Raw genomic sequence first — 57,671 nt, forward strand, 5'->3', positions numbered from 1 at the left:
GCTACCGGATAGCCCCGCTCGGTGATCTGACGCACCGCGTCGCGCTTGAACTCTTCCGTGAAATTGCCTTTGCCCATGTAGGCCTCCTGCCTCAAATTTAGGGGAGAAGGCGTCTACAAATCTAGGGACTATTTATAAATTGTATCAAGCTTGTGAGAGAAGTTGGCTTACTTTCCAGGTTCCCCAGCCAATTCTCCCTAAAAGCCCTTAATTCCTTGATTTTCCAGTCGTGCCGCATATCGTTTTGGCGTCATTGGCGACCTGATGCCCAAAGGTGATGCCCACGACGCTTGAGCGCGGTGGGCAAGCCCTGGGCAGAAGACAGGGCATTCGTCATGGCCGTGCGCCACGAGGTCGAGAATCTGATCCGCCGCGGAAACATCTTCTATTGGCGGGCACGCGTCCCGGCCTCACTCATCCACTGTCGGCCAGGCAGCCGCCTTTCACTCAGCCTTCATTGTTCCCACTATAGAAAGGCGCAGATCATCGGCAGGAAGCTCAATATGCGGCTGGCCGCGAACGAGCGACGTCGAAGATTTTCGAAGGCCGCGCAGTTGCGCTTCTCCACATCGACGAGCGCCACGAGCTTGTCGACAAGAGTGAGAGCGAATTCACAGGCGCCGGACGAGCCTTTGCACCTGCTGCCGTGGTCAGCGCAGCAGACATCAATGCGGCAGATCCCGCTCCTACGCTTGCGATCGATGAGCGACCATCGGCATCACCTCTGATCGCCACATTGCCGGTGACGCGGTGGGCGAACTTGCCAATGCCGGCGTCGACCTGGGTGCGCTCTAGCATTTCTCTCACGCTCGGCGCCAATGTCGAAAATCTGCTTTTGACCGGGACCGGCAACCTCAACGGCACCGGCAACAGCATCGCCAACAGCCTGACCGTCAATGCCGGCGCCAACGTGCTGACCGACGGCGGCGGCAACGATACGCTGAGCGGCGCCTGTGACGCGCGACAATGCCAGCGTGGCGGGTTGCCGCCATGATCCTGTGGTGCGGCAGGCGCACGGCCATGACAAGTCACGGTTCAATATTAGGAAGTATGCACCTTCGCAAGCTGGCTAGATCTGCAACCATGTCGGCGCTTTTTCTTACGCAGCAGGTGTGGTTGTTGCCCTGGCGAAGAATATGGTATGGCTGAAGCCGTTCCATGCAAGGAATTCGCGCGGGAGGCGCCGGCCATGACTACGCAGATTTTCGATGATATTCTTATCGGTACCGGCGCGGTCAATATCACCGATGATGCCCAAGTCACGGCGAATGCGGTTATCGGCCTTGCGGACGGCGTCTTTGATCTCGGCATGACGGCGTACGGGTCCGGCCATGTGATCGAGGTGCTGGGCGCGATCTATGGCACCGCCGGCTCGCTGATCATGGGCACAGACGCCAGTTTCTTCAGCGATAACCAGCTGATCGTCGGCAGCACCGGCACGCTCTTCACGACCGGCGACGGTGTCCTGATCCTGGGCGGGCAATCATCGGTGCACAATGATGGCGCCATCAATGGCGAGAGCGGCATTATCCTGCACGCGGATTCAGGTGTGACCACCTCGACCATTACCAATACCGGATCGATCATTTCCCATTCCACCACCAATATCGGCAATGCCGGCATCGCGCATTTCGGCAGCGAGACACTGGTTGTCGTCAACAGCGGCCTGATCAGGGGGCTGCAATCGTTCCGGGCGACCTCGACCACAAGTACAGACGAGATCACCAATAGCGGCCTGATGGTCGGCGATATCCTGCTGGGCGCCGGAAACGATCTTTATGACGGTCGTCTGGGCCGGGTGTCCGGCGAGGTGCAGGGCGGCGCCGGCGACGACATCCTGCGCGGCGGCGATGGCGGCGAGACGCTCTACGGCGGCGATGGCGCCGACACGCTGGAGGGCAATGGCGGCGCCGACACCCTTGTCGGTGGCGACGGCGCCGACACGCTCGATGGCGGGGCGGGCGCCGACACACTGGATGGCGGATCCGGCAACGACACCTTTGTCGTCGACAATGCCGGCGACGTGGTGATCGAGGCGGACGGCCAGGGCGACGACACGGTCAACGCGGCAATCTCCTATGCGCTGACGGACCATGTCGAACGGCTGACGCTCACCGGAGCGGCCAATATCAACGCCACCGGCAATGGGCTCGACAACACGCTGACCGGCAATGCCGGCGACAATACGCTCGATGGTGGCATCGGCGCCGACACCCTAGATGGCGGATCCGGCAACGACACCTATTTCGTCGACAATGCCGGCGACGTGGTGATCGAGGCGGACGGTCAGGGCGACGACATGGTCAACGCGGCAATCTCCTATGCGCTGACGGACCATGTCGAACGGCTGACGCTCACCGGAGCGGCCAATATCAACGCCACCGGCAATGGGCTCGACAACACGCTGACCGGCAATGCCGGCGACAATACGCTCGATGGCGGCATCGGCGCCGACACTTTGGATGGCGGATCCGGCAACGACACCTATGTCGTCGACAATGCCGGCGACGTGGTGATCGAGGCGGCGAATACCGGAACCGACACAGTGCAGTCGAGCATTTCACTGGCGCTCGGCGCCAATCTCGAAAATCTCGTTCTCCTCGGTTCGGCGACGATCAATGGCCTCGGTAACAGTCTGAACAATACGCTCTCCGGAAACGCCGGCAACAATACGCTCAATGGTGGCACCGGCGCCGACCGGATGGAAGGGGGCGCCGGCAACGACACCTATGTCGTCGACAACGCCGGCGACGTGGTCGTCGAGGCGGTGAATGCCGGAACCGATACGGTCCGTGCCAACCGAAGCTATACGCTCGGCGCAAATTTAGAGAACCTGGTGCTCACCGGCACCGCCAACCTGAACGGCAGTGGCAACGACCTGGCCAACCTGCTGACAGGCAACAGCGGCAACAATGTGCTGAACGGCCATGGCGGCGCCGATACCATGGCAGGGCTGGCCGGCAACGACAGGTACATCGTAGATTCGCTCTCCGACGTCGTCGTCGAGACGGTTGGCAACGGGACAGACACCGTGCAGACCGCGGTCAACTGGACGCTCGGGGACAATTTCGAGAACCTGACATTGCTCGGCGCCGGCAATCTCAACGGCACCGGCAATGGTCTGGCCAACATCATGACCGGCAATACGGGCAACAACATCCTCAACGGCCGCGGCGGCGCCGATACCATGGCGGGGCTGGCGGGCAATGACACCTATGTCGTCGATTCCGTCGCCGATGTGGTCACCGAAGCCGTGGTTCAGGGTACCGATACGGTGCAGGCCGCAGTCAACTGGACGCTCGGGGACAATATCGAAAACCTGACATTGCTCGGCGCCGGCAACATCCATGGCGTCGGCAATGCGCTCAACAACCTGATGACCGGCAATAGCGGCAACAACATTCTCAATGGTGGAGGCGGCAACGACACCATCAACGGCGGTGCGGAGGCCGACCGGCTTTACGGCAATGTAGGCAACGACACGCTCACCGGCGGGACCGGCACCGACGCCTTTGTCTTCCACTCTACGCCGAACGCCGCGACCAATGTCGACACGATCACCGACTTTTCCGTGGCTGACGATGCGATCTGGCTGGAAAACGGCGTATTCACCGCGCTCGGCGCGGTCGGCGCGCTGGCGGCGTCCGCCTTCGTGCGCAACACCTCCGGCCTCGCCCAGGATGCAAGCGACCGCATCATCTACGAGAGCGACACCGGCAATCTCTTCTATGACAGCAATGGCAACGCGGCCGGCGGCAGCGTGCTCATCGCCGTACTCGATCCGGCCCTGCTTTTGACGAACCTGGACTTCACGGTGATCTGAGGTCGGCGGCGATCCGTCGACCTATTCCAGCCGATAGAGCCTCGTCCGCCGGTCGGCGAGACAGGCCAACTGCAGTCCTTCACGAGGTTGAGAATCTCGTTCGCCGTGACAACGTCTCCTGGCGGCGTCTCCGAATCCTCCCATTTGGCCGAACCACCGCAATCCGTCCCAGCCTTGGATAGACCGAGTGCCCCCCTGCATTGCCATGTGGTCAGTTCGTCATGCGGCCGAAGGCGGGAACCTTCGGGAGGACGGCCTGCGTGACCTATCCATGTTGCCGTGCTCCCACCCGCGAGCGTGAATGATATAAAACCATCAAATCAGTTGACTCTTGTTGAAAATATAACATAGGCTGCCTGCAAGGGCTCAGAACACTGATGCCGAACAAAGCCAGGAGAACATAAGAAATGGGGAACTTTAGAAAAATCAGCCTGATCACCGCCGGGCTCGTCGCCGCGATCGCGGGGCTTGGCGCCTTGCCGGCATTTTCTGCCGATGCCATCCGGATCGTTTCGCCGTACCAGACGACGACGCTCGATCCGATGCGCTCCGCAGCGGCCGGCAACATCGAGACCTATGGCCAGCTCTATTCGCGCCTCTTGCTGCGCAATCCGTCGACCGGCGCGCTCGAGCCCGGACTGGCGCAAAGCTGGGACATTTCCGCCGATGGGCTGACATACACTTTCCATCTGCGCGACGCCCTCTTTTCGGATGGCTCGCCGATTACCGCTTCCGACGTGGTGTTCAGCCTCGAGCGCATCCGCGGCGACAAGCAGTCCGCATATCCGGCTCCCTTGGGCGCCGTCGAATCGATGTCGGCAGCCGATCCCAAGACGGTCGTGGTGAAGCTGAAGTCCCCCTTCGCGCCGTTCCTCGGCAATCTCGAGATCTGGAACATGGGCATCGTGTCCAAGGCCGATGTCGAAAAGCGGGGGCCTGAGAAGGCATTTTCCACCGAACCCGTGACGTCTGGTCCCTACGCCGTCAAGGAGTGGAAGCCCAACGAGATGCTGGTGCTGCAGCCGAATGCCCATTATTGGCGCCAGGGCTATCCGAAGTCCGACGCAACGGTAGAGCTTCGCGAAGTCGCTTCCCCCGAGACACGGGTCGCCATGCTGAAGTCCGGAGAAGCCGACGTCATGCGCGCGGTCCAGTGGGCGCAGATCGATGATCTGAAAACAGCCGAAAAGATCGACATGCGGCTCGAGCCATCGACCACGATCTATATCACCTTGCTCAACAGCAAGCGCGAACCCTTCTCCAATATGATGGCTCGGCAAGCGGCCGCCTATGCGATCGACAACAAGGCGATGGCGGCGGCGATTACCCGTGGCTATGCCCAGCCCGCCAATACGACCCTGCCGGGCAGCATCGATTTCCACGACAAGGACTATCCGGGCATTCCCCACGACGTCGCGAAGGCAAAGCAGTTGCTGGCCGAATCCGGCATGGTGGGCCGCGAGGTGAAGATCCTCGCGACCTCCGGAGCCACCGAGCAGCAGATGGCGCTCCTCCTCCAGGCGCAGTGGCAGGCGATCGGCCTGAAGCCGGTGATCGTGAACGTCGATTCCGGCGCCTGGTGGGACGCCACCGGCAAGGGCGACTACGATGCGGCCGCCAACTGGTGGTACAACGAAACCCCGGACCCGGATCTCGCGGTTCGCTGGGCCGTGTGCGGATCGTGCGGTTCGAACTCCTACAACACCTTCTACTCCAATCCCAAGGTCGATGAATTGGTGGAACAGGGGACGAAGGAAGGCGATCCCGCGAAGCGCGCGGAAATCTACAAGGAGATCCAGAGGATCACGACCGAGGAAGTTGCGCAGATTCCCCTCTACTACGCCCCGAATGCAGTCGCCTATTCCAAGCGCCTCGAGGGGATCAAGCTGACACCTTCGTTGCAGTGGACGCTCGAAGAGACGACCATCGCCAAGTAGGCAAAAGCGAAACGGCGGTGTGCCCATCCGGCAGGCACACCGCCGTTCCTCGTTCCGTGGAGAATGTGATTGAACCTTTTGCTTCTCATCTTGAGGCGGTTGTTCCAGCTTTTCGGCGTGTTGATCGGGATCAGCGTCGTGACGTTCCTGCTGCTGCATCTTGCGCCCGGCGATCCTGCCCGCCTGCTTGCGGGCGCCCGCGCGACCCCTGAAACGATCGCGGCCATTCGCTCGGAATATGGACTGGACCAGCCGCTCTGGCGGCAATACGCGACCTACTTCTTGAACCTGCTCGGGGGCAATATCGGCCAATCCCTGCGGTTCCAGCGGTCGGTCAGCGAATTGATTTCGCAGTTCATGTGGCCGACCCTGTTCCTGACCGGCTATGTGATGGTGCTCGCGGTCCCGACAACGGTCGCTCTGGCGATCGCCAGCGCTCGCAAACCGGGGAGCGCCGCAGACCAGGCTATCCGCATCATCGGCATTGTCGGGCTTACCATTCCCGTCTTCTGGCTCGGCATCATGATGTCGCGCTTCTTCGGGGTCGCCCTCGGCTGGTTTCCCGTCTCGGGCTACGGAGTCGGCTTCACCGGCCATCTGCACCACCTGTTGCTGCCCGCAGTTTCAACCGCCATCTGGCTTGTGCCGGTGCTGACGCAGAGCCTGCGCGCCGCCCTGATCGAGAAGACTACCGCCGATTTTGTCACAGCTGCACGGGCTCAAGGGGCGAGCGAGCGAGAAATATTCTGGGGCACGATCCTGCCGAACGCGGTTCTGCCGACGCTGAACCTGCTCGGCGTCCTGGTGGCCTTCATGATCGGCGGCGCCATCATCGTCGAAACCGTCTATGCGGTCCCCGGCCTCGGCTCCCTCATGGTGAGCTCGCTTCTCGGGCGGGACTATTACGTCGTGCAGGGACTGACCCTCGTCTTCGCCTGCTCGACGGTTCTCGTGACGTTGGCAGTCGATCTGATGTCGGCATTCATCGATCCGCGTATCCGGTTGTGAGGAGAACCATCATGTCGAATGTTCCAGCCTCAACCGAGGCAGCGCCGCGTGCGATCAACCTCAGCCCGCTGATGATGATCGCGATCTTCATACTGGGCGGATGGTTGCTCGTCGCGCTGACGGCCCCGCTGATCGCGCCCTACGATCCTGACGCAATCGATATCAGCAACATGCTGACCGGACCGAGCAGCGCGCACTGGTTCGGCACCGACCAGGTCGGCCGCGACGTCTTTTCGCGGGTCATCCACGCTGCGCGCGTCGATCTGTTTCTCTGCGTGGTCGGCGTATTGCCACCACTCCTGATCGGCACTGTCGTCGGCCTGCTGAGCGGCTATTTCGGCGGCGTGATCGATAGCCTGTTCATGCGGCTGTACGATCTGACGGTGGCCTTTCCGTTCTTCGTCCTAGTCCTGGCGATCGTTGGCGTTCTGGGACCGGGCCTCGTCAACTTCGTCATCGCCCTCACGCTCGTCGGATGGGTCAGCTATGCGCGGCTGGTCAGGGCAGAAGTGCTGACGGTCCGCGAAAGCGAATACATCCGGGCAGCGGAATGCCTCGGCTATCCACGAAGAGCCATTCTCTTCCGTCATGTCCTGCCGAACGCCTTCGGACCGGTCATCGCCTATGCCGTCAGCGACGCGGTGCTCGTGATGCTGGCAGGCGCAAGTTTCGGTTTCCTCGGCATGGGCGCCCAGCCGCCACTTGCAGAATGGGGCGTGATCATCGCCGATGGGCAGGCCTTCGTGCAACAGGCCTGGTGGATCTGCCTGTTTCCTGGCCTTGCCGCCATTTCGCTCGGGCTCGGCTTTGCTTTCCTCGGAGACGGCATAGGACAAATGCAACGCAGCAAGGTGGCCTTTTGAACATGACGAGCAACACGCCTCCCCTCATGCAAGTGGAAAACCTCACGGTCGCCTTCGGATCTCTCACCGCCGTAAAAGGGGTTTCGTTCCAGGTCATGGAAGGGGAAATTCTCGGCATCGTCGGGGAAAGCGGTTCGGGGAAATCGATAACGTGCCGTGCCCTGATGGGCCTCCTGCCCGCGCTCGCCACAGCGGCAGGAAGCGTGCAATTCCGGGGCCGCGACTTGCTCGGCCTGACGGAGGACGAGTGGTGCTCCTTACGTGGCAGCGAAATCGGGATGATCTTCCAGAATCCCGCCTCCCATCTCGACCCGCTGCGCCGGATCGGCCAGCAGATCGCCGCGCCCATGATCCGGCATCTGGGGCTTTCCAGACGGGAAGGCATGCGCCGGGCGGTGAGCCTTCTCGAGGATGTCGGTATACGCGATCCCGAAAAGCGGGCCCGATCCTATCCGCACGAGTTCTCCGGCGGGATGAAACAACGCGCAATGATCGCCGCGGCAATCGGTTGCGGTCCGAAACTGCTGATCGCCGACGAACCGACGACGGCACTCGACGTCACTGTCCAGGCACGTATCCTCAAGCTCCTGCAGGAGTTGAACCGGAAGCGCGGACTTGCGGTGATCCTGATTTCTCACGATCTCGCTGCGATTGCCGAGATCTGCACGCGTATCGTCGTGATGCGCAATGGCGAAATCGTCGAGCAAGGACCGGCGGACGAGATCATCAGTCGACCGAAACATGCCTATACAAAGCTTCTGATCGCCTCCCAGCCCGGACGCGCGAGTTGTACGGTCGGCAGCCCTCCGCAGGCCGTTGCGCCCTTGCTCAGCATCGAAAGGCTCTCCGTGTCTTTTCCTGCCAGACACGGCCTGATTGGAGGACGGGGCATGAGAGATGCGCGATCTTTCCTGGCCCTGGACGGGATCGACATGCAGATTTCAGCCGGAGAAACGATCGGTATCGTGGGCGAAAGCGGGTCCGGCAAGAGCACGCTCGCCCGGGCTATCGTCCGCCAGAACAAACCGAGCGCCGGGGTCGTTCGCCTCGATGGCCAGGACGTTCATGCCCTACAGGGCAGGGACCTGACCCGCTTCAGGCAACGCGTCCAGATGGTTTTTCAGAACCCCTACGATTCGCTCAATCCGCGGATGAGCGTGCGCGAAGCGGTCGCCGAGCCGCTCTGGAGGCATGGAATAACCGATCGTCGCAGCGCATATCTTCGTGTCGATGAACTGCTTGAAATGGTCGATCTGCCAAGTGCATTGCACGATCGCAGGCCGCGCCAGCTCTCGGGCGGCCAGTGCCAGCGTGTCGGTCTGGCCAGAGCGCTTGCCCTGAAACCGCAATTGCTGATCGCCGACGAGATCACGTCCGCCCTGGACGTGACGACACAGGCGCAGATCCTCGAACTCCTGGCTCGCCTGCAACGCGAACAAGAGCTCACGCTTGTCTATATCTCCCATGACCTTGCGGTGGTGAACAGCATCTGCGAGCGGGTATATGTCTTCAAAGGGGGACGGATCGTGGAGAGCGGACCGACACAACAGGTACTAAACGACCCGCAACATCCCTACACGCAGGAACTCGTCGGCTCGGTGACGCATCATTGGCCGCCGCTTCCGCCATCTGAAGGAGCAGGCCATGCGGCGTGATGATCACGGCCGTCATGACGGGACAGGCTCAAGCCAACTTGAAACGTCGAACGAAAGCATGCGCAAAAAGGTAGTATCCATCGCGCATGCAGTGAATTTTCAGGAGCTTTCAACGTGACAGGGACAAGTGACGAGCGGCCGGCCGACGGGCAGGAACAGGGCGGGGAAAAGCTGGACATCGAGGCGATACTGCGCGCTCGAATGGATCAGTTTTCCCCGTCCGAGCAAAGCCTTGGTGCCTACATGCTCGACAATATCCAGCTCCTGCCCTTCGAGACAGGCGCCAGCATCGCACGCGCTGTCGGCGTCAGCGAAATGACCGTCACCCGCTTTGTGCGGAGCCTCGGATTCGAAAGCCTGCGGGACATGAAGAACCGCATGCGCGAATCGGTGACCGAAAAGGATGGGGAAGTCGACGACTACATGGGCCGCTTCCAGGTCCGCAACAACCGACAGCGGGAACTGCAGGAAAGCCTCCGGCTGGAACTGGACGCCATCGTGAAGGCGTATGCGCTCGCGTCAACCGACCTCTGGGACGAGGCAACCACCTTGCTTGCCAAGACCCGGACAATCTACGTCGTGGGCTTCGAGGCATCCAAGGGACTGGCGACGGATTTCGCCACGCGCCTGCTGTGGGCACGCCCGAACGTCATCTTCGCGGATAACGCCACCGGCACCTTCGGCGAGATCATCTTCGCCGATCCGAAGCAGACTCTTGTCGTTCTGGTCGACACCGCCGCCTATGCAACGCGCGGGGTGAAGCTGGCGGAAAAGCTGAAGGCTATGGAGATGCCGCTCATCATCGTCACCGACAAATACAGCCACTGGGGCTTCACCTTCACCCGGCTCGTCTTCGAGGCGCATACGCATGTGAAGACATTCTGGGATTCGACTGCGAGCCTCGGGGTCATCCTCAACCTCATGATCGACTCCGTTGCGGTCAAGCTCGGACCAAAAGCCAAGCGCAACTTCGCGGAAATGAGCGAACTCGGGACATTGTTTGGCGAGTTCGTGGGTGGAAGCTATCTGCGGCGCAAGGATTGAACCGCCAAGAATACAAACTGCAGCGAGAGCAAGCGAACATGAGAGCCGACAGTGATATTGCGTTCCGCGATCCGACCCAGCCCGGGTCCTCCCTCATTCCCAGGGAAGATTGGGACCGCGCACCCTGGAACCGCTGGTCGTTCCAGAACCTGCGGGAAATCGTCCCGACCGCGCGGGTTTGGCGCGGCGAAGGACCGGCAAGCCCGCTGCCGGCGTCGCCTCGGGATATCGATTCTCTCGCCTTCGAAATCGACGGGCAACGCGATACCATCGGTCGCCATATTGAGACGAACTTTGCGGATGGCTTTCTCGTCCTGCACCGCGGCGAGGTCGTCGCGGAGCGATACCTGAACGGCATGTCCGAGCGCACTCTGCATCTGTCGCAATCAGTCTCCAAGTCGATCGTGGGCACGGTCGCCGGCATACTTGCCGATCGCGGCGAACTCGATGTCGAGGCGCTCGTCACCCGATACCTTCCGGAACTGGAAGACACGGCTTATCGCGGCGCTACGGTCCAGCACGTGATGGACATGACGAGCGGCGTAGCGTTCGACGAAACCTATACCGCGCTCGATTCCCACATGGCCAAACTGGATGTCGCCTGCGGATGGAAAGGGGGCAGTGACCCGTCGTGGCCGAAGACCGTCTGGGAACTGATCCTGACACTGAAAGAAGCCGAATGCGCTCACGGGACTTCCTTTCGCTACCGCTCGATTGAAACGGACGTGCTCGCCTTCATTCTGCAGCGCATCAGCGGCATGGCGCTTGCGGATCTGGTCGCGGATGAATTGTGGGCACCGATGGGGGCGCAGGAGGACGCCTGCTTCACCGTGGATCCCTCAGGCTACGCGCTCGCCAGCGGCGGCTTCAATGCAACCTTGCGGGACTATGCCCGCTTCGCCTTGCTGCATCTCGGAGGTGGAGAAATCAACAGAAGGCGCGTTGTTCCGGCCACCTGGATCGAGAACACGCGCCGTGGTGGAGGCGGCCCATTCGGCGGGGTCTACCGTGAAGTGCTGCCGTACGGCGCCTACCACAACCAGTTCTGGATCGAGGATCCTCGCCGGCAAACCTATATGGCGCGCGGCGTCTTCGGCCAGATGATCTACCTGGACCCCGGCGCCGAATTCGCAGCCGTCATACTCTCCAGCTGGCCGGAATTTCTGGATGTCAGACGCTCTCGCACCACCTTGGCGGCGCTGCATGTCATTCGCGACGCCTTGGCCTGAGACAGAAATTCGGATCTTGAGCTTGCCTTTAGCGCGCCCATGAACACCGTGTCGGCCTGTTCAGGCTCTTTCCGCTCGAGAAACTGGAAGCTGGACCGCCGCCCGGACCCCGCTGTCGCGCCCGGGGATGGGAGAGGTGATCGAGAAATGCCCACCGGCGCGCTCGGTGATTGCCTTGACGATGGCAAGACCCAGCCCGCTGCCTTCGGCGGTCGTCGTGCCACGCTCGAAGCGCTGGACCAGCTTGCCTTTGATCTCGGGCGATAGCGCCGGCCCTTCGTTGCAGACGCAAAGCTCGCCTGCCGCATCGAGCGAGACGATGACGGGCTGGTCCTCCGGGCCGTGGCGCAGGGCGTTCTCGATGAGGTTGCGGCAGAGAATGCCGAAAGCGTCGGGATCGAGGTCCGACAGCACGGGCCCGGACGGCAGCGACACCTCGATCCGGTGGCCGGCGCCGCAGCGGGCGAAATCCTCCGCGACCAAACGCAGAATGGGCCGCAGATCGGATGGAGCCTCCAGCCTCAGGCGGCCTCCCTCGGCCCTTGCCAGTTGCATCAGTTTCTCCGACATGCGCATCAGCCGCTTGAGGGTCGCCTCGATCTCGATCGCTCGCTGCGCGGCAATAGCGTCCGTCGTTTCCGCCTGGATGCGCTGCGCCTGGGCGATGGCGCCGGCAACCGGTGTGCGCAGTTCATGGGCGGCATTGGCGGCAAAATTGCGCTCCGCCTCGAAGGCTTGCCTCAGCCGCGCGAGCAACTGGTTTACGGCGCCGGTGATCGGCTCCAGTTCACTCGGAAGCCCGGTATCGGGAAGCGGCGACAGATCCTGCACGCCGCGCGTTTCAAGAGCGCCCTTGAGCTTGCGTATCGGACGCAGGCCGCCGCGCGTCGCAAAGGCGATGGCTCCGAGGCTGAACGGGATCACCACGAGCAGCGGCAGCGCGAGGCCGAGCAACATGCTGCGCCACACCTCCGCCCGGTGATCGAGCGGCTCGGCCACGGAAATCGTGATGCGCCCGTCGCGGGCTGCATCGGAATAGATGCGATGGGTCTTCGTCTCGCTGAACCCGACGCTCTCGAAGGGCGGGAACTGGAAACCGTCCGACCCGCGGGATTGCAGCAGAATCTTGCCGTTCAGGTCCCGAACGACGTAGGTCACCGGCTCCTCGCGTTCGTCCAGCCGCTCGATATGTCGAGCGTCGTCGTCCTCCTCGTCGTCGTCGCCGGGATCATCGTCATTGCGCTTTCGAAGATCGTGCAAAGCAAGCGGCAGGATCCGTTGCGCCGTTGCTTCGAGGTCCTTATCGAAGACCTCCTCCATTTCGTGGCCGAGCCGGTTCGCGGTCACGGACGCGGCGGCGAGCCACAGGACCGTGACCGAGAGGCCCACCGCCAGCGCCAGCCGTGCCTGAAGCGAACGCGGCGCTCTCATGGCCGCCCCAGGCGATAGCCGAGACCGCGTTCGGTTTCGATCACGTGCGCGCCAAGCTTCTTGCGCAAGCGACTGACATGTACCTCGATCGCGTTGCTGTCGATCTCGGTGTCGAAGGAATAGAGCCTTTCCTCGAGCTGGTTCTTGGACAGCAACTGTCCGGGACGCTGCAGGAAAGCCTCGAACAACACCCATTCGCGCGCCGTCAGGACCACCGGCCGGCCATCCTTGAGGATGCTGCGCGCCGCGACATCGATCTCCAGCGGGCCGAGCGTGATCAACGGATTGGGATTGCCGACATAGCGCCGGGCTACGGAGCCGATGCGCGCCGAGAGTTCGGCAAGGTCGAAGGGTTTGACCATGTAGTCGTCAGCCCCGGCATTCAGGCCCTCGATCCGGTCGGAGACCTGGTCGAGCGCAGTGAGGATGATGACGGGGGTGACATCCCCTCGCCCGCGCAGAACCTTGAGGAATGGAATGCCGCGCCCGTCGGGCAGCATCAGATCAAGGAGAACGAGGTCGTAGACGGCGCTTGCCAGCGCATCGCCTGCCCGGTCGAGCCGCATCACCCAATCGACCGAATGGCCGTCGGCGGCGATCTGGTCGCGAACGGCAGCGCCCAGCACGGTATCGTCTTCGACCAGCAGCACCCTCATCGCTCTTCCTCGTCATTCCGTCACCAGCTTTAGTCCATCGCCCAGCTTACGGGAAGCTGAAGCCGGGTCGTACCATCTGTCAGCGACCGGTCAGGTTCAAGTCGCCAATCTCCTCCCGTCCGAAGCGGAGACATGACCATGACATCTCGAACCATCCTGACAGCGACACTGATCGCACTTGCAGCCGGCCCGGCGCTCGCCGAGGACGACTGCAACATACCGATGGCGAACTGGCAGCCGCGTGAAGCCGTCCGCGCCATGGCCGAGGAGCGCGGCTGGCAGGTTACGCGCATCAAGATCGATGACGGCTGCTACGAGATCCATGCGGTCGATGCCGAGGGCCGGGCGTTCGAGGCAAAGATCGATCCGCAGACGCTCACGGTCATTGAATTCGAGAACGACGACCGCCACCACCATCGCTAGCCGCGCCTGCCGACCGCCCCCTGACGGGAAGCTGAAGCAGATCGGCTGACGCCGTCAGGAAGCGATCAGGCAGAGCGGACATTCCAGGATTATCCCTCATCAAAGGAGCCTACCCATGAACAAGAACCGCAGATTTCTCCTCGCAGCCCTCCTGTCCGGCACCGTGCTTGCGGCCGCCGGCGCCATCGCAGGTCCCCTCGCCGTCTTCGATCCGCCCGTCTCCGGCGACGCCGCAGCCGGCCCGCCCGTCCACTCCGTCGACTGGGACGAGGAGGATGACGACGGCTGGCGGATGGACCAACGGCGCCACGGCGACGACGACGACGACGACGATGATGATGACGACGAGGATGACGATGACGATGACGATGACGATAACGGCCGGAACGGTCGCTCGCAGCCCTCGCCGGCCCCCGTCGGTACAGTCGCGCCGCCGAGCAACGGGCTGATCCTCCAGGGCTCGACCCCGAAGGTCCAGGTCAACTGATCTCCTCCCATTGATCAAAGGAAACAGACGATGAAATCCATTCTTGCAGCCCTTGCAGTCACCACCGCGCTCGTCCTGCCCGGCATGGCTCTCGCCCGCGAGGTCACGATCACCACAAACCTCAAGAACTACGGCGGCGACGGCGCCTATCTCGCCTACTACGTCACCGCAGCAGACGGAACCTATGTCGGCAGCCTGTGGATGGCGGGCGGCAAGGCAAAATACTACGAGCACCTGAGCGGGTGGTACCGGGCGTCTGGCGGCAATACCGCCGAGATCAACGGCATCACCGGTGCGAGCGTCGGCGCCGGCCGCTCGCTCGCCATCACGCTCGACCTCGCCGACACGCTGTTCGACGCCGGCTATGAACTGCACATCGACGCCGCCGTCGAGGACATGCGCGACAGCCCGTCGGAGATCGTCGTTCCGCTGACCACCGAAGCCGCCGGCAAGCCCGTCTCCGGCAGCCGCTACATCGCCGACTTCACCTACGGACTTTAAGCAGAAAGGGTGCCGCCATGATCCGGACGCTTCACCGTTGGCCAGGCCTCATCGCCGCGATTCTCCTCGCCATCATTGCGTTGAGCGGCGCGGCCCTGTCGGTCTATCCCGCCATGGAGGCCATGAACGCACCGGGCGCCTCCGGCATGAGCGTGGCCGAACTGGCCAGCCGTGTTCAGGCCGCTGAGCCGACGGTGGAGCAGATCCGGCGGGCGCCCTCCGGCAAGATTACCGCCTATTTCTATAAGGGCGACCAGCCCGCCGCCGCCATCATTGATCCCCAGACCGGCGCAAGTCTCGGAGCCGCCGATGTCCCGGCCCTACAGCGCTGGCTGACCAACCTCCACCGTTCGCTGTTCCTCGGCGACGGCGGGCGCATGGTCGTCGCCGCGGGGGCCGCCGCCATGCTCACACTCAGCCTCTCCGGGCTCCTTCTCATCACCCGGCGTGCCGGTGGCTGGCGGCAACTGTTCTCTCCCCTGCGCGGCCAGGGTCAGGGACGCCGTCATTCTGCGATCGCCCGACTGTCGGTTTGGGGCCTGATGCTTTCCTCGACAACGGCGCTCTGGATGTCGGCGGCAACCTTCGGCTTCGTGCCCGAAGGCGCCGGCGCTCCCGCTTTTCCGGCCGAGGTGAGCGGCGAAATCGGGCTTGTACCGGCAGACATAGCGGCCCTTCAGCAGGTCTCCGTTGATGGTTTCCGCTCGCTCACCTTTCCCGTCGCCGGCGACAAGACCGACGTCTTCACGCTCAAGACCGCGTCCGGCGAAGGCTACATCGACCAGGGAACCGGCGCGCTTTTGGTCTGGAACGAAGCGGATGTCTGGCAGCGCACCAGCGACATGATCATGTTGCTGCATACCGGCCATGGCGCGGCGGTGCTCGGGCTCGTCCTCGGGTTCTCGGCTCTTAGCGTGCCGCTGATGGGCTGGTCCGGCCTGAGGCTCTGGCTTGCTGGCCGCGCCGGCCGCAAGCGGGCCGACACCCCTGCCGGCGAAGCCGAAACCATCATTCTCGTCGGCAGCGAAGGCGGCAGTACCTGGGGCTTTGCCCACACGCTCGAAACGGCGCTGACCGCAACCGGCGCGCGGGTCCATACCGCGGCCATGTCGGCCTTTGCCCCGGATGAGTGGAAAAAGGCTCGCCGCATCATCCTCCTCGCCGCCACTTATGGCCAGGGGGAAGCGCCGGCCTCGGCCAGCGACTTCCTCGACCGTCTCGCCGCACTGCCCATGCCTCCGGCCGCACCAGTCGCGATCCTCGGCTTCGGCGACCGCAGCTTCCCCTCCTTCTGCGGCTTCGCGGAAAAGATTGGTCGTGCGGCCGAAGCGAAGGGCTGGAAGCTCTTGCTGCCCATGGACACGGTAGATCGCCAGTCACCACAGGATTTTGCCCGCTGGGGCCGCGCCCTTTCGGCTGCAATCGGGACCTCGTTCGATCTCAACCACCAGCCGACCAAGCCCAAGACGCGTGACCTGGTTCTGGTGTCGCGGCGCGATTACGGCGCCGAGGTCCAGGCTCCGACGTCCATCCTGCGCTTCGCCTTGCCGAAGGTGCCGTTCTGGCAGCGGCTGACGGGCCGTGCCTTCCCGGACTTCGAGGCGGGAGACCTGATCGGCATCGTCCCCGAAGGTTCGGTCGTGCCCCGCTTCTACTCGCTCGCTTCAGGAAGCCGCGACGGCTTCGTCGAGATCTGCGTGCGCAAGCAGCCGGGTGGGCTGTGCTCGACCCAACTGACGCTGATGGAGCCCGGCGACCGCGTGCAGGTCTTCCTGCGCCACAACCCTACCTTCCGGCCGCAGCGCGGCAGGACGCCGGTCCTCTTGATCGGCGCCGGCACCGGCATAGGCCCGCTCGCCGGCTTTGCCCGCAACAACGCGAAAGCCAGGCCGATGCACCTGTTCTTCGGAGCCCGGCACCCGTCGAGCGATGCGCTCTATGCCGAAGAGCTCGCGGCATGGCAGGCGGACGGCAGGCTTTGCTCTGTTACCACCGCCTATTCCCGCGGATCCGCGCCGATCTACGTTCAGGACGCCCTGCGCCGCGATGGCGAACGCGTGGCACGGCTGCTGCGGGAGGGGGCACAGGTCATGGTCTGCGGCGGGCGTGACATGGCTGCCGGTGTCGCCCAGGCCCTGGGCGAGATCCTTGCGGGCAAGGGCATGAGCCTTGCGTCGCTGAAAGCGGAGGGACGCTATGCGGAAGACGTTTACTGACCTTGCTCGCCATGCCCTGAACGGGCCGACGATGGGAACCCGCTGGTCCGCGCTGTTCCATGCGCCCGCGGGATTCGAACCCGAGCCTGTCCGGGTCGCCATGACCGCGGCCGTGACCGAGGTGGATGCGCAGATGTCGACCTGGAAGCCGGACAGCGACCTCAATCGCCTGAGCGCTGCCGGACCGGGCGAATGGGTATCGCTACCGCCGGCGCTGATGGACGTCCTCGCCGCTGGCCTGGAGGTCGGGCGCGCCTCGGGTGGCGCCTTCGACATCGGGATGGCCGATGCGGTAAGTGCCTGGGGTTTTGGCCCCAGCCCGGCCGACGAGGCCGGCATCCGCGCTGCCCGCACGAAGCCACGCCGCCCGGCCCATGAGATTCTCGAGCTCGATCCGGCGAACGCGCGCGCCCGCAAGTCGCAAGCCATGGCTTTCGATTTGAACGGCATCGCCAAGGGCTATGGCGTCGACCGGCTCGCCGAGATCGCGCGGGCTTTCGGCATCGCCGATGCGCTTCTCTCCATCGATGGCGAATTGCGCGCCACTGGTACGCAGCCGGACGGCTCTGCGTGGACGGTCGCCGTGGAGGAACCTGACACCAAACGACGCGCCGCGCATTCGATTCTCGAACTCACCGACATTGCCGTGGCCACTTCCGGCAATTATCGCCATTGGGTGGAGGTCGGGGGGCGCCGTCTCAGCCACACCATGGATCCGGGACGCGGCATGCCGCTCTTGAACGCCCCGGCATCCGTCACCGTCCTTGCCGAGACCTGCATGATGGCGGACGCCTGGGCAACAGCGATGATGGTGCTCGGCCGCGAGCGAGGGTTGCCGCTCGCCCGCTCCCTCGGTCTATCGGTGCTGTTCATCGACCGCAGCAGTTCGGTCGAAGCGGCTGAGTGTCTCAAGGATGGGCTTCCGAACAAATAGCGTCGGGACGTGGTTCCCCGACATGCATGTTCTGACGACGTGGCAAACGTGGACGAGAGCCTGTGGCTTCATAGCCAAGCGATAGGAAACAATCGCACTGCGTCTGCTGCTCCAACCTCCGCAGTCCCAGGAATTCGGCAGAAAATCGCCGAGCGGTTCGCAGACAAGCCGCAGGGGCAGATCACCCGTCCTGTCGATGCCCTGATAGCGGGTGGCCTCCCCCCCTCAGTTCCCCGATCCTTGCCGATAATAGCCGGCAAGCGCCGGGATCGCTTCGGCGAGGTTGTCGGCGAGTTGGCGGCATTCGGGGACATTGCCGGCGTAGCGGGCGGCGAGGAAACGGCGATGCAGGGCAAGGGCGTCCTGGTCGGTCCCCGGAAGCACGGTCGCGACCGCCGTGCCGATGCTGCGTCCTTTGACCGTGATGCGGTCGAGTTCGAGCACGGGGAAGCGGTCGGCGACCAGGGCGGCGGTCACTTCCCCAAGCAGAAGGGGAACGCCGAACTGCTTCGAGGCGCCCTCCAGCCGCGAGGCGAGGTTGACCGCATCGCCGAGCGCCGAATAGTCGAACCGCCGCGTCGAGCCCATGTTGCCGACGACGCACTCTCCGGTATTGATGCCGATGCCGATGCGCAGCGGCATGAAGACCTTGTCTTCCGCCCTTGCCTCGGCCTCGAGTTGGAGATTGAGGCGATCGATGGCGGCCAGCATGTCCAGCCCGGCCGCAACGGCTTCGTGGGCATGGGCCTCGTTTTCCAGCGGTGCGTTCCAGAATGCCATGATGCAGTCGCCGATATATTTGTCGATCGTCCCGCCATGGGCGAGAACCACATCCGACAGCGGCGTCAGCAGCCGGTTGATCAGATGTGTCAATTGCTCGGGGTCGTCCTTCAGCCCCTCGGCGATGGTGGTGAAGCCCCGCACGTCGCAGAACAGCACCGACAGTGTCCGCTTTTCCCCTCCCAGCTTCAACTGGCCCGGATCCTCGGCCAGTCGTGCCACCAGGTCCGGGGAAAGATATTGCCCGAAGGCCTGGGTGATCTGCCGGCGGCTGCGCCGTTCGGCGGCATAGTCAAGCGTCGCCTGGCCCGCCGCAATCGCCACGAAAGCGAGCGACGGGGCGATCGGTGAAGCAAAGACCCGGCCGAAGCGAAGCGTCAGATAGCTTGCCACTGCGAAACCGAGAACGGCCGCCACAACGCCGATCACCGCCATCCATCCGGTGCCGCGAAAGACCAGCGCGACGGCGCCAAGCGCCGCGAGCAACAGCAGGACAAGGGCTTGGCGCGGACTGGCTGTGACTATGCCGCTTGCCGTTTTCAGGTTGTCGAAGATGGTGGCGTGGATCTCGGCGCCGGCCACGAGCCTCCCTGTGTGGACGGTATAGGGGGTGGCGAAGGCATCGGCGCCGCCACCGGTGACGGTCGGCGCGTTCTGCAGGCTGAGCCCGACGATGACCACGCGATCGCGAAACGTGTCCGGCGGCAGGAGGTTTTCCGGGTCGAGCGCCTGATAATAGGACACGGTAGGATAGGTTCGCGGACCGCCGAAGGCCTGCATTAGCGTGCCGCTCTCCGGCAGTCTTGTCGGCACGCCGGCAGTCTCGGCGATCCGGGCGGCGAAACTGTCGTCGAGGCTCGGCAGTTCACGGACCACGCCGTCGCCGCCAAGGGCGATCGAGGCGATGCCGGCCTTGGCCCCCGTATCGGTGAACAGGCCAAGCGGCAATGTGCGGACGAATTGATCCGCCTGGGAAGACGAGATCAGGGTCTCGTCTCCGGCTAGCACCACATCGGGCCCAAGCGCATCAGCCAGCGCGGCGTCCTCGGCGGCTGTCGTCGGCTCGGAGAAGATGATGTCGAGCGCGATCACCCTGGCGCCCGCGGCCCGCAGGGCCGTGACCAGGCGGGCATGAATGCTACGCGGCCAAGGCCATTGCGCGTTGAGGTCGGCAAAGGACGGCTCGTCGATGGCAACGATCACCGGCCCTTCGTCCGGCAGCGGCTCGTGCCACAGTGTCGACAGATAGTCGAAGGCGCGTGCATCCAGCAGCGGCCATCCGGCCAGACGGGTGAGTGCCACTACCGACAGGAAGACCGCGGCCGCGAGCAGGGCCAGTTGCACGCGCCGCCGCCCCAGGCTCGGGCGCGAAGCCAGGCTCGATGGCAATCCGGCAGCCATCAGAAGCGAACTTTCAGCGAACCCGTGTAGGTGGGACCCCAGCCGGGCACGCCGCTTTTCACCTCAAAGTCCTCGTCCAGCAGGTTGAAGGCCGCGAGTTCGAGCGCGAAACGCTTGTCGAACGGCTCCCAGGTGAGGTTGGCATCGAGGGTCCAGTAGTCGTCGAGCTCTCCGCCCGTGTCGCTGTCGCGTTCGCCGACATAGTTGGCGGCGAGCGTCGCCGAGACATTGGCCTCGTTGACCCAGGTCAGCGCCACCTGCCCCGCCCAGTCCGGGACGAAGGGCAAAGGCCCGCCGTAGGTTGGCGAGGTCGGGTCCTCGTTCTCGGACGTCGAATAGGCGAGCGTCGAGGACAGGCCGAAACCATGGCCGATGAGCAGGTTTGCCGTCAGGCTGCCGCGATCGATCCGGCCTTCGGAGGCCGAGAATGGTGCAGCCGAAAGCGGAATGGCGATGCGCGGCTCCTCGATCTCCTGATGCTGGAACTCGGCCGAGGTGAAGAAGTCTTGCGTCCATTCCGCATCCCAGCGCAGGGCGACCGTGTCGACGTAACCGTCGAGCCCGGTGGAAATCTCGTTCGGCTGCAGGCCGAGCACGCCGACCGGGGAGAGCGTCGGGGTATTAACATAGAGGCTCTGTCGCGAATAGGCGGCGCGCAGCCAGTGCTGGTCGGACGGCGCCCAGGCCACACCCACGCGCGGCTCGAGCCGCGCCACGTCGTCATCGTCGCCATCGAGGAAGGTGCCGAACAGGGCATATTCGGCTTTCAGGTCGGGCGTGATCTCGTGCAGCAGATCGACATAGACGCGGCCGTAGGTGGCACTCTCGTCGGGATCGGCAATTGTCGGCAAGCCGAGGATCAAGGCCTGGCTATAGGTTTCGACGAAGCCGCCCTCAACGCCGTAGCGCCAGGTGAGATCGTCCATGCCGATCGAATGGCTGACTGCGGCGACATAGGTCTTTTGCGCGGATTCCGACGTCATTGGCACGCCAGGGATGGTAAGCGTGTCGTAGCTGTCGGCCGTCAGCTCGCTATAGAATACCGCGGCATTGACGACGTTCTCGAAGCCGATCGTGTGGCTGAGACCGAGGCCGAGATTCGTCTGCTCCGACTGATTTTTCAGGCTGGCTGAGCCACCGCCCAAGGCGGTGGCGTAAAGGTCCGCATCGGAATTGGCATAATTGCCATAGGCGACGATGCGGTCGGCGGGGCTGGGGCTGGCGGTGACGTAGCCATTGCCGCGCAGCAGTTGCTCCTCGGTGTCGAGATCGACGGTTCCGCCACCGGCCGCGCGCTGGTCGAAATCGGTCTCCCACTCGAAATTGCCATAGAAGCTGGCCGGGATCGGGAGATTGCTGAAGCCCTGCACCTCGCCTTCCGCCACATAGCCGGTGTCGCCATTGCCTTGCGTGAAACCACCGCCGAGCGATCCTTCCAGGAACGGCCGGCGGATCAGGTTCGCCGACCGGGAGCGCCCCGAAATCATGTGCGGGTCGAGCAGAAGCCCCTGGATGAAGGAGGAATAGCTGAGGCTGTTCTGTCCGTTGGTGACGATATTGCCGCCATGGGCATAGCTGTTGGCGAAGGGATTGGCGCTGCCGCGAACCGTCTGGTCAATGTAGCCGCTGCCGGCGAACGGGCTGAACACGGCGTCGCCGTAATATTCGCCCCAGGCGTTCAGCCCTTGCAGGCGGAAGGCGTTGTTCAGCGTCGAGCCGGCGTCCTGGTTGGCGCTCAGCGAGCCGAAATTGCCGCCTCTCGCCTTGGCGCGCCGCAGGAATTCCTGGGCGTTGCGGATCGCGCCTTCGGAATCATAGTCGTCGATCGCAACCGCCGTGCGGAAGGACGAGATCACCGGATCGTTGTCGTCCAGGCGTTCGGCATTGTCGAGCGCCTGCTCGGCGGGCACACGGTCGCCCTTTTCGTAATGCGCGGCGGCGAGCAGGATCTGTCCCTGGGCATAGGCGGGGTTGGACACGGTGCCGGCCAGAAGATCGTCGACCGCCTTGTCCAGTTCGCCGGTCTGCATGTGGTAGCGGCCACGGGCCACGAGCGCGATGTCGAAGGTCGGATCGGCGGCGAGCGCCAGCTCGAGTTCGCGCCTAGCCTCTTCCACCCGCGACTGGTCGAGATAGAGGATGGCCAGATTGCCATGCGACACCGGATCCTGCGGATCGAGGGCGATGGCCTTCTTCAGCGCGGCTTCAGCGGCCCGCATGTCGCCGCGCGCCGACTGGATTTCGCCGATCGCGTTCCACATCGAGGTCGAGCCCGGTGCGATCTTCACCGCCGCCTGGAGATCGGCAAGCGCCCCGTCGAGGTCGCTTTCGAAGCCGCCGCGATAGTTCGCCCTCGCCTCCAGCGCCGTCGGCTCAGACGGGTCGAGCGACAGAGAACGGTCGATCGCCTCGCGGACCTGGTCGCGGTCGTTGAGCAGCAGCGCCAGCTGGGCACGATAGGCCGGAAGCGCCGGATCATCCGGATAGCGCCGCTCGGCCTCCTTGATCACGTCGATCGCCGCGCGGATGTCCTTGAGAAAGCCGGCGGCATAGGCCTGGAGCAGCGCGCCATAGGGGCTCGACGCGGGGCGCGGCTGCGGCTCGGCGCGGTTCGGATTGGCCAGCGAACGGGCATAGTAGCGACCATAGCTGGCGACATCCCTACGGCGCGCATCGAGCCTCCGGCCAGCGCGTTCGAAGAGTTTTTCCGCTTCGTCATAGCGCATCTCGGCCGCGGCGATGATCGCCTCGATCAGATCGGCCCGCGCCCGCTCGGCCTCGGACAATGACCGGGCGCGAATGAGCGCCAGGGTTTCCTTCGCCGCCTCGCGGCCTTCCAGCGAAAGCTGCGTCTCGGCGAGAACCAGCAGGTCGTCTGTGCTGCGCTGGTCAGTGGGAATGGCCGCGATGCGATCCGCCTGGCGCCGCATGTCGGCGACCGGCAGGGGCGAGGCGGGCATGAAATTGAAAGCATTGCGCGGCGCCAGATAAAACAGCATCTGCTCGCGGTCGTCGGAATCGACAATGACGATCTTGCGCGGCGCCTGGCCGATCGTCGCCGCCGCCGCCTCGCCCTGGGCCACCTGGACACTGCCCTGCGGGTTGCTGAGTTCGACCAGGCCCTCGAGTACGGTGAGCGAGGTCTCGGCCCCCTTCACCGTCATGGTCCAGTCGGTGCCGCGGATCGCCGCGGTCGCTGCCGGCGTCACCACCTCGACGCCCGGTCCGCCGCGCTCGGCGCGCGCCCAGAGGCTTCCGGTCTCCAGCTCAAGTACCGCGTCGCTGCCGGGCGTCATCTGCCGAACGCGAAGAGATGAATTGCGCCCGAGGCGGATCTGCGTGCGGTCGGCAAACAGGATCGCCAACTGGCCCGTTGCATTGGTGCGCAGAACGTCGCCGGTCAGCAGGTCCTGCTGGAGATCGACGAAGCGCCAGCTCGACACGTCGATGAAACGGACTTCCTCGCCGACCTTGCGCGCAATAACGGATGCCACCGAATCAGCCGCGCGCACGACAGGCTCCGCCCGGGCCGGCAAACACGGCCAACTCGCCCCCACAAGCAGCACCATGGCTGCGGAACCGGATCTAGTAAAAAGCCCCCACATGCGCCCAGAAGTGGCCATTTCCGGAAGACGAGTCAAGCATCTTCACGAGACATGACTTGCTTTCCAACAGCAGTGTATTAACAGGAAGACAGGAAAGAACTGGAGCCGGCGGACCTTGAGCGACTTCGACACCACACCGACAGAATTGATCGAGACCCCCATCACCATCGGCGATGTCAATCAGGAATATTTCAACCACGTCAAGAAGATAAACGACGTCTTTTACGATCAGGTGAAGATATCCGACCAGAAGGCCGCCTATATCTTCACCTTCATGCTGGCCTTTCTGGTTACCTCCAGCGAGGTCCGCAACGTCTTCACCATTGCCCGCTACCTGGAGCGCGACATCGTCGTCAACGGCCTTTCGGCCATGCTCGCGCTCGCCTCGACCTTCTCGATCCTGTCCGCCTTGCTGGTGGTGCTGCCCCGGCACATCAAGACATCATCCTCGCTGTTCTGGGGCACATGGGCTCATCACCGGCCGCTGCTCGAACAGGCTGCGGAAAAGGCCGACATCAACTATCTTTTCAACGAATACATGCGCAATGCCGACGTGCTGTCGTTGATCTGCCGACAGAAGTACAGGTTCGTGTCCTTCGCCTTTCGCGGCCTGATCGCCACGGTGGTAATCTATGTCGCGCTGTTGATTGCCGGGTGATGAAATGGATTTCCTAACGAAGCAGCACCTATCCTCGCAAGTAAGCTGACGGTCCGCGCGCGCCGGTCTTGCGCTTGCCGCCACCGATCCGAAGCATTAAGTGGTCGTCGTAGGAAACCGCATGCAGCGGGCTCCCTTCAGGTTTTCGGTGCCGGTCGCCGCAAATGGGATGTGGAACGCAGTTCATGAAATCATCCGCGACAGGCAAGATCGGCGTCACGTCGAGCGGCATTCTGTCAATTCCCTTTATCGACGTGTTTCTTGGCGCCCAGGTCTGTCGCGTCTCGTCTCGCTCGGCGGCGGCGGATCTCGTTGCCGTTGCCGGCTGGGGGACCAAGCCAAGTGGTCTGAGCGCGGCGCAGATCGCCGCCCGCCTGGATGTCCCTGCCCTTTTCCTCGAGGACGGCTTCCTGCGCTCCTACTTCGCCGGACAGAACTCACCACCTCTTTCCATCGTGCGGGATGAGGAGGGCATCTATTATGACAGCCGCCGACCATCTTCGCTGGAGAAGCTCCTGAATTCCGAGGTCGACCTGATTGCCGGTCTGGAAGCGGATGTCGAAAGAGCCAGGAGCCTGATCCTCGAACACCGATTGAGCAAGTATAATCACGCGCCCGATCTCGATGAAGAAGTCCTCCGGAAGGACGACATCCGGCGTGTCCTCGTCATCGACCAGACGGCAGGCGACAACAGCGTCGCGATGGGCGGGGCCGGACCGGAGACCTTCGAGGCGATGCTCGCCGCAGCGCGGGCTGAAAACCCCGACGCGACCATCTACGTCAAAACCCATCCTGAAGTCAGTTCCGGCCGGAAGCGCGGCTATCTCAGCCACATCCTTGACGACGAGCGCACCGTCCTGCTGCGCCACCCGATCAATCCGATCAGCCTGATCGAGACGATGGACGGCGTCTACACGGTGACCTCCACCATGGGTTTCGAGGCCCTGCTCGCAGGCAAGCCGGTCACCGTCTTCGGATTGCCCTGGTATGCCGGCTGGGGTGTGACCGATGACCGACAGCGCTGCGAGCGCCGCACCCGGCATCGGACGATCGACGAACTGTTTGCCGCGGCCTATTTCCACTACACGACCTATCTCGATCCCGTTACCCGGACGCGCGGCTCCATCTTCGACGTGATCGACTGGCTCATCCTGCAGAAACGGATGGCAGCGCGCCATTCCGGGCGCATGATCTGCCTCGGCTTCCGCCGCTGGAAGGCCGCTGCGCTGCGCCCGCTGCTGTCACTCCATCAGGACCGCGTGCATTTCGTCGCCAACCTGGCGGCCGCACGCGCGCTCGGGCCGCAAGAAACCGACTGCCTGGTCATATGGGGCCGGGACCTTCCCGCCGGTCTCGAGGCCCTTGCGGCGCAAACGGGGGCACGGATCTTGCACATGGAGGACGGCTTCATCCGCTCGGTCGGTCTCGGTTCCGATTTCATCAGGCCGTTTTCGATCGTGCTGGATTCGCGCGGCATCTATTTCGACCCGGGCCGCCCTTCCGATCTGGAAGACATCCTGAACGCGGGTGAATTCACCCAGAGCGACCTTGCACGTGCGGCCAGGCTTCGCCGGACCATCGTTGACAACAGCATCACGAAATACAATGTCGGCGCGCCGGACACGCCAGACTGGAGACGAAGCGAACGTCTGGTGGTTCTGGTGCCCGGCCAGGTCGAGGATGATGCTTCGATCCGCTACGGCTGTCCCGGCATCCGGACCAATGCGGAGCTTCTGGCCGCCGCGCGGGCCGCCCATCCGGAAGCCTTTATCGTCTACAAGCCGCATCCCGACGTTGCATCTGGCAATCGCAATGGCCATGTCGCACCGAGCCTGACGGCGGCGCTTGCTGACCATGTTGAAACCCGACACTCGGTGATCGGCTGTATCGAGGCCAGCGACGTGATCCACACCATGACCTCGCTGACCGGCTACGACGCGCTTCTGCGCGGCAAACGCGTCATCGTCCACGGCGTGCCGTTCTACGCCGGCTGGGGCCTCACCGAGGACATGACCGGCGCGGAGGCATTTAAACGCCGCTCGCGCAAGCTCTCCCTTGACGAACTGGTCGCCGGCACGCTGCTGAAATACCCAGCCTACTGGGACTGGGAGCTCAAAACCTACGCCACCTGCGAAGCGACGCTGCACAGGATCATGGAGTTCCGCCCAAATTTGGACAACAGACGCAGCGATATGCTCAGCCATTGGGTGAGACAGCTACGCAAGATTCGCCTCATCACCGGATCATGGACATGGCGGTAGGCACAGGAATAGCTTGACCCCAGAGGATCGCAAATTAGAAATATACAAGAAGCTGAAGTTTCATTTCCGTTTGTCATCAAAGTGTTTCTTTTGGAAACGACGTTGGCGATGATGAAGCGTCACCCGAGGCCGCGCAACTCGGCTGTCCGGTTCCTCGCTTAAAAATGTGAATGAGAACCAATGTCGGCGGTTGTAATTGTTCGGTTGATTTGAGAAGGGGTATTCCCCCCGCTGGTCGCGACGGAGCAAAATGAACATTTGCCAGAGGATGCCAATGCACGATGATTTGTCTCTGAAGCCGGTCCTGCACCCGGCAGAGCCGCTTCTGGTCAGACCGGAAGCGAGCATCCTGGATGCCATCCGCGTCATCGATGCCGGCGCGCAACAGATTGCCATCGCCGTCGATGACGATGGACGCCTTCTAGGCGTGGTAACCGATGGCGACATCCGCAGGGCGATCCTGAGGGGGGTCGATCTTTCGGGCAAGGTATCGCAGATCCTCAACCACAAGCCGACCGTCTGCAGACGCACGGCAAGCCGGGAAGAACTCGCCAGGACCCTGTTGAGTCACGAGCGCATCACGCGTCTTCCGGTGGTTGACGAGGGCGGCTTCGTCGTCGGCCTCTACCGCACCGAGGATCTCGTCGCCAACCCGTTCAGCCACGAACTGCCGGTCGTGCTGATGGCCGGCGGGCTTGGCACACGCCTGCGGCCGTTTACCGACAACATTCCCAAGCCGATGATCGATGTCGGCGGGCGACCGATCCTCGAACACATCATCCGGCGGTTCGTCAGCCAGGGCTTCAACCGGTTCTACATTTCCGTCAATTACCTTTCCCATGTGATCAAGGAGCATTTCGGCGACGGGCGAGCCTTCGGCGCGCAAATCGTCTACCTTGAAGAGACGGAACGTCTGGGGACTGCCGGCAGCCTTCGCCTGCTTCCAAGGGATCTCGAGGGCCCGTTCTTCGTCATGAACGGCGATCTCCTGACCGCCGCCAATTTTGCGGCCATAGCCAACTATCATCTGGAGACGGGCGTCGACGCGACCATGTGCCTGCGCGAATATACCGTCCAGGTGCCTTACGGCGTGGTTGCGCAAGCCGGCGGGCGCTTTGTCGGCATCGAGGAAAAGCCGATGCATCGCCACTACGTGAACAGTGGCATCTACGTGCTGGACACGGCTATTCTGGATCTGCTTCCCGACAGCGGCTATTTCGACATGCCTTCGCTTTTCGACAGCCTCATGCAGAAAGATCCGAGCGCTGCGGCCGTATTCCCGTTGCGGGAATACTGGTGCGACATCGGCCAGGTTGCCGACCTGGAGCGGGCGCGTCGGGAGATTTCGAAAATTTCCAGTTATTGAGGCTGAACGGCCGCGACCGCGCCGAGATGCAAGCCCGGCAGGAGATCCGGGCCCTGAGTTTCGGCTGTTTGCGACTACCGATGTAACCCGGTGCGGAACTGCGCGGGCATTTTTTCGAGAAGGAGGCCGGTGTTGAAATCAATTGTCGACTACCTGGGCGTGATCGAACGAAAGTTTTCCCGCTTCTCCCTGACAATCCTACTGGCGCTGCTGGGGGCCAAGGCAGCAGGACGCTATTTCATTCATTCTCCGATCGTCCGCAGGACGCAGGCCCGCATTCTCTGGTTCCATGAGCAGATCAGGTCGCGCAAAGGGCAGGATGCGGCCGACGCCTTCGCATTCGACTATCTGTCCGCCCGGCCGAGAGTTCAGGACTACAGCAATCTTCTGGTGGGCACGGCGGCCAATCGCCCCGGCACCGACAAGGTCGCAGCATCCCTACCCGCTATCATGAAGACCGCCGCCAAGAGCGCCGATGCATCGGTGGCGCTGGTTTCCACCCTTCTCGATCGTGGCGACATCGAACTTGCACTCAAGGTGATCGCCGAGCACATGAATGACGCTCGCGTCAATTCATCGGTGGACTGGCCATCCTTGCTTCTCTCCCTGACCCCCAGGCCGCTCTTCGAGACCGGGACCCCTGGCCCCGGCCTGAGTAGCGTGAAGGACCTGAAGCCGCAGCCGAGCAAGAGCCGCCTCATCATCATGGATGAAGAACTGTCGCCGGCGGCGATCAGGAGCCTTGCGGTCGGAGCGGAAAAGATCACCCTGCTGCAATACCGGGATCTATACGGGCGGATCGACCTCAGCGCCATTCAGGCCGAAATTCCGGGCTGCGAAATCATCGTAGAGCACGCTCGCTCTCGCGTGGACCGTTTCCACCAACGGTATTTCGAGCTTCACCAGAAGACCCTTGGCGCGGCGGAGGCATTGAGCAACAATTTCATCGCGAACACGCCTTGGCTAGGCGAACTTGTTCCGGCTCTTAAGGGCTTCGGCAAGGATCTGACACTAGACCTCGCTGACAAGCTCTTCTTCAAGGCATTGCGCCTTGAGGGTGTCTATCGGGCTGTGCGCGATCCGAGTTTTGACCGTGTGATCGTATCATTCGGTGACGGGTTTGAGCTTTACCGATTGTTCTATTCGGACGCCACGCTTTGGCGAGATCCGCGTATCACGGGCTGCTGCCGATCCCGCAAGATTAAAACCGTGACAAAATTCGCCTCGCGCGTTTCTGAAATGCGACGACACGCGTCTGTCGGGAGTTCAGCGCCGATCCTTGCGCATATTGCCTCTCTGAAAGAAAGTGCAAGACCGGATGCTCATCACTCCGCGCCGGAAACCGTCAGGCAATATTTGGAGGCAGCAAGCAAGGTCTCGGCACCCACGACGCCGAGTCATATGCCGAATCGCCAGACAATTGCGTTCATTGCGCAAGAGGGCCGCGCCTATGGCCCAACCGCGTTCCAGATGGCAACGCATCTTCACGCCCGCTACAATGTCGACGTCATCCTCACTCTGGGAAGCGCGACCGGCCTGCAGAAATCTCTGGCGTCAGCACAGAAGGACCCATTTCTGGCGACGGCCGCAAAAGGCCGTCAGCCGGGCTATCTGAAGCTGGCAGCCCCGGCCCCCGACCGGGCGGCCACAAAGGCCTTCTCCGACCAGTTCAATGTAGTGGTAGACGACACGGTAAAGGCGCTGCTCTGGGCCAACCAGCACGATCATGCGGTGTCTTCGGCAATTGATTTCATGCTCACGGACGGCCTGGCGCAGGCGATTTTGAACGTTATGGGGAACGCTCGCGCTATTGCGGCGCTCCTCGAGCAGCAGAATTACTCTGCCATCGCGATCTCCCCCGTGCGGACCCCGCGCAATGCGCAGTTCACCACGCTGGCGCGCGAAGCCGGAATACCGACTATCGCCGTCGAGCCTCATTGCCTGAATGCCGCTTATTGCCGTTACGGCACGGTCCTCAGCGACTATGCAGCAGTCTATTCCGACTATTATACAGAGGAGTATGACCGGTACTTTGGCATACCCAAGAATCGCTGCTACCCGTTTGGCTCACCTCGAATCCTGCGGCCTCTCGGTTATGACCCAATCGCCTCGCGTAGGGAGGCACGTCGGCGGATAGGCCTGCATGAGGGTGATCCACCGGTGATCGCGGTGCCGACCCAGCCAATGCCTGCAGATCACATCCTTGCAGTCTGGAGGATGATAATCCGTGCCGTCATGGCACTGGACATGCCGGTGCGTGTCATTCTGAAAACCCATCCCGAGGAAGGCTCCGGCCACGTCGATCGCTACCGTCACGTCATTATGGAGGAAAATGCCACGCAAGTGTGCTTCGTGGCCGACGTCGACATCAAGGACCTGCTGATCGCCAGCGAACTTGTGCTTACGGCCTACAGCGTCACAGCCTTGGAAGCGGTAGTGCTGGAGCGTAACGTGGCGATCGTCGGCAGGGCCGGGGTTGTCTATCCCACGGAATACGACAAAATCCTCGGCATTCCTTTTTGCGGCACCGAGCAGGAGACGAAGAACGCCATCCTCGAGGCCATGACCTTGGGCAGAGATGCCAAGTCCGGCGCAAAGGACTTCATGGCGAAGAATCCCCACCTGTTCGACAATTCGACCTTCGATCGCCTGACCACTATCATCGGGGACGTTATTGCCAAGGGCCCCGAAGGCATCCGCCGCCACGAGGACCTGCCTGCCTCCCTTTTCGTAACCGCCCCTTTCCAAGAGTATCTGGTATGAACAAGTCATTTTCCATCGCGGATAGAAGCATAGGCCGGAACCACCCTTGCTTCATCATCGCCGAGATCGGCGTGAACCATAACGGCGATCCGGAGCTCGCGGCAAAGCTCGTCACCGCGGCGCGCGACGCCGGTGCCGATGCGGTGAAGTTTCAGACGTTCCGGGCGGACCGGCTTGTGGTGCGCGCCACGCCGACGGCCGCCTATCAGAAGGCCAATACCAACCTGACCGATCAGCACGCCATGCTCGCCGCGCTGGAACTCAGCGAAGAGGCCCATCTCGTCCTCCTCGCGCAGTGCCGTGCGGAAGGCATCATCTTCCTCTCCTCGCCTTTCGACGTGGAGAGCATCGACATGCTCGACCGGCTTGAGGTGCCCGCGTTCAAGGTGCCCTCGCCCGACTGCATTTCCCAGTCCTACCTGGCACATATGGGCGCCAAGCGGCGCCCGGTCATCCTCTCCACCGGCATGTGCGACCTCGAGGAGGTTGCCTTCGGCGTGGAGACGCTGCGCAAGGCCGGCAGCGAGGATATCGCGCTCCTGCACTGCACGAGCTGTTATCCGGCACCGTCCGACGAGCTCAACCTCCGCGTCATCCCCGCCCTTGCCGACGTGACCGGACTGCCCGTGGGCTATTCCGACCACTCGGACGGGATTGCCGTTTCGATCGCCGCCGTAGCGCTCGGCGCCTGCGTCATCGAAAAGCACATGACGCTTGACCGCAACCTGCCCGGCCCTGACCACAAGGCGTCCCTGGAACCGGCCGAATTCGCCGCGATGGTCGCCGGCATCCGCAGCGTCGAACAGGCGCTCGGCAGCCCGGTGAAAGCGCCCCAGCCCTGCGAAGCCTCGGCGCGGCAGCTCGGCCGGCGCAGCGTCGCCGTTTCCCGCAATCTCGCGGCCGGCCACAGGCTCACGGCCGAGGATCTCACGCTGCTGCGTCCCGGCACCGGCCTGCCCCCGCGGATGGAGGGACTGGTCGTCGGTCGCACGCTTCGCCGCGACATCGCCGAGAATACCTTGCTCGCGCTCGAGGATCTGGAATGACCCGAGCGAACCGACTGATCCTGCTGGGAGCCGGCGGCCACGCGAAGGTCATCGCCGAACTCGCCCGAGCGGCAGGCTGGCAAATCGCCGGCTTCCTTGCGCCGCGCAACGATCGCGGTGAGGAAAACCTCGGCGCGCCGCTGCTCGGCGATGGCGCCGATCTAACCGCAGATCCTTCTTGGCTAGAGCAAAACGACCTGTTTCCGGCGATCGGCGAGGGCGAGATCCGCTGGCGCGAATTCGTGCGGCTTGCCGCAGCCGGCGCGCGTGTGCCTTCGTTGATCCATCCGAGCGCGATCGTCTCGCCCTCGGCACGGATCGAAGCAGGTGCCGTCGTGATGGCCGGCGCCATCATCCAGGCCGACAGCGTGGTCGGTCCCGCGGCGATCATCAATACCGGGGCGCAAGTGGACCATGACTGCACGATCGGAGCCGGCTCGATGATCGCGCCCGGGGCGGTGCTGTGTGGCGCCGTCCACGTCGGAGACCACGCATTTGTTGGCGCGGGCGCCGTCCTGGTCCCCGGCATTCACATTGGCAGGGGCGCCTTTGTCGGTGCCGGAACCACTGTCGTCAACGACCTCAGCGAGGGGACCCAACTCAAGGCCTCGCGGCGGTCGCAGGTCGCCCCGATAGCGGAGTAGAGGATGTTTGAGTTTCGACCCTACCGAAGCGGGGATGAGCCGGCGATTACGGCCCTGTTCGAGGTCGTCTTCGGCCGCCCGATGAGCCTTGAATTCTGGCGGTGGCGCTTCCTCGACCACCCGGCCGGCGGCCCGCTCGTCATGCTCGCTTTCGCCGAAGGCACGCTCGTTGGTCACTATGCGGCGAGCCGCGCGCCATTGAGTCTTCATGGGGAACACCACCCTGCCGCTCTCTCCATGACGACGATGACCCATCCGGACTGGCGGGGCCGGCGTCTGTTTGAAAAAACCGCCGAAGCGCTTTACGCCACGCTTCCCGAGCAAGGGATATCGGCGGTCTACGGCTTTCCCAACCCGGCCGTCCATGCCCTGCGCATCATGCGGGCCGGCTGGTATGACAGTTACGAAGTCCCGACCCTGACGCTCGACATGGCTTCGCTGCGTCATCCGGCTCAACCTGACCCCGCCGTCCGCATCGCCGAGCACATCGACGCACGGTTCGGACGGTTCTTCGCCAAGGTCGCCCCCGACCTGCCGATCGCACCGCACCGCGACAGCGACATCCTGGCCTGGCGGATCGATCGCAATCCCGACAACACCTATAGGCGTTACGTGCTGGAGGAGGGCGACGAGATTGCCGGTTATGCGCTGACCAAGGCCTATGGCGCGGACATGCTCGATCTCGTGGAACTGCGCGCCGCAAGCGGGGCCGCGGCCCGTGCGCTGATCAACACCGTTGCCGCGGATGCGGCCGCCTCCGACCGCACGCGCATCGCCACCTGGTGCCTGCCCAACGACCTGCATCGCCTGCCGCTCGAAATGGCCGGCTTCAAGGCGTCGGCGCCCGTCACCTATTTCGGCGGCAGAACCTTCACGCCCCTTCCCGCCGACCTGACCGACGGCCGCCTCTGGCGCCTCTCCATGCTGGATTCCGATCTCTATTGAACGAAAGCAATATGACAAGAACAGTCCATTTCCTGACCGGAATTCGCTCCGAATACGACATCCTCGCACCGATCATCGCGGCGGTCGACGCGCAACCGGATCTCGATGCCGGCGTGATCGTCACCGGAGCGCACTTGACCGGACTGCACGGCCAATCCGTCCGCCAGATCGAGGCCGACGGCTATCGCATCGCCGCCCGCATCGATTCGCTGCTCGCCTCCGATGGCCTGGGCGGGCGGGTGAAGGGCATGGCCCTGCAACTGGCCGGCCTGACCGACCTGTTCGCCCGCGAGCGTCCGGACTTCCTCGTCGTCATGGGCGACCGCGAAGAGGTGATGACCGGCGCCGTGGCGGCCATCTATCATCACATCCCGGTCGTCCATGTCGGCGGCGGCGACCATGCCGACGACGGCAACGTCGACAATCTGGTCCGCCACGCCGTGTCGAAGATGGCCCATCTTCACATGGCCACGACTGAACTCAGCGGCCAGCGCCTGCGGCAGCTCGGAGAAGAGCCGTGGCGCATCCACGTCACCGGCGCCTCCGGCCTCGACCGCATCATCGCCACCCCGGACATGGCGCGTGACGAGCTTGAGACGGCGCTCGGCGTCGACTGGCACGGCGAACCCTATGCGGTGCTGCTCTACCACCCGACGATCACCGACTTTGCCGAAGCGCGGGCACATATGGCGTCGATCACGCGCGTGCTCGAGGCGAGCGGCCTGAACATCGCGGTCATGGCCCCGAACTCCGACCCCGGCAACCAGGCGATCACCCTGGAGATCGACGCGCTGATTGCCCGCTGCCCGAAGGCGAAGGCCTTCACCTTCCTCGAACGCAAGGTCTTCATCAACATGCTGCGCCATGCGCGCGTGATGGTGGGCAATTCGTCCGCCGGCATCCTGGAAGCGCCCAGCATGGGCCTGCCGGTGGTCAATATCGGCATCCGCCAGAGAGGGCGCGAGCACGGCGACAATGTGATCTTCACTGACTACGATGCCGGCGAAATCGCCGCGGCCATTGCCAGGGCCACGACGGACGAAGGTTTCCGCGCCCTGGTGGCGCAGCGGCGCACGCCTTATGGCGACGGCAAGGCCGGGCAGCGGATTGCCGAGGTCTTGCGCACTGTCGAGATGGGCCGTGGCCTGCTCGATAAGAAATGGGCTCAGGGAGTACGATAATGCTGTTGGAAAGCGGAAATGGACCGATCCTGGTCATTGCCCCTCATCCGGACGACGAGACACTCGGTGCCGGTGGCCTCCTGCTGCGCGCCCGCGCGGCCGGACGTCCGATCCACTGGCTGATCGTCACCGGCATCACCACGGAACAGGGCTGGCCGGCCGAGAAGGTCGCTCGTCGCGAAACCGAGATCGACGCAGTTGCAAAGGCCTTCGGCTTTGCCGGCGTCCACCGCCTCGACCTGCCGTCCGCCAAGCTCGAAACCCTTGCCCTCGGCGAGGTGATCGGCGGCATCGGCAAGGTCGTCAACACCGTCAAACCGGAGATCATCCTCGTTCCGCATCGCGGCGATGCCCATTCGGACCACCACGTGGTCCATGCGGCGGCGACGGCCTGCGCAAAATGGTTCCGTTACCCTTCGGTGCGCTGGACGCTGGTCTACGAGACACTGTCCGAAACCGATGCGGGTCTATTTGCCGCGGATCCGTTCCTTCCGAACATCTTCGTCGATATCAGCGAACAGTTGGAGGAGAAGCTGCGCATCACCAAGATGTTCAATGACGAGATCGGCGAATTCCCCTTCCCCCGCAGCCTTGAGGCCATCCGGGCGCTGGCGATGACACGGGGAGCGGCATCGGGAACGAAAGCGGCGGAGGCCTTCATGCTGTTGCGCGGCCGATTCTGAAACAATGCTTTGCGGCGGGACCAGCGCCTGTCCGCCTCGCCTAAACCTTGCCACTCATCGAGGCATCCACTAAGCCTTTGATCGTTACCAGCGCGCCAAGAGGACATTCAAGCGGCGCAGGCAACAGGATTTCCGGAATCACATGCTTTCTACTTTTTCGCATATGCATCGCGAGCTTGGACTGGAGGGCGGATTGCGCAAGATCGGTCAGACCGTTCGCTGGTGGATGGAGGGCGCGCCGGGCCGGTTGAGCCGCAAGCGTTACGTGCGTCTCTATCAGCAGGGTCAGTTCGAGGAGGCCGCACTGGCCCTGCGACAGGCCCTCGAGGCGACGCCGGACGACGCGCAATTGATGTTACAGGTGGCCAACCTTTCACGCTTCGGCCTGCTGCCCCTCGAAGAAGCCCTGTCGCTGCTGCGGCGGATCACTACGAAGGCGCCGCACGCCGCTGCCCGGCAGGCACTCGTCAGCATGATCAATCTGCTGTGGGAGCGCAGGGGTGCCGACGCGGCCATGGAATGGTTCGCGCCCCTGGTTGGCGATGAAAAGACGACGGCGCGTCTCCTTTTGCGGGCCGCAGCGCTTGCCCATGAGGCCGGAGAAACGAGGAAGGCGTTTGACCTGCTGAACCGGGTTGGCCACAACGATCCGGCGGCCCTGCCGTCGATGGGCTATCTCGATCTGATCCTCGCGGTCGCGGACGATGGCGCGGCGGAACTTCCCCAGGCCGGACGGGCGCGCGCCGTTGCCGCCCACCTGTCCCGTTTCGAAGGGACGTTCACACAGATGATTGCGGGCACCGCCGGACATGTGGCGGTCGTTGCCAACGGACCGTCCCTCGAAGGCCTGGCGCTCGGTCGCACCATCGATTCGCACCAGCTCGTCGTTCGCTTCAACAACCACGCCGCAAAACCGGGATCCGCCGATCAGGGGGAGCGGACGAACATCTGGTTCCGGCCGACCGAATTTACCCACGTGCCGATGCGCGAGGCGCCGGCTCCCGAACTCATGGCGCTCACCGGCTGTAACATCCGGAACCGGTATTCCAACGGACTACAAGTGCTCGAACCCTATGTGCACGCAGAGCTGCCGGTCGAACTGGTGCCGAAGGAACTGTATGCCCGTCTGTTCGCTGCCCTCGACGCCTCGCCAAGTGCAGGCCTGATCGGGCTGGCGTGGACCCATGAGGCGGTGGGAAGAAAATTGTCACCCGCACAGGTTTTCGGCTATTCCCTGGGCCGCAATACTTCCGCCGTCTCGCATTATTATGGTAAGCGCCATACAAGCTCCTGGCCCAGCCGCCATAATTGGCAGGCGGAACATAGTCTCTTCCAGTCACTGATAAGCGAGGTCATCTCCGCGTGATTCCAACAATCCTGGTCGTTGGCTGCGGCAATATTGGACGCCGCCACATTGAAGCGCTTGCCGCCGCAGGCCGGCCTATGCGGGTGATCGGCATAGAGCCCGGCGAGGGCGCACGCGCCCAGGCCACGGCACTCGTCGCCCCTTTTGCCAACGGATCAACGGTGCTTGCCGACATGGACGGCGTGCCGGATGTCGCCGATCTGGCGATCATCGCCACCTCGGCGACCCATCGCCGGTCGGCCTTCGAGGCACTGCTGTCACGCTGCACTCCGAAAGCGGTTATTTTCGAGAAAGTGCTTTTCACCACACGCGCGGACCTGGACGCCGTCGGCCAGATGCTGGCGGCGCGGGCAATCCCCGCCTTCGTCAATTGCGGTCGCCGCGGCTTTCCCGCCTATGACCGGCTGCGCGATCAGCTGGCAGGCCGGCACGGCCTGTCGATGGAGGTCACCGGCGCCGGCTGGAATCTCGGCTCCAATGCCATCCATTTCATCGACCTGGCAGAGCATGTTCTTGGGGACCGGACGGTCGCGCTCGACGAAACCGGTCTCGACCCCAAGCCGGAGCCGGCACGCATCGCGGGATGCGTCGACCTTTTCGGCACGCTGCGCGGCAAGCTCGCAGGCGGCGGGACAATTGCCATCACCCAGGAGCGCGCTCCGGGCGAACCGGTTTCGATCACCTTTTTCGGCGACGGGGAAAGCTGGCGGGTGGAAGAAGGTGCGAAAAGGCTCGTTCATCGCAATGCGGCCGGCGAAGAGGACGTCCAGGTGTTCGAACCACTGTTCGTCAGCGGCATGCCCCATCTCTACAACGAGATCCTCGACGGCAAGGGGTGCCGCCTGACGCCCTACGAACAGTCGGCAGCGCAGCACGCGCTGTTCCTCGATGCGTTTCGCCGGCGTCTCGATCTTTCCAACTCGGAGGACGTGCCTTGCCCGATCAGCTGACCCCCTTGCTCCTCGTCGGGACCGGCGCGATGTCGGGCGCCTATGCCAAGGTGCTGAAGGCGCTCGGCCAGCCCTTTATCGCAGCCGGTCGCGGCGCAGAGCGCGCCGAAGCCTTTGCCCGGGAATGGGGCGTCGAGGCGGGCCACGGCCCGCTTCCCGAGCAGATCGCAAAGTTTGAAACCGTTCCGCAAACCGCGATCGTCGCCGTCAGCGCCGTCAATCTTGCCGAAGCGACGGCACAACTTATCAAGGCCGGCGTGCGCCGGCTGCTGGTGGAAAAGCCTGTCGCCCTCAATCAGGCCGATGCCGAAAAGCTGGACGAACTCGCACGCGATGCCGGCGCCGAAGTCCATGTCGCCTACAACCGCCGTTTCTACGCCTCGGTCGAGGCCGCGCGGAAGATCATCGACGCCGACGGCGGCGTGCTGTCGGTCAAGTTCGACTTCACCGAGGCGCGCACGCGCATCGAGGCGCTGGACAAGGATCCGGCCGAGCTTGCCGGCTGGCTCTACGGCAATTCGACCCATGTGATCGACCTCGCCTTCTTCCTCGGCGGCCACCCGAAGACGATCTTTGCCCAGAGCCGCGGCGGCCTCGCATGGCACCCGTCCGGCGCGATCTTCACCGGCTGCGGCACGACCGACAAGGGCGCCGACTTCTCCTACCATGCCAATTGGCTCGCGCCGGGTCGCTGGGGCGTCGAGGTGATGACGGCCAAGAGCCGCCTCGTCCTGCAGCCGATGGAACAGCTTTTCCTGCAAAACCAGCAGAGTTTCGCCGTGGAAGCCGTGGCGATCGACGACGCCCTGGACAAGGAATTCAAGCCAGGCCTCTACCGGCAGACGGAAGCGTTCCTGTCCGGCAAACCCGATCCCCGCCTGATGAGCCTGTCGGAACAGGCCAAGGCTTTCAAGGACTATACCGTCATCCGCGACGGCAACATCTCGAACTTCGAAGGAGAAAACCGGTCATGAGCAACCTGTCTGGCAAAACAATCCTCGTGACCGGCGCCGACGGCTTCATCGGCTCGCATCTGGTCGAGCATCTGGTGCGCCAGGGCTTCAAGGTCCGCGCCTTCTCGCTCTACAACAGCTTCGGCACCTGGGGCTGGCTCGATCGGGTCGCCCCGGATGTCCAGGGCTCGTTCGAGGTCTTCAGCGGCGATATTCGCGATCCGAACGGGGTGGCGACCGCCATGCGCGGCTGCGATGTCGTGCTGCATCTGGCAGCGCTGATCGCCATCCCCTATTCCTACCATTCGCCCGACACCTATATCGACACGAACATCAAGGGCACGCTGAACGTGCTGCAGGCGGCGCGCCTGCTCGAAACCGAGCGGGTCGTCCACACCTCCACCAGCGAAGTCTACGGCACCGCCCAGTTCGTTCCGATCACCGAAGAACACCCGCTGGTCGGCCAGTCGCCCTATTCGGCGTCGAAGATCGGCGCCGACCAGCTGGCCCTGTCCTTCTACCGTTCCTTCGGCACGCCGGTGACCGTCATCCGCCCGTTCAACACCTTCGGCCCGCGCCAGTCGACGCGTGCGGTGCTGCCGACGATCATCACCCAGCTTGCCGCCGGCAAGAAGGAAGTTCGCCTCGGCAAGCTCAGCCCGACGCGCGACTTCACCTATGTCGCCGATACCGTCAAGGCCTTCCAGGCCATGGCCGAAAGCCCGAACGTGCTGGGCGAAGTGGTCAATTTCGGCAGCGGCTTCGAGATCTCGATCGAAGACAGCGTCCGCACGATCATCGACGTCATGGGCGTCAATGCCCAGATCGTCTCCGAGGAGCAGCGCCAGCGCCCGGAACTGAGCGAAGTCGATCGCCTGTGGGCCGGCATCGACAAGGCCAAGCGCCTCACCGACTGGAAGCCCGGCTATTCGGGTCACGAGGGATTTGCCCGCGGGATTCGCGAAACGATCGAATGGTTCAGCAATCCGAGCAATCTGGCCCTGTACAAGGCCGACACCTACGGTATCTGACATGGCAAAACTCGATATTTCACGCGCCGTCCAGATCCTGCGCGAGACCGCCGCCCCAGGTGGCCAGTCCGTCGTCCTGCACGAGCCGCGCTTCGCCGGCGCGGAGTGGGACTATGTCAAGGACTGCCTCGACACGGGCTGGGTCTCGTCGGTCGGCGCCTATGTCGACCGCTTCGAGAAGGAGTTGGCGGAAGCCTTCGGCGTTCGCCGCGCCATCGCCGCCGTCAACGGCACGGCCGCGTTGCACATTGCCCTGATGCTCGCCGGCGTCAAACCCGGCGACGAGGTGCTGATCCCGGCGCTGACCTTTGCGGCGACGGCCAATGCGGTCGCCTATTGCGGCGCCATTCCGCATTTTGTCGACAGCTCGATGGACACGCTTGGGCTCGATCCCGACGCGCTCGACGCCTGGCTTTCGGAGATTGCCGAACCGGGTCCCGACGGTCCGGTCAACCGCAAGACGGGCCGCAGGCTGGCAGCCGTCGTTCCGATGCATGCCTTTGGCCATCCGATGGCGATCGACCGACTCATAGAGGTCGGCGAAAAATGGGGGATTCCGGTCGTCGAGGACGCCGCTGAATCGCTTGGCACGCTGTCGAACGGGCGTCCGCTCGGCGGGCGCGGCAAGGTCGGCATCACCAGCTTCAACGGCAACAAGATCATCACCACCGGCGGCGGCGGGGCGATTCTGACCAATGACGAGGAACTGGGCGCCCGCGCCAAGTACCTGACGACGACCGCCAAGCGCCCGCACCGCTGGGCCTTCTGGCACGACGAACTCGGCTACAACTACCGCCTGCCGAACCTCAACGCGGCGCTCGGCTGCGCGCAGCTGGAACAGCTGCCGACCTTCCTCGCCGCCAAACGGCGCCTGGCCGAGCGCTACCGGCAGGCCTTCGAGGGCGTCGAGGGACTTCGCTTCTTCGTCGAACCGGAGGGTGCGAAGAGCAATTACTGGCTGAACGCCGTCATCCTCGACGATGCCGCGCAACGCGACGATTTCCTCGCCGCGACCAACGATGCCGGCCTCATGACGCGCCCTTGCTGGGCCCTGATGTGCGACCTGCCGATGTACGAGAATAGCCCTTCGATGCCGCTGCCGGTCGCCCGCGCCATCGAGCAGCGCCTAGTCAACATCCCCAGCAGCGCCGTACTTGGATTGGAGGACGGGGAATGAATGAAGCGACACCGATGCCGGTAGCTGAGCTTACCTATCCTGAAGGGATCGGGACGGCCATCGCTTCAGCGCACGCCGCTGCAAGTAAGGGCAGAATGGATGAGGCTGTTCGATGGTTCGATCTTTGCCGCACGCTCCTGACGACACTGTCGCCTGCGGCCGCATTGAAAAAGCGCGTCGATGCCAATGCTCAGGGCCGGAGACGTGAGGCAGACAAGTTTCACAAGGCAATCATGGATCGCGCATCGAGCGATCCTGCAACGCGAGTGGCAATTTTTGCGGACTCTCTCGCCTTGCCACGGCCCGAGGAAATGGATGCCTTCCCCGGAAATCTGGAGACTACCTACCCCGGCATTATCAATGCTCGCCTGCAAGCGGCACCCGCAATCAAGGGTGCCTCCGTGTGGGCTCATTGCGAACGCTATTTCACGACCAATGACTTGATCAAGCTGCTGCTTGAGCATCCGGAATCGGTAAGAGATGCGCATGTGCTGGTGCACCTCGGTCTCAACGATTGTGCCATCCGCATGTACATGGATGATCAGCGGATCGCGGTGGGTCTGCTTCCTGACGATATAGCCAGCCAAGTCCTGGCGTTTAGCAGTAAATATCGGAAAGCCCTTATCGAGGCTTTTCCATATTTTTCTTATGTCCCGATCCAGAACTTCACTGCGAACCTGCATCGGATCGCCCAGATTACGAAGTCCCTCAATGCGCAAAGCCTTACCTTTTCGACAACGATCGTGGTGCCTGAGAAGTTTTGGCCAGCAACACCGGGGATCTGTCGGAACTTCACCACATACAATCTTGAAACGATGAATGTCGCGCACCAGGTCGGAGCCAATGTGCTCGATGTAGACCGGCTTATGTGGGGCAGAGACGTCGAGGTTTCGCTGAACAAAGATGGTATGCATTTGTCACCGATCGGTCACGAACTGCTCGCATCTTCCTGGCTGAAGTCTACGTTCAACATCTAGGCGAATTCATGCGCATTCTGATCATTGGCAATGGCTCCATCGGGAACCGCCACGCGAGGCTTCTGGCCTCTGCGGGCCATGAGATAGCTGTGCTGTCGGCTCGTCCGGTCGTGGATCATCGCGGATTTACAAGCCTCGAAGACGCATTGACTGATTTCTTGCCGGATTTCGTGATCGTCGCGAGCGTCACGAGCCGCCACGGCGCGGACCTTGATGCTCTTTCGGCGTTGGGCTACTCGAAGTCAGTGCTGGTAGAAAAGCCGCTTCTTCAAACAATCCCCAAGGGAGGGATCACGAAACCGGCAATGCCCGTCCAGGTCGCTTACAATCTAAGGTTCCATCCAGTCATCATCGCCTTGCGGAAGGCGCTTGAGGGAAAAACGATCTTCGCGACCCACATCATCGCGGGCCAACATCTATCCCAGTGGCGCCCCGGACGGGACATGCTGTCCACCTATTCCGCAAGCAAGGCAGCGGGAGGCGGCGTGGTTCGAGACCTTTCGCATGAACTCGATCTGGCGCAGCATGTGCTAGGCCCGCTATCGCTCATAACCAGTCACAGCGCGCGGGTGGGAAATGTTACGGTCGACAGCGAGGACGTCGCTGCTGCCATTCTTTCCTCCACGTCGTGTCCACTCATTACCATCCACTTGAACTATCTCGATCGCCAGCCACGCCGGCATTGGTTAATCATAACAGAAACCGGTCCGATCGAGGTTGACCTGATCAAATCCACACTCAGCATCAACGGCAATGTCGAGACGATTCCGCTTGCTCCCGATGAGACCTACAAGCGGATGCACCAGGCCGTGCTGGCGGGAGAAACCGGTCCGTGCGATTGGGACGAAGGCATTGCCGCCGTGGTATTGGCTGACAGGATAGCGCCATTATGACACAGACACAGACACCTACACCGACGTTCGTTTGCACGATTTGTGCCCGTGGCGGCTCCAAGGGCGTGCCGGGCAAGAACATCCGCATGCTGATGGACAAGCCGCTGATCGCGCATTCGATTGCGCAAGCCAGGGCGACAGGCCTCTTCGCGGCTATCGCGGTCAGCAGCGACAGTGACGAGATCCTGGATACCGCGCGCGAACATGGTGCCGACCTGCTGATCAAGCGCCCCGATGAACTGGCCTCAGACACGGCCGGAAAATTGCCGGCAATCCTTCATGCCTTGACGGAAACCGAGACCCGCTTGGGCGTCGTCGTCGACTATCTCATTGATCTCGATGCAACCTCGCCGCTGCGTTTGCCGGAAGATATTCAGGCTTGCGCAGATCTTCTGACCGAGACCGGTGCAAGCTGCGTGATCACCGGCACCCCGGCCCATCGCTCCCCCTATTTCAACCTGGTCGAACGAGCGCCGGACGGGACCGTTCACCTCAGCAAGCAATTGTCGTCACCGGTCCTGCGGCGGCAGGACAGCCCGGAATGCTATGATATGAACGCTTCGATCTATGGCTGGCGGCGCGATGTGCTGCGCGACGATCCGAAGGTATTCTACCCGGATACCCAACTGTACGTCATGCCGCGGAATCGCTCCATCGACATAGACGAGGAAATGGATTTCGCCATCGTGACGATGATCATGCAGCAAAGGCAAGCCAAATGACTTATTTTCCAACGCAGTTCGATCTGAGCGACCGAGTTGCCGTCGTCACCGGAGGCGCAGGTTTTCTCGGCAGGCATTTCTGCCGGGCCCTGGCCTCTGCAGGCGCGAACGTCGTCGTCGCCGACCGCAGCCAGGAAGACGCCGATGCGGTGGCCCACGAACTTCCCGGGAAACCGCTTGCCATCGGCATTGATCTGGCGAACGAGGACCAGATCGTCGCGATGACGCAGAAAGTGACCAGCCACTACAATCGTCTGGACATACTGCATAACAATGCAGCCACTAAGCCGAAGGAACTCCGCCGCTTCTTTGACCCAGTGGAAACCTTCTCCATGGAGATCTGGCATGAGGTCATGCGCATCAATCTCGACGCCATGTTCATGGTAGCGCGGAACATCGGTGGCTTCATGGCGAAGCAGGGGCGGGGCAGTATCGTCCAGACCGCCTCGATCTACGGTGTCTATGCTCCTGATCCCCGCATCTATGAGGGGTCTGACTACCTTGGCGGACCGATCAATACGCCCGCAGTCTACAGCGCCTCCAAGGCAGGCGTCGTCGGGCTGACGAAGTACTTCGCCACCTATTGGGCGCCCCAGGGTGTGCGGGTGAACACACTGACGCCCGGCGGTGTCGAGAGCGGCCAGAATGATGTTTTTCGCGAGAAATACGGTGCGCGCGTCCCGCTCGGACGCATGGCCAAGCCCGAGGAGATGACGGGCGCCCTGCTATTCCTCGCCAGCGATGCCGCGAGTTACGTCACCGGGCAAAACATCATTGTCGATGGAGGTCTTAGTGCCTGGTAACAGCCGTCTGATATAGCGATCGGTTTGCGCCTCCGCCCCAAGCCCAATCAGGAACCCCACCATGCCCCACCATCCCGTCCTTCGTTTCCATGGCGCCGCAGGTACGGTGACGGGGTCCTGTTTCCTCATCGATCTGGGTCCGGCGAAGGTGCTCGTCGATTGCGGTATGTTCCAGGGGTCGAAGAGCGAGAAGGAACTGAACTATCGCGAGTTTCCCTTCGTCGCCGCCGAGATCGACGCGGTCATCCTGACGCACGCGCATATCGACCATTCGGGCCTCCTGCCGAAGCTCGCCAAGGCGGGCTTTGACGGGCCGATCTTCGCGACGCGCGGCACCGTCGACCTATGCTCGGTGATGCTGCCGGATTCGGCTCATATCCAGGAGAGCGAGGTCGACCAGCTCAACCGCCGCAACCAGCGGCGCGGCCGTGAGATTGTCGAGCCGATCTATGATGCGACGGACGCCGCCCGCGCGGTGACGATGATGCGCACGGTGGCGCTGAAGACCTGGCAGCAGGCGGTGCCCGGCCTGCGCTTCCGTTTCTGGAATGCCGGCCATCTGCTCGGTTCCGCTTCAGTCGAGATGGAGATTGAAGCGCGCGACAAGGTGCTGCGGCTCATGTTTTCCGGCGATATCGGCCCGAGCCACAAGCTCCTGCAATACGATCCCGAGGCACCGAAGGACTTCGACTATGTGATCTGCGAAAGCACCTATGGCGACACCGACCGCGAGATCGTCGACGAGCGGGCGAGGCGTCATGCGCTGGAAGCCGAAGTGCACATGGCTGCCAACCCCAACGGCGCGCTGCTCATCCCGTCCTTTGCCGTCGAGCGCACCCAGGAACTGCTGGCCGATCTCGTTCAATTGATGCGCAGCGGGGCGATCGAGACCTGCCCGATCCTGATCGACTCGCCGCTCGCCACCCGCGCCAGCGAGATCTTCCGCCGCCATGCCCGAGAACTGGAAAACGGCAAGCTGCTGGCCGAGGCGATGGAGGCGCACAATGTGCGCTTCACCGAGACGGTCGAGCAGTCCAAGGCGATCGACAACATGCGCGGCTTTCACATCGTCATTGCCGCTTCCGGCATGTGCGAGGCCGGCCGCATCCGCCACCGGCTGAAGAACTGGCTGTGGCGGGAAGAAGGAACGGTGCTCCTCGTCGGTTACCAGGCCACCGGCACGCTCGGCCGGATCCTACAGGATGGCGCATCGACCGTACGCATCCAGGGCGACGAGATCACGGTTCGCGCACGCATCCGCGAACTCGACATCTACAGCGGCCATGCCGATGGCCGGGAACTGACCGAATGGGTGAAGGGCCGCCAGCCGATCCGCGCCGGAACCTTCCTCGTCCACGGCGAGGAAGGCGCGCTCTCAGCCTTCAGCCAGCGTCTTGCCGGCTTCCTGCCGCCCGAGCGCATCCTCGTGCCGCGCATCGACGGCGCATTCGAACTCGGCGCCGAAGGAGCCGTCGACATTTCGGAAAGCAGGCCGCCGCGCATCGATCCCGCCCGCCCCGGCCACAAGGATTGGCACAACGATTTGCAGTCGCTGGTACTCGACCTGCAGGACGAACTGGCCAAGGCCGGCGACGACAAGGCGCGTGCCGTGATCATCCGGCGGCTGCGCCGCGCGCTCGGCGAATAGCGGATAATAAGTACCGACGGCTCAGTTGCTCGGCATCGGCCTGGTGAGCACGAAGGCGGCGCAGGCGACCAGGATCGCCCCGACCAGAAGCTTCAGCCAGAGCTGCGGCGGACCCGCGAACCAGACGATCAGATAGCTCGCCGTCATTAGCGAAACCGAGGCGATCTTGGCATTGCGCGAGATCGCGCCCTGCCGGCGCCAGTCGATCAGCGGCTGGCCATAGCGCGGATGGTCGAGCAGCCATTGCTCGAAGCGCGGCGAGGAGCGGGCGAACAGCGCGGCGGCCAGGATCATGAACGGCGTCGTCGGCAAGACCGGCAGAAAGACGCCGACCACACCGATCCCGACCATCAGCCAGCCGCCCGCCAGCATCAGAATGCGCATTGCGTCTCTCCGTCAATTCCGCCGCGGTCCCTTATGGTCCGGCCGCTGCGACAATAGTTGATACACAATAGCAAGAAATCAATATGCTGGCATGGGCCATGAACGCGGTAAAATGCAGCAGCCTGGGTCGCTGTGCTCCCTCACGCCGGAACCTCGGCCAGAACCGGCCCGCCCCCGTTCGGGTCGCATACGACCAAAACGCCGCAGCCACAGGCGGCGATCCCGATCGGCACTCCAGCTCGGCGTTCCACATTTCTGCAACGCGGCCCGGAATTCGCCAATTGCGGCAATTTTTCATTTGCACAACAAGGGGCGCGATTGCATGGTCGGGGTTTCTTCATCCAGACGGAATTCAAGGACCATGACTGCAGATACCATCGTTCTCGGCGCCGGCATTGTCGGTGTTTCCACTGCCATTCACCTGGCGCGTCGTGGAAGGTCGGTGGTACTGGTCGACCGCCGCACCCCGGGCGAGGAAACCTCCTTCGGCAATGCCGGCCTGATCCAGCGTGAAGGCGTGGTGCCCTACGGCTTCCCCCAGAATCTCGGCCTGATCCTGCGCTACGGCCTCAACAACCGCATCGACGCGCACTACCACATCCAGGCGATGCTGAAGCTCGTGCCGTTCCTGTCGCGCTACTGGTGGCATTCGAACAAGTCGCGCCACGAGGCGATCGCGCGCGCCTATGCGCCGTTGATCGAGAACTCGATCAGCGAGCACAAGGACCTGATCGAGGCGGCCGGCGCCGAGCATCTGATCCGCAAAGACGGCTGGGTCGAGGCCTTCCGCAGCAACGGCGTGCGCGATACCGAGTTCGCCGAGGCCGACCGTCTCGTCCGCGAATACGGCATCAGCTATACCCGTCTCGACAAGGCGGATCTGGCCAAGGCCGAGCCGCATCTGAGCCGCGATTTCATCGGCGGCCTCAAATGGAACGATCCATGGTCCGTGCGCGATCCGCATGGGCTGACCTCGGCTTATCTAAAATACTTCGAAAGCCTAGGCGGCCGTTTCGTCACGGGCGACGCGACCACGCTTTCGCCCCGCGCCAGCGGTGCCGGCTGGCAGGTGAAGACGGACGAAGGCCTGGTCGAGGGCAAGGATGTCGTTCTGGCGCTCGGTCCCTGGGCCGAGGAAGTCACCCGCAAGCTCGGCTACAATTTCCTGCTCGGCGTCAAGCGCGGCTATCACATGCACTATGCGCCCGCCGGCAATGCCAAGCTCAACAACTGGCTGATGGACAAGGAGCGCGGCTATTTCCTCGCGCCGATGAACAAGGGAATTCGTCTGACCACCGGCGCGGAATTCGCCTATCGCGATGCGCCGAAGTCGCCGGTCCAGCTCGATCGCGCCGAACGGGTCGCCCGCACCATCTTCCCGCTCGCCGAGCGCCTGGATGCCGAGCCGTGGATGGGCGCACGCCCCTGCACGCCGGACATGATGCCGATCATCGGCAAGGCGCCGCGCCACCAGGGCGTCTGGTTCGCCTTCGGTCACGCCCATCATGGGCTCACCCTTGGCCCGGTCACCGGCCGGCTGATCGCCGAGGCGATGACGGGGGAAAAGCCGTTTCTCGACATCTCGGCCTATCGACCGGAGCGCTTCAACCCGTAAAGCGCGGTCTGCGGCGACACCGAAGACAAAATCCATGCCCCCGGTTCGGAAACAGACCGGGGGCATCGTGCTTTCATGGCCCTCCCCCTCGGTTCCGTGCAGCGCCACCGCGCGGTGCGCAACAGCCTTCCGCCCGCGTCCAAAGCACCCGGAAGACTTTGTCTGCGGCGACAGGCTGGAAATGCCGGAAATTCGGTGCTAAGGTCTTTTTCGGTCGATCGACCAATTTCGCCGCCCCTGCGGGCGGCAGACCGGACAAAAAGCGATGCACCCGATGCGTCACCGGTCGAGGGGTTCGCAGGTACTGGCAAGGTTATGGTACGCTTTCTGATCTACAACGCGAAGTCGGCCCACCGTTAGCGGTGCACCTCTGCGCGCGCGTGTTTCCACGCCTCCAAGATCAGTTCGACCTTTTCCCTTGTTACGGTGCCTCATGGACATTGATAGTTACGCACGAAAATTTTTCGCCGAAAATCCCGACATCGAAGTGCTGGAAGCCTTCGTCATCGACGTGAACGGCGTTCCCCGCGGCAAGTGGATCCCGCGGGAACGGGCGCTGGACGTCCTGACCAACGGCATGGCGATCCCGCGCTCGGTCTATGCGCTCGACGTCTGGGGCCGCGACGTCAATGCGGCCGGCCTGGCCGAGGGCACCGGCGACCCCGACGGCCTGTGCTTCCCCGTGCCCGGCACGCTGTCGCGCGTCACCTGGCTGTCGCGGCCGACAGCGCAGGTGCTGCTCGAAATGCGCAATCCGGACGGCACCGGCTTCTACGCCGATCCGCGCCAGGTGCTCGCCGCCGTGCTGGAGCGCTACAAGAAGCTCAAGCTCACCCCGGTGGTCGCGACGGAGCTGGAATTTTACCTGATCGACCCGGTCCGCTCGGCGCTCGATCCGGTGCGCCCGCCGAACACCCGCGACGGACGCTGGCATACCGGCCAGACCCAGGTCCTGTCGATCTCCGAGCTGCAGGACTTCGAGGAAGTGTTCTACGGCATTTCCGCCGCTGCCCGCGCCCAGAACGTGCCGGCCGACACGACGCTGCGCGAGAACGGACCCGGCCAGTACGAGATCAACCTGAACCACGTGCCGGATGCGCTGGCCGCCGCCGACTATGCGGTGCTGCTCAAGAGGATCGTCAAGGGCGTGGCCCGCTGCAACGATCTCGACGCCACCTTCATGGCCAAGCCCTACGGCATGCAGGCCGGCAGCGGCATGCATGTGCATTTCTCCGTGCTCGACGAGGACGGCAAGAATATCTACGTGGGCGAAGACGCGCCCTCGGACCGCCTCATGCATTCGGTCGGCGGGCTGCTGGAAGCCATGGGCGAGAGCATGGCGATCTTCGCCCCGCACCAGAACTCCTATCGCCGGTTGACCCCTTCGGAACATGCGCCGACCTATGCGTCGTGGGGTTTCGACAACCGTTCGGCCGCCGTGCGCGTGATTACCGCGTCCAAGCCCGCCACCCGCATCGAGCACCGCGTCGCCGGCGCCGACACCAATCCCTATCTGGTCATCGCCATGATCCTGTCGGCGGCGCTCGCCGGCATGAAGGAGAAGACCTCCCCCGGCGGGGCGATTTCCGGCGACGAGCATGCGATCAGCCACGAGCCGCTGCCGACCAACTGGGATTACGCGATCCAGCGCTTTGCCAAGTCGAGCTTTGCCTATGCGGCGCTCGGGCCGCAATATCGCGGGCTCTACGCGGCCTGCAAGCATCAGGAACTGGCGGAATTCGCGCTGCGCGTGACCGATGTCGAATACGACGCCTACATCAGGACGGTGTGACATGAGCGACAAGAACAGGACTTCCGAAACCAATCCCGGCCATGCCCCTTCCTGGTATGCCCATTCGGCCAATGACAAGACGGTGCGCCCGAGCCTCGAAGGCGAACACACGGCTGATGTCTGCATCGTCGGCGCCGGGTTCACCGGCATTTCCGCCGCGCTCCAGCTTGCGGAAAACGGCTACAAGGTGATCGTCGTCGAGGGCGAGCGCGTCGGTTTCGGCGCGTCCGGCCGCAACGGCGGGCAGATCGTCAACGGCTACAGCCGCGACCTCGAAACCATTGCGCGGCGCTACGGCCCGGAAAGGGCGGCCCGCCTCGGTGAAATGTCGCTGGAAGGCGGTCGGATCATCCGCGAGCGCGTCGCCAAATACAACATCGCCTGCGACCTGGTCGATGGCGGCTTCTTTGCCGCTTTCACCGACAAGCAGGTGCGCGAGATGGCGCATGTGAAAGCCCATTGGGAGACGCACGGCCATACCGGTCTCGAAATGGTCTCCAAGGCCGAGGTCGGCAAATATGTGAAGTCCGACCGCTATGTCGGCGGCATGATCGACAAGTTCGGCGGCCATATCCATCCGCTCAACCTGGTGCTCGGCGAGGCGGCTGCTGTCGAGAGCCTCGGTGGCAAGATCTACGAGCAGTCGCGCGTCAGCGGCGTCGACATGGGCGCCAATCCCGTGGTGCGCACCGCCAGGGGCAGGGTCACGGCGAAATACGTGCTGGTCTGCGGCAATGCCTATCTCGGCAACCTTCTGCCGAAGATCACCGACAAGATGATGCCGGTCTCCTCCCAGGTCATGGCGACCGAACCGCTCGATGCGAAACTGATCGAGGAGCTGCTGCCCGCCAACTACTGCGTCGAGGATGCCAATTACGTGCTCGACTACTACCGCCGCACCGCCGATAACCGGCTGCTCTACGGCGGCGGCATCGGCTATGGCGGCCAGGATCCGGCCAACCTCACCGGCGTCATCCGCCCGAACATGCTGAAGACCTTCCCGCAGCTTGCGAACACGAAGATCGAATTCGCCTGGAGCGGCAACTTCGCGCTGACGCTGACCCGCATCCCGCACATGGGCAAGCTCGCCGACAATGTCTACTTCTCGCATGGCGACAGCGGCCATGGCGTGACCACGACGCACCTGCTCGGCAAGATCCTCGGCGAGGCCGTTGCCGGCCATTCCGGCCGCTACGACGTCTGGTCGTCGCTGACCGCCCTGCCCTTCCCTGGCGGCAAGACCTTCCGCGTGCCGCTCACCGTGCTCGGCGCCTGGTGGTACGGCATGCGCGACAAGCTCGGCGTCTAAGGAGAACCCCATGCGTACCGTCACAGTCGCGGCAACCCAGATGGCCTGCAGCTGGGACATTCCAGGCAATATCGCCCGCGCCGAAAACCTGATCCGCAAGGCGACCGCCAAGGGCGCGCAGATCGTGCTGATCCAGGAACTGTTCGAGGCCCCCTATTTCTGCCAGGACCAGATCGGCGATTTCTTCGACATGGCGAAGCCCTTCGAGAACAATCCGCTGATCGCGCATTTTTCCAGGCTCGCCGCCGAACTGAACGTCGTTCTGCCGGTGAGCTTCTTCGAGAGGGCCGGACAGGCCTTCTTCAACAGCGTGGCGATCGTCGATGCGGACGGCACGGTGCTCGGGCTCTATCGCAAGAGCCACATTCCCGACGGTCCGGGCTATACGGAAAAATACTATTTCTCGCCCGGCGATACCGGCTTTCGGGTCTGGCAGACGAAGCACGCCCGCATCGGCGTCGGCATCTGCTGGGACCAATGGTTCCCGGAAGCCGCGCGTGCCATGGCGCTTGAGGGTGCCGAGCTCTTGTTCTACCCGACCGCGATCGGCTCGGAACCGCAAGATCCGACCATCGACAGCGCCGCCCACTGGCAACGCGTCATGCAGGGCCATGCGGCGGCCAACATCATGCCGGTGATCGCGTCGAACCGCATCGGCACGGAGCCGGGCCGCAAGGGCACGGAACTCACCTTCTACGGCTCCTCCTTCATCGCCGACCAGACCGGCGAAAAGGTCGCCGAGGCGGACCGGGCAAGCGAAGCGGTCCTCACCGCCACCTTCGACCTTGACGGCATTGCCCGCCAGCGCAGCAACTGGGGCCTCTTCCGCGACCGCCGGCCGGAGCTCTATACGCCGCTTTTGACGATGGACGGGCGGGTTTGAGTGAACGGTCCGGCAGGTCAGACGCACAGAACCCCCTCACCTGCAATTTCTAGCACTTGGCTTACGCCAAGACGCTGAAATTGCTTCCTCTCCCACAAGGGGAGAGGGACTTTCCGCCGTGCACGACGCTCCGCCTCTCCCCTTGTGGGAGAGGTTACAAAATCACGACGTTAGCGCAGCTAAGTTGTAGATTTTGTTGGTGAGGGGGAAAGCAGGAGAAGCCTAGGCTGCCGTGTTTTGCAGCCCGCCAGCACATTGTCGGCGACGCTCTCTTTCGCTCGTTCATGCCATGCCCCTCACCCTGACCCTCTCCCCGTAAACGGGGAGAGGGGACGGCCACGGCGGTGCCGCATGGTCCTTCTCCCCGTTTACGGGGAGAAGGTGCCGGCAGGCGGATGAGGGGCAGACCTCCTTGCAGGCAGCAGTCAGGGCACCCTCCCCTACCCCAACCCCCGCATCGCATCCGCGACAATCCCCTCGACGCTCTGGTCGATGTCGACCGTCACCACGCCCGGCTCGCCGGTCGGCACTTCGAGCGTTGCGAGCTGGCTGTCGAGCAGGGAGAGCGGCATGAAATGGCCGGTGCGGGCGCCCATGCGTTCGGTGAGCAGTTGGCGGGAGCCGTGCAGATAGACGAAGGCGAGCGAGCCGCCGGTCGCGGCGCGCAGGCGGTCGCGATAGACCTTCTTCAGCGCCGAACAGGAGACGACGATCCCTTCCCCGCGCTTGAGCGATGCGGCCATTTCCGCGCCGATGATGTCGAGCCATGGCCAGCGGTCGTCGTCGGTGAGCGGCGTGCCCTTCGCCATCTTCTCGACGTTGGACGGCGGATGCAGCACGTCGCCCTCGATGAAGGCGAGGCCCAGCCGTTCCGCGAGCAGCGCGCCGACCGAGGACTTGCCGCAGCCACTCACCCCCATGACGATGATCGCCGCCGGGCGGCTGGTCGAAAATTCCTGCAAGTGCGCGTGCTCCCGATACGGCGACATGCCGCGAGCCGCGACCTTACCGGGCGGTGCCGTGATTTCAACCCGCGACAGCCGGCCATCCACGGCGCGTGCGCCGAAGGTCCGAATGCCGCGCCCAGGCTTGGGCTTGAGCTTGGGCTTGGGCTTGGGCTTGGGCTTGGGCTTGGGAACCATGCCTCAGCCGGCGCGGATCTCCGCCGCGATCTTTTCCGCCATGGCGATGACAGGCGCATTGGTATTGCCGCCGATCAGGGTCGGCATGACCGAGACGTCGACGACGCGCAGGCCGTCCACCCCGCGCACCTTGAGATGGGGATCGACGACCGAGGCCTCGTCGCCGCCCATGCGGCAGGTGCCTGCGGGATGATAGATGGTTTCGGCCCGCGCCCGGATGGCGGCCTCCAGCTCGGCATCCGAGCTTCCGGTCGGGTAGAGTTCGCGGCCGCGATAGCGGGCGAGCGGACCGGCCTCCATGATGTCGCGCATCAGCCGCGTGCCGGCGATCAGGCCGTCGAGGTCGCGGCGATCGGACAGATAGGCCGGATCGATCAGCGGCGCCGCCATCGGGTCGGCGCTCTTCAAGCCCACGCGGCCGCGCGAATGGGGCCGAAGCAGGCAGACATGGCAGGAATAGCCGTAGCCCATGTGCATGCGCCGCGCGTGGTCGTCGACCATGGCGACGACGAAATGCAGCTGGATGTCGGGACGATCGAGTGCCGGATCGGTCTTCAGGAAGGCGCCGGATTCGGCAAAGGTCGAGCGTAGCAGGCCGGTCCCTTCGCGCTTCCATTCGCCCGCCGCCTTGCCCATGGCCTTAAGGCCGGTGAAGCCGATCCCGAGCAGGTCGGTGTCGGCGGAGCGGTAGACGCTGGTGTAGTCGAGATGGTCCTGTAGGTTCGCGCCGACCTCCGGGCGGTCGGCGACGACAGCGATGCCATGGCGGCGCAATTCGTCGGCCGGGCCGATGCCCGACAGCATGAGAAGCTGCGGCGATTGCAGCGCGCCGCTGCAGACGAGCACCTCGCGGGCGGCGAGTGCCGTCTCCTCGCGCCGCCCGATGCGATAGGCGACGCCCGTGGCGCGGCCCTTGGTCGTGAGGATGCGGCTCGCCCGGGCACCGGTGACGACGGTCAGGTTCGGCCGGCCGAGGTGATCGTGCAGATAGGCGGCGGATGCCGAGCAACGCTCGCCCTTTTTCGGCCCCGTCCAGAACTGCGTTGCCTGATAGAGGCCGAGCCCCTCCTGATCCTCGCCGTTGAAGTCGTCATTGGCTCGAAAGCCGCGCGATACGCCCGCCTGGATGAAGGCCTGGTTGATCGGCCGGGCCCAGTCGGCGTTGGAGACCTGCAAGGGACCGCCCGCGCCATGCAGCGCGGATGCGCCGCGCTCGTTGTCCTCGGATTTGAGGAAATGGGGAAGCATGTCGGAATAGGACCAGCCCTTGCAGCCGCCCGCCGCCCAGTCGTCATAGTCCGAGGCATGGCCGCGCACATAGAGCATGGCGTTGATCAGGCTCGAGCCACCGAGCCCGCGGCCGCGCGGCTGGTAGGCACGCCGGCCGTTGAGTTCCGGCTGCGGCTCGCTCTCGAAGCACCAATTGGCCGAGCGCAGCCGTCCCGGCACAATTGCCGCAGCACCTGAGGGAACCCGCAGCAGCAGGCTACGACCATTGCCACCCGCCTCCAGCAGGCAGACCCTGACGTCGGGATCCTCGCTCAGCCGCGCCGCCAGTACCGAACCCGCCGAACCACCGCCGACGATCACGTAGTCGAACATATGAGCGCCCCTCCCAAAGCCACCCAGCGAGTCTTAGCCCGCACATCTTCCGTTTACGTAAGCGTATGTCGCCCCGCGTCGCCACTCAAGGGGGCGCCGTGCCGCAAGGCCCGACTTTACCGTTAAAACACTCCATGCGGGCGGCCTGACGAAAAACCCCGCCGCTCGGCAGGAGCGACGGGGCTGAAGGAAATGCAAGTGTAAGTCCGATAAATCAGGCGGCCGGAACTGGTACGGTCGCAACAGGTGCGGCAGGTGCTGAAATGACCTGACGGCCGCTGAACTCGTCGATGCCGAGCAGGAAATTGATCTGCGGCCGCGTCTTGACCAGATCGTCGATCGTATAGCCGGAAAGAACGTCGAAGAAGGCGTTGAGCGCCTTGCGCAGAGCCGAGTTGAGGCCACAGCTGTCGATCAGCGGGCAATCGCTGTCGCCATCGTCCTCGAAACATTCGGCCATGGCGAAGCTGTCCTCGGTGACGCGCACCACATCGAACAGGGTGATCTTGTCGGCCGGGCGTCCAAGGCGAATGCCGCCATTGCGGCCCCGCACGGTCTCGACCAGGCCGGCCTTGGTCAGCGGCTGAAGAATCTTGAACAGAAAGAGTTCGGATACGCCATAGGCCTTGGCGATCTCGGGGATGCGGCTCAGGTGATCCTTGTTGGCTGCCGCATACATCAGCATGCGAACCGCGTAATTCGTCTGTTTTGTCAATCGCATGCGGATCTCCCTGAAGGCTTTGCGGGACTCATATAGCGGATTTCGTAGTTTTGAACAATTCCAAAATACTCATGTTCACGCTTCACGTGTTTGTGACGCCATTTCAGCGCCGTTGACAGCGCCGTTGACAGCGCCACGCAATTCATGAATATGCCGCTCAACAAATATAAGCACTCGAGGAAGGAGTTACCATGTTTGCGACGAAAAAACTGTACGCCACCCTACTGGGAATGACGGCAATCGCGGCCACGTCCGGCGCTGCCCTGGCGGACGGCGAGGTCAATGTCTACTCCTATCGCCAGCCTGAGCTTATACAGCCTCTTGTCGACGCCTTCACCAAGGAGACCGGGATCACCGCCAATGTCCTGTTTCTCGACAAGGGTCTGGTCGAGCGCATTTCCGCCGAGGGCGCCAATTCTCCGGCCGATGTGATCCTCACCGTCGACATTGGCCGCCTGGTCGAAGCCAAGGATGGCGGGGTCACCCAGCCGCTCGAGAACGAGATCATCAACAAGGACATCCCGGCGCAATATCGCGATCCGGCCGGCGAATGGTTCGGGCTGACCACCCGCGGCCGTGTCGTCTATGCTTCCAAGGAACGCGTGCCGGAAACCGCTATCACCTATGAGGAACTGGCCGACCCGAAGTGGAAGGGCCGGATCTGCATGCGCGACGGCCAGCATTCCTACAATATCGGCCTGTTCGCCTCCATGGTCGCCCATCACGGCGCCGAGTATACGGAAAAGTGGCTGACCGGCCTGAAGAACAACCTCGCCCGCAAGCCGGACGGCAACGACCGCAGCCAGGCCAAGGCCATCATGGCCGGCGAATGCGACATCTCTCTCGGCAATACCTATTACGTCGGTCTGATGATGACCAACGAGAAGGACCCGGAAGAGAAGGAATGGGCGGCCGCCACCAAGATCCTCTTCCCCAATGCCGCCGACCGTGGCACCCATGTCAACATTTCCGGGATGGCGCTCGCCAAGCATGCACCGAACAAGGACAATGCGGTCAAGTTCATGGAATTCCTGTCGTCCGGCAAGGCGCAGGAAATCTATGCCGAGCAGGTGTTCGAATATCCAGTCCTGCCGGGCGCCAAGGTGTCAGACGTCGTCGCGTCCTTCGGCGAGATCAAGCCGGACACCCTGCCTCTCGTCGACATCGCCGCCAACCGCAAGACGGCCTCGGAACTGGTCGACAAGGTCGGCCTCAACGACGGCCCGACGAACTGATCGACGCCGGAACGTGCACAAAAGGAAACGGGCCCCAGTGGGGCCCGTTTTTTGTTTGAGTGGTTTGTCAGCCGTGCGAACCGGCTTACTTCATCGTCGGGATGGAGAACTCGGCGCCGTCCTTGATGCCCGAGGGCCAGCGCGAGGTGACCGTCTTGGTGCGGGTCCAGAACTTGATCGAGTCCGTGCCGTGCTGGTTGAGGTCGCCGAAGGACGAAGCCTTCCAGCCGCCGAAGGTGTGGTAGGCGAGCGGAACCGGGATCGGGACGTTGACGCCGACCATGCCGATGTTGATGCGGCTGGTGAAGTCGCGGGCGGCATCGCCATCGCGGGTGTAGATCGAGACCCCGTTACCGTATTCGTGCTTCATCGGCAGGGAAAGCGCTTCCTCGTAGTTCTTGGCGCGAACGACCGAGAGAACCGGTCCGAAGATTTCGGTCTTGTAGATGTCCATGTCCGGGGTGACGTCGTCGAACAGGCAGCCGCCGACGAAGTAGCCGTTTTCATAGCCCTGGAGCTTGAAGCCGCGGCCGTCGACGACGAGCTTGGCGCCTTCCTCGATGCCGCGGTCGATCAGGCCGAGGATGCGGGTCTGGGCTTCCTTGGTGACGACCGGGCCGAAATCGGCCTTTTCGTCATTGTAGGGGCCGATGCGCAGCTTCTCGACCATCGGGGCGAGCTTGGCAATCAACTTGTTGGCAGTTTCCTCGCCAACCGGAACGGCGACCGAGATCGCCATGCAGCGCTCGCCGGCCGAGCCGTAGCCCGCGCCGATGAGGGCGTTGGCTGCCTGGTCGAGGTCGGCGTCGGGCATGATGATCATGTGGTTCTTGGCACCGCCGAAGCACTGGGCGCGCTTGCCGCTCGCCGTCGCCGTCGCATAGACGTAGCGGGCGATCGGGGTCGAGCCGACGAAGGAGACGGCGCC

The 57,671-nt window shown here is 63.3% G+C and carries 47 protein-coding genes (1 of these 47 running past the window's edge); 38 read left to right on the plus strand and 9 right to left on the minus strand.

All coding sequences use genetic code 11. From position 1 onward, the window contains the following. Positions 1-335: 335 nt before the first annotated feature. From RHIZ70P_RS23425 to RHIZ70P_RS00045, 9 genes are all read left to right on the plus strand, one after another. Positions 336-728, plus strand: coding sequence for a DUF6538 domain-containing protein (locus RHIZ70P_RS23425; protein ID WP_328588158.1), 393 nt, complete (start codon positions 336-338; stop codon positions 726-728). A gap of 38 nt (positions 729-766) precedes the next feature. Continuing rightward, positions 767-994 (plus strand): hypothetical protein, encoded by a 228-nt coding sequence (locus tag RHIZ70P_RS00010; protein ID WP_115668338.1) that lies wholly within the window; start codon positions 767-769, stop codon positions 992-994. A 195-nt stretch (positions 995-1,189) separates the two neighbouring features. After that, the gene (locus RHIZ70P_RS00015; RefSeq protein WP_181903906.1) at positions 1,190-3,823 is read left to right on the plus strand and encodes a beta strand repeat-containing protein; all 2,634 of its coding nucleotides are present in this window, start codon (positions 1,190-1,192) and stop codon (positions 3,821-3,823) included. Positions 3,824-4,230: 407 nt separating this feature from the next. Next, complete coding sequence (locus RHIZ70P_RS00020; protein ID WP_115668340.1) at positions 4,231-5,760, plus strand: ABC transporter substrate-binding protein; 1,530 nt, start codon at positions 4,231-4,233, stop codon at positions 5,758-5,760. A gap of 69 nt (positions 5,761-5,829) precedes the next feature. After that, the gene (locus RHIZ70P_RS00025) at positions 5,830-6,768 is read left to right on the plus strand and encodes an ABC transporter permease (RefSeq protein ID WP_115668341.1); all 939 of its coding nucleotides are present in this window, start codon (positions 5,830-5,832) and stop codon (positions 6,766-6,768) included. A gap of 71 nt (positions 6,769-6,839) precedes the next feature. Next, entirely contained in the window at positions 6,840-7,631 is a 792-nt protein-coding gene (locus RHIZ70P_RS00030) for an ABC transporter permease (protein ID WP_419178262.1), read from the plus strand. 2 nt (positions 7,632-7,633) lie between these two features. Further along, complete coding sequence (locus RHIZ70P_RS00035) at positions 7,634-9,286, plus strand: dipeptide ABC transporter ATP-binding protein (RefSeq protein WP_115668343.1); 1,653 nt, start codon at positions 7,634-7,636, stop codon at positions 9,284-9,286. Positions 9,287-9,400: 114 nt separating this feature from the next. Next, positions 9,401-10,330: a MurR/RpiR family transcriptional regulator gene (locus tag RHIZ70P_RS00040; protein ID WP_235842103.1), complete on the plus strand. Its 930-nt coding sequence runs from the start codon at positions 9,401-9,403 to the stop codon at positions 10,328-10,330. 38 nt (positions 10,331-10,368) lie between these two features. Next, on the plus strand, positions 10,369-11,559 hold the full coding sequence (locus RHIZ70P_RS00045) for a serine hydrolase domain-containing protein (RefSeq protein WP_115668345.1): 1,191 nt from the start codon (positions 10,369-10,371) through the stop codon (positions 11,557-11,559). 60 nt (positions 11,560-11,619) lie between these two features. Here the strand turns inward: RHIZ70P_RS00045 and RHIZ70P_RS00050 are convergent, their stop codons facing one another. Together RHIZ70P_RS00050 and RHIZ70P_RS00055 are read right to left on the minus strand one after the other, a co-directional pair. Then, positions 11,620-12,990, minus strand: coding sequence for an ATP-binding protein (locus RHIZ70P_RS00050; protein ID WP_115668346.1), 1,371 nt, complete (start codon positions 12,988-12,990; stop codon positions 11,620-11,622). Beyond that, entirely contained in the window at positions 12,987-13,646 is a 660-nt protein-coding gene (locus RHIZ70P_RS00055; protein WP_115668347.1) for a response regulator transcription factor, read from the minus strand. The genes RHIZ70P_RS00050 and RHIZ70P_RS00055 overlap by 4 nt, the downstream gene beginning before the upstream one ends. A gap of 138 nt (positions 13,647-13,784) precedes the next feature. Here RHIZ70P_RS00055 and RHIZ70P_RS00060 point away from each other — a divergent pair, with 138 nt between their 5' ends. The 5 genes from RHIZ70P_RS00060 to RHIZ70P_RS00080 all read left to right on the plus strand — a co-directional run bounded on the left by RHIZ70P_RS00060 (position 13,785) and on the right by RHIZ70P_RS00080 (position 18,207). Then, on the plus strand, positions 13,785-14,069 hold the full coding sequence (locus RHIZ70P_RS00060) for a PepSY domain-containing protein (protein ID WP_115669011.1): 285 nt from the start codon (positions 13,785-13,787) through the stop codon (positions 14,067-14,069). 115 nt (positions 14,070-14,184) lie between these two features. After that, on the plus strand, positions 14,185-14,556 hold the full coding sequence (locus tag RHIZ70P_RS22880; RefSeq protein WP_181903907.1) for a hypothetical protein: 372 nt from the start codon (positions 14,185-14,187) through the stop codon (positions 14,554-14,556). A gap of 30 nt (positions 14,557-14,586) precedes the next feature. Then, positions 14,587-15,057 (plus strand): DUF2271 domain-containing protein, encoded by a 471-nt coding sequence (locus RHIZ70P_RS00070; protein ID WP_115668349.1) that lies wholly within the window; start codon positions 14,587-14,589, stop codon positions 15,055-15,057. 17 nt (positions 15,058-15,074) lie between these two features. Further along, complete coding sequence (locus tag RHIZ70P_RS00075; RefSeq protein ID WP_115668350.1) at positions 15,075-17,273, plus strand: PepSY domain-containing protein; 2,199 nt, start codon at positions 15,075-15,077, stop codon at positions 17,271-17,273. Beyond that, positions 17,254-18,207: an FAD:protein FMN transferase gene (locus RHIZ70P_RS00080; protein WP_115668351.1), complete on the plus strand. Its 954-nt coding sequence runs from the start codon at positions 17,254-17,256 to the stop codon at positions 18,205-18,207. Before RHIZ70P_RS00075 ends, RHIZ70P_RS00080 begins: the two co-directional genes overlap by 20 nt. 225 nt (positions 18,208-18,432) lie before the next feature. Here the strand turns inward: RHIZ70P_RS00080 and RHIZ70P_RS00085 are convergent, their stop codons facing one another. Both RHIZ70P_RS00085 and RHIZ70P_RS00090 read right to left on the minus strand, forming a co-directional pair. Beyond that, positions 18,433-20,388, minus strand: coding sequence for an adenylate/guanylate cyclase domain-containing protein (locus RHIZ70P_RS00085; protein ID WP_115668352.1), 1,956 nt, complete (start codon positions 20,386-20,388; stop codon positions 18,433-18,435). Continuing rightward, positions 20,388-23,993 carry a FecR domain-containing protein gene (locus RHIZ70P_RS00090; RefSeq protein WP_115668353.1) on the minus strand — a complete coding sequence of 1,202 codons (3,606 nt, stop codon included), beginning with the start codon at positions 23,991-23,993 and terminating at the stop codon, positions 20,388-20,390. The genes RHIZ70P_RS00085 and RHIZ70P_RS00090 overlap by 1 nt, the downstream gene beginning before the upstream one ends. 115 nt (positions 23,994-24,108) lie before the next feature. Here RHIZ70P_RS00090 and RHIZ70P_RS00095 point away from each other — a divergent pair, with 115 nt between their 5' ends. From RHIZ70P_RS00095 to RHIZ70P_RS00185, 19 genes are all read left to right on the plus strand, one after another. Beyond that, positions 24,109-24,651, plus strand: a complete 543-nt coding sequence (locus RHIZ70P_RS00095) for a Pycsar system effector family protein (RefSeq protein WP_115668354.1) — start codon at positions 24,109-24,111, stop codon at positions 24,649-24,651. A 185-nt stretch (positions 24,652-24,836) separates the two neighbouring features. Next, entirely contained in the window at positions 24,837-26,912 is a 2,076-nt protein-coding gene (locus RHIZ70P_RS00100) for a capsular polysaccharide biosynthesis protein (protein WP_115668355.1), read from the plus strand. A 274-nt stretch (positions 26,913-27,186) separates the two neighbouring features. Beyond that, positions 27,187-28,278: a nucleotidyltransferase family protein gene (locus tag RHIZ70P_RS00105; RefSeq protein WP_210209719.1), complete on the plus strand. Its 1,092-nt coding sequence runs from the start codon at positions 27,187-27,189 to the stop codon at positions 28,276-28,278. Between the two features lie 132 nt (positions 28,279-28,410). Continuing rightward, complete coding sequence (locus RHIZ70P_RS00110; RefSeq protein WP_115668356.1) at positions 28,411-31,041, plus strand: hypothetical protein; 2,631 nt, start codon at positions 28,411-28,413, stop codon at positions 31,039-31,041. Next, positions 31,038-32,087 carry an N-acetylneuraminate synthase gene (gene neuB / locus RHIZ70P_RS00115; protein ID WP_115668357.1) on the plus strand — a complete coding sequence of 350 codons (1,050 nt, stop codon included), beginning with the start codon at positions 31,038-31,040 and terminating at the stop codon, positions 32,085-32,087. Before RHIZ70P_RS00110 ends, neuB begins: the two co-directional genes overlap by 4 nt. Then, positions 32,084-32,731: an acetyltransferase gene (locus tag RHIZ70P_RS00120; protein ID WP_115668358.1), complete on the plus strand. Its 648-nt coding sequence runs from the start codon at positions 32,084-32,086 to the stop codon at positions 32,729-32,731. The genes neuB and RHIZ70P_RS00120 overlap by 4 nt, the downstream gene beginning before the upstream one ends. A gap of 3 nt (positions 32,732-32,734) precedes the next feature. Further along, complete coding sequence (locus RHIZ70P_RS00125; RefSeq protein ID WP_115668359.1) at positions 32,735-33,676, plus strand: GNAT family N-acetyltransferase; 942 nt, start codon at positions 32,735-32,737, stop codon at positions 33,674-33,676. An 11-nt stretch (positions 33,677-33,687) separates the two neighbouring features. Continuing rightward, complete coding sequence (gene neuC / locus RHIZ70P_RS00130; RefSeq protein ID WP_115668360.1) at positions 33,688-34,857, plus strand: UDP-N-acetylglucosamine 2-epimerase; 1,170 nt, start codon at positions 33,688-33,690, stop codon at positions 34,855-34,857. Further along, entirely contained in the window at positions 34,857-35,540 is a 684-nt protein-coding gene (locus RHIZ70P_RS00135; RefSeq protein WP_115668361.1) for a PIG-L deacetylase family protein, read from the plus strand. The genes neuC and RHIZ70P_RS00135 overlap by 1 nt, the downstream gene beginning before the upstream one ends. 142 nt (positions 35,541-35,682) lie before the next feature. Beyond that, positions 35,683-36,906, plus strand: coding sequence for a tetratricopeptide repeat protein (locus RHIZ70P_RS00140; protein WP_115668362.1), 1,224 nt, complete (start codon positions 35,683-35,685; stop codon positions 36,904-36,906). Beyond that, on the plus strand, positions 36,903-37,856 hold the full coding sequence (locus RHIZ70P_RS00145) for a Gfo/Idh/MocA family oxidoreductase (protein WP_115668363.1): 954 nt from the start codon (positions 36,903-36,905) through the stop codon (positions 37,854-37,856). Before RHIZ70P_RS00140 ends, RHIZ70P_RS00145 begins: the two co-directional genes overlap by 4 nt. After that, on the plus strand, positions 37,841-38,830 hold the full coding sequence (locus RHIZ70P_RS00150) for a Gfo/Idh/MocA family protein (RefSeq protein ID WP_181903908.1): 990 nt from the start codon (positions 37,841-37,843) through the stop codon (positions 38,828-38,830). The genes RHIZ70P_RS00145 and RHIZ70P_RS00150 overlap by 16 nt, the downstream gene beginning before the upstream one ends. Beyond that, a complete protein-coding gene (locus RHIZ70P_RS00155) occupies positions 38,827-39,840 on the plus strand; it encodes an NAD-dependent 4,6-dehydratase LegB (RefSeq protein ID WP_115668365.1) in 1,014 nt (337 codons plus the stop codon). Before RHIZ70P_RS00150 ends, RHIZ70P_RS00155 begins: the two co-directional genes overlap by 4 nt. Before the next feature lies 1 nt (position 39,841). Continuing rightward, a complete protein-coding gene (locus tag RHIZ70P_RS00160; protein WP_115668366.1) occupies positions 39,842-41,017 on the plus strand; it encodes a LegC family aminotransferase in 1,176 nt (391 codons plus the stop codon). Beyond that, positions 41,014-41,994: an SGNH/GDSL hydrolase family protein gene (locus RHIZ70P_RS00165; RefSeq protein ID WP_147293953.1), complete on the plus strand. Its 981-nt coding sequence runs from the start codon at positions 41,014-41,016 to the stop codon at positions 41,992-41,994. The genes RHIZ70P_RS00160 and RHIZ70P_RS00165 overlap by 4 nt, the downstream gene beginning before the upstream one ends. Before the next feature lie 8 nt (positions 41,995-42,002). Continuing rightward, positions 42,003-42,887: a Gfo/Idh/MocA family protein gene (locus RHIZ70P_RS00170; RefSeq protein WP_115668368.1), complete on the plus strand. Its 885-nt coding sequence runs from the start codon at positions 42,003-42,005 to the stop codon at positions 42,885-42,887. Next, complete coding sequence (locus tag RHIZ70P_RS00175) at positions 42,884-43,609, plus strand: acylneuraminate cytidylyltransferase family protein (RefSeq protein WP_115668369.1); 726 nt, start codon at positions 42,884-42,886, stop codon at positions 43,607-43,609. The genes RHIZ70P_RS00170 and RHIZ70P_RS00175 overlap by 4 nt, the downstream gene beginning before the upstream one ends. Continuing rightward, positions 43,606-44,412, plus strand: coding sequence for an SDR family oxidoreductase (locus tag RHIZ70P_RS00180; protein ID WP_115668370.1), 807 nt, complete (start codon positions 43,606-43,608; stop codon positions 44,410-44,412). The genes RHIZ70P_RS00175 and RHIZ70P_RS00180 overlap by 4 nt, the downstream gene beginning before the upstream one ends. Before the next feature lie 61 nt (positions 44,413-44,473). Further along, entirely contained in the window at positions 44,474-46,060 is a 1,587-nt protein-coding gene (locus RHIZ70P_RS00185) for an MBL fold metallo-hydrolase RNA specificity domain-containing protein (protein ID WP_115668371.1), read from the plus strand. Positions 46,061-46,081: 21 nt separating this feature from the next. Here the strand turns inward: RHIZ70P_RS00185 and RHIZ70P_RS00190 are convergent, their stop codons facing one another. Next, positions 46,082-46,444 carry a YbaN family protein gene (locus RHIZ70P_RS00190; protein WP_115668372.1) on the minus strand — a complete coding sequence of 121 codons (363 nt, stop codon included), beginning with the start codon at positions 46,442-46,444 and terminating at the stop codon, positions 46,082-46,084. A 361-nt stretch (positions 46,445-46,805) separates the two neighbouring features. On the opposite strand from RHIZ70P_RS00190, the gene RHIZ70P_RS00195 reads away from it, so the two are divergent. The 4 genes from RHIZ70P_RS00195 to aguB all read left to right on the plus strand — a co-directional run bounded on the left by RHIZ70P_RS00195 (position 46,806) and on the right by aguB (position 52,043). Then, positions 46,806-48,059 carry an NAD(P)/FAD-dependent oxidoreductase gene (locus RHIZ70P_RS00195; protein ID WP_115668373.1) on the plus strand — a complete coding sequence of 418 codons (1,254 nt, stop codon included), beginning with the start codon at positions 46,806-46,808 and terminating at the stop codon, positions 48,057-48,059. A 433-nt stretch (positions 48,060-48,492) separates the two neighbouring features. Then, on the plus strand, positions 48,493-49,851 hold the full coding sequence (locus tag RHIZ70P_RS00200; protein WP_115668374.1) for a glutamine synthetase family protein: 1,359 nt from the start codon (positions 48,493-48,495) through the stop codon (positions 49,849-49,851). Between the two features lies 1 nt (position 49,852). Continuing rightward, positions 49,853-51,160: an NAD(P)/FAD-dependent oxidoreductase gene (locus tag RHIZ70P_RS00205; RefSeq protein WP_115668375.1), complete on the plus strand. Its 1,308-nt coding sequence runs from the start codon at positions 49,853-49,855 to the stop codon at positions 51,158-51,160. Between the two features lie 10 nt (positions 51,161-51,170). Continuing rightward, a complete protein-coding gene (gene aguB / locus RHIZ70P_RS00210; RefSeq protein ID WP_115668376.1) occupies positions 51,171-52,043 on the plus strand; it encodes an N-carbamoylputrescine amidase in 873 nt (290 codons plus the stop codon). Positions 52,044-52,483: 440 nt separating this feature from the next. Here the strand turns inward: aguB and RHIZ70P_RS00215 are convergent, their stop codons facing one another. The 3 genes from RHIZ70P_RS00215 to rirA all read right to left on the minus strand — a co-directional run bounded on the left by RHIZ70P_RS00215 (position 52,484) and on the right by rirA (position 55,508). Then, positions 52,484-53,032, minus strand: coding sequence for a gluconokinase (locus tag RHIZ70P_RS00215; RefSeq protein WP_115668377.1), 549 nt, complete (start codon positions 53,030-53,032; stop codon positions 52,484-52,486). A 156-nt stretch (positions 53,033-53,188) separates the two neighbouring features. Next, positions 53,189-54,787 carry a GMC family oxidoreductase gene (locus tag RHIZ70P_RS00225; RefSeq protein WP_115668379.1) on the minus strand — a complete coding sequence of 533 codons (1,599 nt, stop codon included), beginning with the start codon at positions 54,785-54,787 and terminating at the stop codon, positions 53,189-53,191. A 214-nt stretch (positions 54,788-55,001) separates the two neighbouring features. After that, a complete protein-coding gene (gene rirA / locus RHIZ70P_RS00230) occupies positions 55,002-55,508 on the minus strand; it encodes an iron-responsive transcriptional regulator RirA (protein WP_115668380.1) in 507 nt (168 codons plus the stop codon). Between the two features lie 230 nt (positions 55,509-55,738). On the opposite strand from rirA, the gene RHIZ70P_RS00235 reads away from it, so the two are divergent. Continuing rightward, the gene (locus RHIZ70P_RS00235) at positions 55,739-56,743 is read left to right on the plus strand and encodes a Fe(3+) ABC transporter substrate-binding protein (protein WP_235842126.1); all 1,005 of its coding nucleotides are present in this window, start codon (positions 55,739-55,741) and stop codon (positions 56,741-56,743) included. Positions 56,744-56,828: 85 nt separating this feature from the next. Here the strand turns inward: RHIZ70P_RS00235 and RHIZ70P_RS00240 are convergent, their stop codons facing one another. Continuing rightward, positions 56,829-57,671, minus strand: the 3' portion of a protein-coding gene (locus RHIZ70P_RS00240) for a CoA-acylating methylmalonate-semialdehyde dehydrogenase (protein ID WP_115668382.1). It continues 654 nt past the right edge of the window; the window shows 843 of its 1,497 coding nt (coding positions 655-1,497); its start codon lies off the right edge, out of view; it ends in the stop codon at positions 56,829-56,831.

Origin of the sequence: Paenirhizobium selenitireducens ATCC BAA-1503 (assembly GCF_900492185.1) — a bacterium.
Classification (GTDB): Bacteria; Pseudomonadota; Alphaproteobacteria; order Rhizobiales; family Rhizobiaceae; genus Allorhizobium; species Allorhizobium selenitireducens_A.

Coding starts and splice junctions, on each gene's coding strand:
- RHIZ70P_RS23425 (WP_328588158.1), top strand. CDS start 336: ATGGCCGTGCGCCACGAGGTCGAGAATCTGATCCGCCGCGGAAACATC.
- RHIZ70P_RS00010 (WP_115668338.1), top strand. CDS start 767: ATGCCGGCGTCGACCTGGGTGCGCTCTAGCATTTCTCTCACGCTCGGC.
- RHIZ70P_RS00015 (WP_181903906.1), top strand. CDS start 1,190: ATGACTACGCAGATTTTCGATGATATTCTTATCGGTACCGGCGCGGTC.
- RHIZ70P_RS00020 (WP_115668340.1), top strand. CDS start 4,231: ATGGGGAACTTTAGAAAAATCAGCCTGATCACCGCCGGGCTCGTCGCC.
- RHIZ70P_RS00030 (WP_419178262.1), top strand. CDS start 6,840: ATGATGATCGCGATCTTCATACTGGGCGGATGGTTGCTCGTCGCGCTG.
- RHIZ70P_RS00035 (WP_115668343.1), top strand. CDS start 7,634: ATGACGAGCAACACGCCTCCCCTCATGCAAGTGGAAAACCTCACGGTC.
- RHIZ70P_RS00045 (WP_115668345.1), top strand. CDS start 10,369: ATGAGAGCCGACAGTGATATTGCGTTCCGCGATCCGACCCAGCCCGGG.
- RHIZ70P_RS00050 (WP_115668346.1), bottom strand. CDS start 12,990: ATGAGAGCGCCGCGTTCGCTTCAGGCACGGCTGGCGCTGGCGGTGGGC.
- RHIZ70P_RS00055 (WP_115668347.1), bottom strand. CDS start 13,646: ATGAGGGTGCTGCTGGTCGAAGACGATACCGTGCTGGGCGCTGCCGTT.
- RHIZ70P_RS00060 (WP_115669011.1), top strand. CDS start 13,785: ATGACATCTCGAACCATCCTGACAGCGACACTGATCGCACTTGCAGCC.
- RHIZ70P_RS22880 (WP_181903907.1), top strand. CDS start 14,185: ATGAACAAGAACCGCAGATTTCTCCTCGCAGCCCTCCTGTCCGGCACC.
- RHIZ70P_RS00070 (WP_115668349.1), top strand. CDS start 14,587: ATGAAATCCATTCTTGCAGCCCTTGCAGTCACCACCGCGCTCGTCCTG.
- RHIZ70P_RS00075 (WP_115668350.1), top strand. CDS start 15,075: ATGATCCGGACGCTTCACCGTTGGCCAGGCCTCATCGCCGCGATTCTC.
- RHIZ70P_RS00080 (WP_115668351.1), top strand. CDS start 17,254: ATGCGGAAGACGTTTACTGACCTTGCTCGCCATGCCCTGAACGGGCCG.
- RHIZ70P_RS00085 (WP_115668352.1), bottom strand. CDS start 20,388: ATGGCTGCCGGATTGCCATCGAGCCTGGCTTCGCGCCCGAGCCTGGGG.
- RHIZ70P_RS00090 (WP_115668353.1), bottom strand. CDS start 23,993: ATGTGGGGGCTTTTTACTAGATCCGGTTCCGCAGCCATGGTGCTGCTT.
- RHIZ70P_RS00100 (WP_115668355.1), top strand. CDS start 24,837: ATGAAATCATCCGCGACAGGCAAGATCGGCGTCACGTCGAGCGGCATT.
- RHIZ70P_RS00105 (WP_210209719.1), top strand. CDS start 27,187: ATGCACGATGATTTGTCTCTGAAGCCGGTCCTGCACCCGGCAGAGCCG.
- neuB (WP_115668357.1), top strand. CDS start 31,038: ATGAACAAGTCATTTTCCATCGCGGATAGAAGCATAGGCCGGAACCAC.
- RHIZ70P_RS00120 (WP_115668358.1), top strand. CDS start 32,084: ATGACCCGAGCGAACCGACTGATCCTGCTGGGAGCCGGCGGCCACGCG.
- RHIZ70P_RS00125 (WP_115668359.1), top strand. CDS start 32,735: ATGTTTGAGTTTCGACCCTACCGAAGCGGGGATGAGCCGGCGATTACG.
- neuC (WP_115668360.1), top strand. CDS start 33,688: ATGACAAGAACAGTCCATTTCCTGACCGGAATTCGCTCCGAATACGAC.
- RHIZ70P_RS00135 (WP_115668361.1), top strand. CDS start 34,857: ATGCTGTTGGAAAGCGGAAATGGACCGATCCTGGTCATTGCCCCTCAT.
- RHIZ70P_RS00140 (WP_115668362.1), top strand. CDS start 35,683: ATGCTTTCTACTTTTTCGCATATGCATCGCGAGCTTGGACTGGAGGGC.
- RHIZ70P_RS00155 (WP_115668365.1), top strand. CDS start 38,827: ATGAGCAACCTGTCTGGCAAAACAATCCTCGTGACCGGCGCCGACGGC.
- RHIZ70P_RS00160 (WP_115668366.1), top strand. CDS start 39,842: ATGGCAAAACTCGATATTTCACGCGCCGTCCAGATCCTGCGCGAGACC.
- RHIZ70P_RS00165 (WP_147293953.1), top strand. CDS start 41,014: ATGAATGAAGCGACACCGATGCCGGTAGCTGAGCTTACCTATCCTGAA.
- RHIZ70P_RS00170 (WP_115668368.1), top strand. CDS start 42,003: ATGCGCATTCTGATCATTGGCAATGGCTCCATCGGGAACCGCCACGCG.
- RHIZ70P_RS00175 (WP_115668369.1), top strand. CDS start 42,884: ATGACACAGACACAGACACCTACACCGACGTTCGTTTGCACGATTTGT.
- RHIZ70P_RS00180 (WP_115668370.1), top strand. CDS start 43,606: ATGACTTATTTTCCAACGCAGTTCGATCTGAGCGACCGAGTTGCCGTC.
- RHIZ70P_RS00185 (WP_115668371.1), top strand. CDS start 44,474: ATGCCCCACCATCCCGTCCTTCGTTTCCATGGCGCCGCAGGTACGGTG.
- RHIZ70P_RS00190 (WP_115668372.1), bottom strand. CDS start 46,444: ATGCGCATTCTGATGCTGGCGGGCGGCTGGCTGATGGTCGGGATCGGT.
- RHIZ70P_RS00195 (WP_115668373.1), top strand. CDS start 46,806: ATGACTGCAGATACCATCGTTCTCGGCGCCGGCATTGTCGGTGTTTCC.
- RHIZ70P_RS00200 (WP_115668374.1), top strand. CDS start 48,493: ATGGACATTGATAGTTACGCACGAAAATTTTTCGCCGAAAATCCCGAC.
- RHIZ70P_RS00205 (WP_115668375.1), top strand. CDS start 49,853: ATGAGCGACAAGAACAGGACTTCCGAAACCAATCCCGGCCATGCCCCT.
- aguB (WP_115668376.1), top strand. CDS start 51,171: ATGCGTACCGTCACAGTCGCGGCAACCCAGATGGCCTGCAGCTGGGAC.
- RHIZ70P_RS00215 (WP_115668377.1), bottom strand. CDS start 53,032: ATGTCGCCGTATCGGGAGCACGCGCACTTGCAGGAATTTTCGACCAGC.
- RHIZ70P_RS00225 (WP_115668379.1), bottom strand. CDS start 54,787: ATGTTCGACTACGTGATCGTCGGCGGTGGTTCGGCGGGTTCGGTACTG.
- rirA (WP_115668380.1), bottom strand. CDS start 55,508: ATGCGATTGACAAAACAGACGAATTACGCGGTTCGCATGCTGATGTAT.
- RHIZ70P_RS00235 (WP_235842126.1), top strand. CDS start 55,739: ATGACGGCAATCGCGGCCACGTCCGGCGCTGCCCTGGCGGACGGCGAG.